Source organism: Phytobacter sp., assembly GCF_059074235.1.
Window position 1 is genome coordinate 576713 of the sequence record NZ_JCACPZ010000008.1, and the last position, 57671, is coordinate 634383.

The 57671-nt window shown below is 52.7% G+C and carries 57 protein-coding genes, 1 other RNA gene and 1 pseudogene (2 of these 59 running past the window's edge); 38 read left to right on the plus strand and 21 right to left on the minus strand.

The genetic code is table 11. From position 1 onward, the window contains the following. Both AC5JPW_RS20540 and AC5JPW_RS20545 read left to right on the plus strand, forming a co-directional pair. Nucleotides 1–634 carry the 3' portion of a hypothetical protein gene (locus AC5JPW_RS20540; RefSeq protein ID WP_494242941.1) on the plus strand. Its footprint begins 80 nt before the window's first position, so 634 of the gene's 714 nt are visible here — the last part of the coding sequence; its start codon lies off the left edge, out of view; it ends in the stop codon at nucleotides 632–634. 2 nt (nucleotides 635–636) lie between these two features. Next, a complete protein-coding gene (locus tag AC5JPW_RS20545; RefSeq protein ID WP_494242942.1) occupies nucleotides 637–1242 on the plus strand; it encodes a TIR domain-containing protein in 606 nt (201 codons plus the stop codon). A 34-nt stretch (nucleotides 1243–1276) separates the two neighbouring features. Here AC5JPW_RS20545 and AC5JPW_RS20550 read toward each other — a convergent pair whose 3' ends face one another. Further along, nucleotides 1277–2317 (minus strand): phage portal protein, encoded by a 1041-nt coding sequence (locus AC5JPW_RS20550; RefSeq protein WP_494242943.1) that lies wholly within the window; start codon nucleotides 2315–2317, stop codon nucleotides 1277–1279. Next, nucleotides 2317–4083 (minus strand): terminase ATPase subunit family protein, encoded by a 1767-nt coding sequence (locus AC5JPW_RS20555; RefSeq protein WP_494242944.1) that lies wholly within the window; start codon nucleotides 4081–4083, stop codon nucleotides 2317–2319. The genes AC5JPW_RS20550 and AC5JPW_RS20555 overlap by 1 nt, the downstream gene beginning before the upstream one ends. A 145-nt stretch (nucleotides 4084–4228) precedes the next feature. Between AC5JPW_RS20555 and AC5JPW_RS20560 the strand changes: the two genes are divergently transcribed. From AC5JPW_RS20560 to AC5JPW_RS20640, 17 genes are all read left to right on the plus strand, one after another. Further along, nucleotides 4229–5059, plus strand: coding sequence for a GPO family capsid scaffolding protein (locus tag AC5JPW_RS20560; RefSeq protein ID WP_494242945.1), 831 nt, complete (start codon nucleotides 4229–4231; stop codon nucleotides 5057–5059). Between the two features lie 15 nt (nucleotides 5060–5074). Next, nucleotides 5075–6280, plus strand: coding sequence for a phage major capsid protein, P2 family (locus AC5JPW_RS20565; RefSeq protein ID WP_494242946.1), 1206 nt, complete (start codon nucleotides 5075–5077; stop codon nucleotides 6278–6280). Nucleotides 6281–6282: 2 nt separating this feature from the next. Next, entirely contained in the window at nucleotides 6283–6939 is a 657-nt protein-coding gene (gene gpM / locus AC5JPW_RS20570; RefSeq protein WP_494242947.1) for a phage terminase small subunit, read from the plus strand. A 99-nt stretch (nucleotides 6940–7038) separates the two neighbouring features. After that, nucleotides 7039–7506, plus strand: coding sequence for a head completion/stabilization protein (locus AC5JPW_RS20575; RefSeq protein ID WP_494243896.1), 468 nt, complete (start codon nucleotides 7039–7041; stop codon nucleotides 7504–7506). Next, nucleotides 7506–7709 carry a tail protein X gene (locus AC5JPW_RS20580; RefSeq protein ID WP_494242948.1) on the plus strand — a complete coding sequence of 68 codons (204 nt, stop codon included), beginning with the start codon at nucleotides 7506–7508 and terminating at the stop codon, nucleotides 7707–7709. Before AC5JPW_RS20575 ends, AC5JPW_RS20580 begins: the two co-directional genes overlap by 1 nt. 5 nt (nucleotides 7710–7714) lie before the next feature. After that, nucleotides 7715–7930 (plus strand): HP1 family phage holin, encoded by a 216-nt coding sequence (locus tag AC5JPW_RS20585; RefSeq protein WP_437887749.1) that lies wholly within the window; start codon nucleotides 7715–7717, stop codon nucleotides 7928–7930. Then, on the plus strand, nucleotides 7917–8426 hold the full coding sequence (locus AC5JPW_RS20590) for a lysozyme (protein WP_494242949.1): 510 nt from the start codon (nucleotides 7917–7919) through the stop codon (nucleotides 8424–8426). The genes AC5JPW_RS20585 and AC5JPW_RS20590 overlap by 14 nt, the downstream gene beginning before the upstream one ends. Further along, nucleotides 8423–8836: an Rz-like lysis system protein LysB gene (gene lysB, locus AC5JPW_RS20595; RefSeq protein WP_494242950.1), complete on the plus strand. Its 414-nt coding sequence runs from the start codon at nucleotides 8423–8425 to the stop codon at nucleotides 8834–8836. The genes AC5JPW_RS20590 and lysB overlap by 4 nt, the downstream gene beginning before the upstream one ends. Then, entirely contained in the window at nucleotides 8736–8990 is a 255-nt protein-coding gene (gene lysC / locus AC5JPW_RS20600; RefSeq protein ID WP_494243898.1) for an Rz1-like lysis system protein LysC, read from the plus strand. The genes lysB and lysC overlap by 101 nt, the downstream gene beginning before the upstream one ends. Next, nucleotides 8944–9375, plus strand: coding sequence for a phage tail protein (locus AC5JPW_RS20605; protein WP_494242951.1), 432 nt, complete (start codon nucleotides 8944–8946; stop codon nucleotides 9373–9375). Before lysC ends, AC5JPW_RS20605 begins: the two co-directional genes overlap by 47 nt. Next, a complete protein-coding gene (locus AC5JPW_RS20610; protein ID WP_494242952.1) occupies nucleotides 9368–9814 on the plus strand; it encodes a phage virion morphogenesis protein in 447 nt (148 codons plus the stop codon). The genes AC5JPW_RS20605 and AC5JPW_RS20610 overlap by 8 nt, the downstream gene beginning before the upstream one ends. Nucleotides 9815–9880: 66 nt before the next feature. After that, entirely contained in the window at nucleotides 9881–10447 is a 567-nt protein-coding gene (locus AC5JPW_RS20615; RefSeq protein WP_494242953.1) for a phage baseplate assembly protein V, read from the plus strand. Next, nucleotides 10444–10791 (plus strand): GPW/gp25 family protein, encoded by a 348-nt coding sequence (locus AC5JPW_RS20620; RefSeq protein WP_494242954.1) that lies wholly within the window; start codon nucleotides 10444–10446, stop codon nucleotides 10789–10791. Before AC5JPW_RS20615 ends, AC5JPW_RS20620 begins: the two co-directional genes overlap by 4 nt. Beyond that, a complete protein-coding gene (locus AC5JPW_RS20625; protein WP_494242955.1) occupies nucleotides 10788–11696 on the plus strand; it encodes a baseplate assembly protein in 909 nt (302 codons plus the stop codon). Before AC5JPW_RS20620 ends, AC5JPW_RS20625 begins: the two co-directional genes overlap by 4 nt. Next, nucleotides 11689–12297 carry a phage tail protein I gene (locus AC5JPW_RS20630; protein ID WP_494242956.1) on the plus strand — a complete coding sequence of 203 codons (609 nt, stop codon included), beginning with the start codon at nucleotides 11689–11691 and terminating at the stop codon, nucleotides 12295–12297. The genes AC5JPW_RS20625 and AC5JPW_RS20630 overlap by 8 nt, the downstream gene beginning before the upstream one ends. Next, nucleotides 12294–13493, plus strand: coding sequence for a phage tail protein (locus AC5JPW_RS20635; RefSeq protein WP_494242957.1), 1200 nt, complete (start codon nucleotides 12294–12296; stop codon nucleotides 13491–13493). The genes AC5JPW_RS20630 and AC5JPW_RS20635 overlap by 4 nt, the downstream gene beginning before the upstream one ends. 2 nt (nucleotides 13494–13495) lie before the next feature. Next, entirely contained in the window at nucleotides 13496–13930 is a 435-nt protein-coding gene (locus tag AC5JPW_RS20640) for a tail fiber assembly protein (RefSeq protein WP_494242958.1), read from the plus strand. Here AC5JPW_RS20640 and AC5JPW_RS20645 read toward each other — a convergent pair. Both AC5JPW_RS20645 and AC5JPW_RS20650 read right to left on the minus strand, forming a co-directional pair. After that, the gene (locus tag AC5JPW_RS20645; RefSeq protein ID WP_494242959.1) at nucleotides 13908–14498 is read right to left on the minus strand and encodes a tail fiber assembly protein; all 591 of its coding nucleotides are present in this window, start codon (nucleotides 14496–14498) and stop codon (nucleotides 13908–13910) included. The genes AC5JPW_RS20640 and AC5JPW_RS20645 overlap by 23 nt on opposite strands. Beyond that, a complete protein-coding gene (locus tag AC5JPW_RS20650) occupies nucleotides 14498–15007 on the minus strand; it encodes a phage tail protein (protein WP_494242960.1) in 510 nt (169 codons plus the stop codon). The genes AC5JPW_RS20645 and AC5JPW_RS20650 overlap by 1 nt, the downstream gene beginning before the upstream one ends. Before the next feature lie 95 nt (nucleotides 15008–15102). Between AC5JPW_RS20650 and AC5JPW_RS20655 the strand changes: the two genes are divergently transcribed. The 9 genes from AC5JPW_RS20655 (at nucleotide 15103) to AC5JPW_RS20695 (ending at nucleotide 23011) form a co-directional block, all read left to right on the plus strand. Beyond that, entirely contained in the window at nucleotides 15103–15651 is a 549-nt protein-coding gene (locus tag AC5JPW_RS20655; RefSeq protein WP_494242961.1) for a recombinase family protein, read from the plus strand. Between the two features lie 172 nt (nucleotides 15652–15823). Then, on the plus strand, nucleotides 15824–16996 hold the full coding sequence (locus AC5JPW_RS20660; protein ID WP_494242962.1) for a phage tail sheath protein: 1173 nt from the start codon (nucleotides 15824–15826) through the stop codon (nucleotides 16994–16996). 12 nt (nucleotides 16997–17008) lie between these two features. Beyond that, a complete protein-coding gene (locus AC5JPW_RS20665; RefSeq protein ID WP_494242963.1) occupies nucleotides 17009–17524 on the plus strand; it encodes a phage major tail tube protein in 516 nt (171 codons plus the stop codon). Between the two features lie 62 nt (nucleotides 17525–17586). Further along, complete coding sequence (locus tag AC5JPW_RS20670; RefSeq protein ID WP_494242964.1) at nucleotides 17587–17904, plus strand: phage tail assembly protein; 318 nt, start codon at nucleotides 17587–17589, stop codon at nucleotides 17902–17904. Nucleotides 17905–17918: 14 nt separating this feature from the next. Next, nucleotides 17919–18038, plus strand: coding sequence for a GpE family phage tail protein (locus tag AC5JPW_RS20675; RefSeq protein ID WP_494242965.1), 120 nt, complete (start codon nucleotides 17919–17921; stop codon nucleotides 18036–18038). Next, entirely contained in the window at nucleotides 18031–21126 is a 3096-nt protein-coding gene (locus AC5JPW_RS20680) for a phage tail tape measure protein (protein WP_494242966.1), read from the plus strand. Before AC5JPW_RS20675 ends, AC5JPW_RS20680 begins: the two co-directional genes overlap by 8 nt. After that, on the plus strand, nucleotides 21126–21623 hold the full coding sequence (locus tag AC5JPW_RS20685) for a phage tail protein (protein ID WP_494242967.1): 498 nt from the start codon (nucleotides 21126–21128) through the stop codon (nucleotides 21621–21623). The genes AC5JPW_RS20680 and AC5JPW_RS20685 overlap by 1 nt, the downstream gene beginning before the upstream one ends. 5 nt (nucleotides 21624–21628) lie before the next feature. Continuing rightward, a complete protein-coding gene (locus tag AC5JPW_RS20690; RefSeq protein WP_494243900.1) occupies nucleotides 21629–22738 on the plus strand; it encodes a phage late control D family protein in 1110 nt (369 codons plus the stop codon). Between the two features lie 54 nt (nucleotides 22739–22792). After that, on the plus strand, nucleotides 22793–23011 hold the full coding sequence (locus AC5JPW_RS20695) for an ogr/Delta-like zinc finger family protein (RefSeq protein WP_494242968.1): 219 nt from the start codon (nucleotides 22793–22795) through the stop codon (nucleotides 23009–23011). A gap of 156 nt (nucleotides 23012–23167) precedes the next feature. Here the strand turns inward: AC5JPW_RS20695 and rplS are convergent, their stop codons facing one another. From rplS to ffh, 5 genes are all read right to left on the minus strand, one after another. Then, nucleotides 23168–23515 (minus strand): 50S ribosomal protein L19, encoded by a 348-nt coding sequence (gene rplS, locus AC5JPW_RS20700; RefSeq protein WP_095282974.1) that lies wholly within the window; start codon nucleotides 23513–23515, stop codon nucleotides 23168–23170. Nucleotides 23516–23555: 40 nt separating this feature from the next. Then, nucleotides 23556–24323 carry a tRNA (guanosine(37)-N1)-methyltransferase TrmD gene (gene trmD / locus AC5JPW_RS20705; RefSeq protein ID WP_494242969.1) on the minus strand — a complete coding sequence of 256 codons (768 nt, stop codon included), beginning with the start codon at nucleotides 24321–24323 and terminating at the stop codon, nucleotides 23556–23558. A gap of 45 nt (nucleotides 24324–24368) precedes the next feature. Then, on the minus strand, nucleotides 24369–24917 hold the full coding sequence (gene rimM, locus AC5JPW_RS20710) for a ribosome maturation factor RimM (RefSeq protein ID WP_494243902.1): 549 nt from the start codon (nucleotides 24915–24917) through the stop codon (nucleotides 24369–24371). A gap of 18 nt (nucleotides 24918–24935) precedes the next feature. Further along, complete coding sequence (rpsP, locus tag AC5JPW_RS20715; protein WP_437433199.1) at nucleotides 24936–25184, minus strand: 30S ribosomal protein S16; 249 nt, start codon at nucleotides 25182–25184, stop codon at nucleotides 24936–24938. A gap of 253 nt (nucleotides 25185–25437) precedes the next feature. After that, on the minus strand, nucleotides 25438–26799 hold the full coding sequence (gene ffh / locus AC5JPW_RS20720; RefSeq protein ID WP_458046118.1) for a signal recognition particle protein: 1362 nt from the start codon (nucleotides 26797–26799) through the stop codon (nucleotides 25438–25440). A gap of 168 nt (nucleotides 26800–26967) precedes the next feature. On the opposite strand from ffh, the gene AC5JPW_RS20725 reads away from it, so the two are divergent. Continuing rightward, nucleotides 26968–27756 carry a cytochrome C assembly family protein gene (locus tag AC5JPW_RS20725; RefSeq protein WP_494242970.1) on the plus strand — a complete coding sequence of 263 codons (789 nt, stop codon included), beginning with the start codon at nucleotides 26968–26970 and terminating at the stop codon, nucleotides 27754–27756. 17 nt (nucleotides 27757–27773) lie between these two features. After that, nucleotides 27774–29060 carry an HlyC/CorC family transporter gene (locus AC5JPW_RS20730; protein ID WP_494243904.1) on the plus strand — a complete coding sequence of 429 codons (1287 nt, stop codon included), beginning with the start codon at nucleotides 27774–27776 and terminating at the stop codon, nucleotides 29058–29060. Between the two features lie 49 nt (nucleotides 29061–29109). On the opposite strand, the gene grpE is transcribed toward AC5JPW_RS20730, so the two are convergent. Continuing rightward, nucleotides 29110–29703 carry a nucleotide exchange factor GrpE gene (gene grpE / locus AC5JPW_RS20735; RefSeq protein ID WP_494242971.1) on the minus strand — a complete coding sequence of 198 codons (594 nt, stop codon included), beginning with the start codon at nucleotides 29701–29703 and terminating at the stop codon, nucleotides 29110–29112. A 121-nt stretch (nucleotides 29704–29824) separates the two neighbouring features. Between grpE and nadK the strand changes: the two genes are divergently transcribed. From nadK to AC5JPW_RS20755, 4 genes are all read left to right on the plus strand, one after another. Continuing rightward, a complete protein-coding gene (nadK, locus tag AC5JPW_RS20740) occupies nucleotides 29825–30703 on the plus strand; it encodes an NAD(+) kinase (protein WP_494242972.1) in 879 nt (292 codons plus the stop codon). 86 nt (nucleotides 30704–30789) lie between these two features. Then, the gene (gene recN / locus AC5JPW_RS20745) at nucleotides 30790–32451 is read left to right on the plus strand and encodes a DNA repair protein RecN (protein WP_494242973.1); all 1662 of its coding nucleotides are present in this window, start codon (nucleotides 30790–30792) and stop codon (nucleotides 32449–32451) included. 148 nt (nucleotides 32452–32599) lie between these two features. After that, complete coding sequence (gene bamE, locus AC5JPW_RS20750) at nucleotides 32600–32941, plus strand: outer membrane protein assembly factor BamE (protein WP_494242974.1); 342 nt, start codon at nucleotides 32600–32602, stop codon at nucleotides 32939–32941. Between the two features lie 58 nt (nucleotides 32942–32999). Continuing rightward, the gene (locus tag AC5JPW_RS20755) at nucleotides 33000–33518 is read left to right on the plus strand and encodes a ClbS/DfsB family four-helix bundle protein (protein ID WP_494242975.1); all 519 of its coding nucleotides are present in this window, start codon (nucleotides 33000–33002) and stop codon (nucleotides 33516–33518) included. Between the two features lie 2 nt (nucleotides 33519–33520). On the opposite strand, the gene AC5JPW_RS20760 is transcribed toward AC5JPW_RS20755, so the two are convergent. Next, complete coding sequence (locus tag AC5JPW_RS20760) at nucleotides 33521–33811, minus strand: RnfH family protein (protein ID WP_494242976.1); 291 nt, start codon at nucleotides 33809–33811, stop codon at nucleotides 33521–33523. Continuing rightward, nucleotides 33801–34238, minus strand: a complete 438-nt coding sequence (locus AC5JPW_RS20765) for a type II toxin-antitoxin system RatA family toxin (protein WP_494242977.1) — start codon at nucleotides 34236–34238, stop codon at nucleotides 33801–33803. Before AC5JPW_RS20765 ends, AC5JPW_RS20760 begins: the two co-directional genes overlap by 11 nt. Before the next feature lie 159 nt (nucleotides 34239–34397). Here AC5JPW_RS20765 and smpB point away from each other — a divergent pair, with 159 nt between their 5' ends. Further along, nucleotides 34398–34880, plus strand: a complete 483-nt coding sequence (gene smpB / locus AC5JPW_RS20770) for an SsrA-binding protein SmpB (RefSeq protein WP_494242978.1) — start codon at nucleotides 34398–34400, stop codon at nucleotides 34878–34880. Between the two features lie 45 nt (nucleotides 34881–34925). Here smpB and AC5JPW_RS20775 read toward each other — a convergent pair whose 3' ends face one another. From AC5JPW_RS20775 to AC5JPW_RS20790, 4 genes are all read right to left on the minus strand, one after another. Then, a complete protein-coding gene (locus AC5JPW_RS20775) occupies nucleotides 34926–36095 on the minus strand; it encodes a beta-barrel domain-containing protein (RefSeq protein WP_494242979.1) in 1170 nt (389 codons plus the stop codon). Between the two features lie 10 nt (nucleotides 36096–36105). Beyond that, nucleotides 36106–38241: a type I secretion system permease/ATPase gene (locus AC5JPW_RS20780; RefSeq protein ID WP_494242980.1), complete on the minus strand. Its 2136-nt coding sequence runs from the start codon at nucleotides 38239–38241 to the stop codon at nucleotides 36106–36108. 23 nt (nucleotides 38242–38264) lie between these two features. Beyond that, nucleotides 38265–39578, minus strand: a complete 1314-nt coding sequence (locus AC5JPW_RS20785) for a TolC family outer membrane protein (protein WP_494243905.1) — start codon at nucleotides 39576–39578, stop codon at nucleotides 38265–38267. 101 nt (nucleotides 39579–39679) lie between these two features. Then, entirely contained in the window at nucleotides 39680–51904 is a 12225-nt protein-coding gene (locus tag AC5JPW_RS20790) for an Ig-like domain-containing protein (protein WP_494242981.1), read from the minus strand. Nucleotides 51905–52481: 577 nt separating this feature from the next. On the opposite strand from AC5JPW_RS20790, the gene ssrA reads away from it, so the two are divergent. Beyond that, nucleotides 52482–52844, plus strand: a transfer-messenger RNA (tmRNA) gene (gene ssrA, locus AC5JPW_RS20795). A gap of 142 nt (nucleotides 52845–52986) precedes the next feature. After that, nucleotides 52987–53381 (plus strand): annotated as a pseudogene (locus tag AC5JPW_RS20800) (integrase arm-type DNA-binding domain-containing protein); the annotation flags it as partial. Between the two features lie 234 nt (nucleotides 53382–53615). Here AC5JPW_RS20800 and mmuM read toward each other — a convergent pair. From mmuM to cspE, 4 genes are all read right to left on the minus strand, one after another. Then, nucleotides 53616–54548, minus strand: a complete 933-nt coding sequence (mmuM, locus tag AC5JPW_RS20805) for a homocysteine S-methyltransferase (RefSeq protein ID WP_494242982.1) — start codon at nucleotides 54546–54548, stop codon at nucleotides 53616–53618. Next, nucleotides 54535–55935, minus strand: coding sequence for an S-methylmethionine permease (mmuP, locus tag AC5JPW_RS20810; RefSeq protein WP_494242983.1), 1401 nt, complete (start codon nucleotides 55933–55935; stop codon nucleotides 54535–54537). The genes mmuM and mmuP overlap by 14 nt, the downstream gene beginning before the upstream one ends. 189 nt (nucleotides 55936–56124) lie before the next feature. After that, nucleotides 56125–56310, minus strand: a complete 186-nt coding sequence (gene ymcF / locus AC5JPW_RS20815; RefSeq protein WP_494242984.1) for a cold shock small protein YmcF — start codon at nucleotides 56308–56310, stop codon at nucleotides 56125–56127. Between the two features lie 12 nt (nucleotides 56311–56322). After that, entirely contained in the window at nucleotides 56323–56535 is a 213-nt protein-coding gene (cspE, locus tag AC5JPW_RS20820; protein WP_494242985.1) for a transcription antiterminator/RNA stability regulator CspE, read from the minus strand. A 417-nt stretch (nucleotides 56536–56952) separates the two neighbouring features. On the opposite strand from cspE, the gene AC5JPW_RS20825 reads away from it, so the two are divergent. Beyond that, nucleotides 56953–57513: an Ail/Lom family outer membrane beta-barrel protein gene (locus AC5JPW_RS20825; RefSeq protein ID WP_494242986.1), complete on the plus strand. Its 561-nt coding sequence runs from the start codon at nucleotides 56953–56955 to the stop codon at nucleotides 57511–57513. 46 nt (nucleotides 57514–57559) lie between these two features. Here the strand turns inward: AC5JPW_RS20825 and AC5JPW_RS20830 are convergent, their stop codons facing one another. Then, a protein-coding gene (locus AC5JPW_RS20830; RefSeq protein WP_494242987.1) for a hypothetical protein crosses the window boundary here: on the minus strand, nucleotides 57560–57671 show its 3' portion. It continues 533 nt past the right edge of the window; only the last 112 of its 645 coding nucleotides appear in the window; the start codon falls outside the window, past its right edge; the stop codon is at nucleotides 57560–57562.

Genomic DNA, 57671 nt, shown 5'->3' on the forward strand with positions numbered 1-57671 from the left:
TGATGACGTTTGGTTTACTAAGAATTTTATTAATAACTCATCTGTAATAAAATCTCTCCTGTCAGTTTTCATTTTATTCTTCGTTGCTTATTTCTTGTTTATAGGTGTCCTATTAAAAAAATACTCATTAAAGATTGAACAGCTCAACTTTGGGGGTATCAATATATTATTCAACAATTCAGATACCCTTTTCATAAAAAGCGTGATGAATTTTTTGGATGCAAAGCGAACATTATTCAAATACTCAAAAGAATATGATTCACTTGAAGAAACACTGAATTCTTTTTTTGAAGTGTATGTTTTTTTGCGGACTGAGATGAAAATTCTTCATCATCGTAGAGATGCTCACCTGTATTCATTAGCAAACAAAATGCTTAGGGAACTAAATAAATTCTTAACAACTCATCAGAATAACTACCGCAGATGGCATAACTTTATTGCAAAGAATGATTCGATAGATATTAACATAGACGGTATAGAATCCTCGGTTAAATATCATAGAACCCCTATTGGAGAACTACAAAAACACTATTACAATTACGAACAAATCTTAAAAGACATTGAAGAGCTAAATGCATTCTTCAATGATGAAGTTAAAAAAACATTTCAAGTAGATACAGAAAAATGGAGTTAATAATGCATAAAACTTTTTTAAGTTATCATCACGACAATGAACAAGATTTGAAAGATGAAATAATTACCAAGTATGGCAGCGTGTCATTCATTGATAAATCAGTGTCAGATGGGGATATAAATGTAGACAATAACGAAGAAACTATAATGCGTACAATTAGGGAGGATTACATCGGTGATTCTACAGTTGTAGTTGTGCTTGTGGGTAAAGAAACAACATTAAGGCCATTTGTAAACTCTGAAATTCAAGCTGCACTCTGGGGAGAACCAACAGGTCTTCTGGCTGTTGTTCGTGATGAAATATATGATGAAATATTTAAAGCGGGCACTTGTACAGTTGCTACATGTAATTGCGGATCATTAAGAGAAATCACATCATCTTATAATAATTACGTACCTTACTTAGTTGCAGCAAATCATCGTTATGCCGTTAAAAAAACTGAACCACATTTTAACGATAGCGAGGTTTATTGTTCTATAATCAGGTATTCAAGGTTTTTCTTAAACCCAGAAAAATATATAAATGAAGCATTTGACAAACGAAAAAAAATTATTCCTTCAGCGAAGAAAAATCCAGATGGAATTCCCACAATCAAACCCCAAAAGTAAAAGCTAAAGCCACCTTGTGGCTTTAGCTTTACCTTCATAGCTCATAGTCTATAAAGGTAACAACTTCTTCATTAATCCAATTATTTAGTTCGCTAATTCTTTTTTGCAAAGGGATTAATTCATTCCTAATAAATACTTTCGCAGCTTTTTCAACATCCCCAAACCCACCCGTGTTGGTAGGGATAATCCCCATCAACTGAGGCGGCACCCTGTGAGCCGCCAGCATATCGTCACGCGACACATTTTTAATATTCAGAAACTCATCCTTTGCAGCAACTTCACTGAGTGGAATGATCTGAATCCCGTCCTTCTTCCCGTTAGGTGAGTACATGAACAGATTGCGGAAGTTACCCGGCCCTTTCGATTTCTTCAGTGCCTCGCGGATGTTGTCCACGTCACGTTGATCTGCAGCAGGGTCAGACATGTACATGATGAACCCGGCATGGCTACCATTCAGGTAGTATTTGCGGCGAAACAAGGTAGCCGATTCGTTCAGCAGGGCTGACGGGATGGCAGACAGATATTGCGGTAGGCCGTACAGCTCCTGGTTCAAATCCGGTTCCATCAGATGAAATACACTGCCGGGTTCAAAGGCGTAGGGCTGCTTGTTGTAGCCATACTGCGCGAACCAGTATTGATCCGTATCCACTCCCCGGCGGGTGTATTTCGCCAGTGACGGCTGAAGTGACAGAGTTTGCCCGAGACGGTTAACACGACGCTCAAGATAGGCGTTACCAAATGTCAGAAAGTCCTGGGCGAAACGCAAAAAAGCCTGCTGCGACAGCAAGCGGTGCGGTTTAAACGTGCTCGTCAGAATGTTGCACTTTACCTGAATGGCGCTGCTGTGGTGGACGGCTGCGCGGTAAGTTCGCGCCAGTCCATCCATGCTGATTGGTGGTTCATACCAGCGGTCAACCTGCACACATTCAAGGTAATCAAACAACTCGCGCCGGTCGAGCACGGGGATCGGGTCGCCAAAAGAAAAAGCCTCTGCATGGGCAGAGCTGCTAGTGCTGGCCATGTTCGAAACGGGTTGGCTGCGTCCGCTTACTTTTTGGTACTTACGTTTGCCCATCAGAAAATCTCCACAATAGAGCTGTTGCTGGCGGTGGTTCCTTCCAGCGGTTCGTTAAATAGTGCGTGCATGGTGGCCCAGGCCAGGTCGGCGTGACTGGCTTCCTCACTGCGTCCTGCTTCGTAGGTCGGGCGATTGCCGCTGGCGGTGGTGGCGCGCCGGATAGCCATAAAGCTCTGCGCGATATCGGTCAGACCCGCGTCGAACTCTAGGCGGCGGGCGTTGATAATGTCCCAGGCTTTAAGCACCAGGGCGTTTTTAACGTTGGGGTTATAGATAAATTCACGGGCTGCCGGGAAAAACTGTTTTACGGTCCTGTAAACACCGTCGCCTACGCCGGTTGAGTCAATACCGATATAAACCACGTTGTAACGGCGCGTGAGTTCCTCTATTTTTGCCGCCTGGGCGCGGAAGTCCATGCCTCGCCACTGATGACGCTCGAGGATCCTGAATTTGCCGCCGGGAACGTCAGGCGGTGCAATGACCACACACCCGGCACTGTCGCCATTCTGCGTGCCTTTCGCCGGGTCGTAACCAATCCAGACCGGTTTCCAGCCGTATGGGCGAATCAGCAGCGGTTCGAAGTCTTCCCAAACATCCCAGCTATCAACCATGCATCCCTGCATCATTGCGAGAGGGAAAACAGACGCCAGGTCGTCAACAAACTGGCACATCAGGAGGTTTTCATATTCATCCGGGCTGTATTCCAGCCTCAGTTGATCGAGGTCGAAAAGGTTACAGCCGCCGTTTACGGCATCCTCAATCGTAACAATCTGCCGATACTGCCCATCAGGACACCGTACACCCCGCGACAGGTGTGTGTGAGAAAGGTCGAATTCAACGCGATCAGCTTTCGGGCGGCCCTTATTGAACAGCGCCCCAGACCAGAACGGATAGGCGCTGTGCGTCAGGCTTGATGGCGTTGAAAAATAGGTCTGACGCCATTTTTTATGCAGCGCCATGCCGGACGCCACTTTGCGCAGCTCCTGGAATTTGGGTATCCAGAAATATTCGTCCAGGTACAAGTTGCCGTGGTAACTCTGCGCAGTGCGGGCGTTGGTTCCCAGAAAATAAAGCGTTGCCCCGTTTTGCAATGTCATCGGGTCGCCTTTCAGGTCTACATCAACCTCTTTAGCAAACTCGATAATATACTGTTTAAAAACGTGGGCCTGCGCCTTGCTGGCTGATAGAAAAATCTGGTTTCGCCCGGTGGTCAGGGCATCAATCAGCGCTTCGCGAGCAAAATAGTACGTCGCACCAATCTGGCGGGATTTGAGCAGGTTGCGGATACGGTTATCAACGCCAGCGCGCCACCAGTGTTTCTGATACTCAAACATGCCGGCACGGAAAACATCTTCCAGTTTTTCGATCTGTTCTTCGGTGAACAGATTTTTTTCAGGAGGCTTGCGTGGGCCTTTGTTGCGGTTTGCTACTTTGGGATTGAGATCGGCTTCACTACCGCCATCATTGAATTTACCGATCCGTGCCTGCTGAACTGCCTGGCGTGATAGCAGGTCAATTTCTTTGTAGTCCTTCCCCTCCTTTTGCTGCTTCATGACCAGCTGGCAATAACGCGCTGCCGTCGTGAGCTGCATCTGTTCAAGCGGGCCAACGTCGGCCCATTTATCGCGCTTTTTCCAGCTGTGTACCGTTGCGGGTTTTTCGCCCAGCATTTCAGCAATGCGGGCTATGCGAATGCCGCCGAAATACAGGAACATGGCCTGTTTACGCGGGTCAAGATCGGGGTTGAGCAGTGTCGTGTTCATGCCGCAAGACTACGGCTCGCCGCTTTCCTTCACCTCCCTGCCCTGTTGTGCCATTTTCGGCACAATTGCCCGTCATTGTCTCTCTTACCCCCTCGCCGCAAACATAAGGCTCTGAACATGTTACGAACCAACCGGAGCCGGAAAAATGGCAGGACAGACCGCAAAAAAATCAAAGCGCTTTCGCATTGCTGTCGAGGGTGCAACTACTGACGGACGTGTAATTTCTCGCGAATGGATTGAGCAAATGGCGAAAAGTTACAACCCAACCGTTTATGGTGCTCGCGTGAACATGGAACACATCAAAGGCTACGCGGCTGACAGCACGTTTCGCCGTTTCGGTGATGTGACACAACTGGAAGCTGAAGAAATCAGCGAAGGCCAGTTAGCCGGGAAACTCGCGTTGTACGGCTGGATTGACCCAACTCAGGATCTGGTTGAGCTGACAAAAGCCCGCCAGAAGATTTACACCTCCATTGAAGTTAATCCGAAGTTCGCGGATACCGGCGAAGCTTACCTGGTAGGTCTGGCTGTCACTGACGACCCGGCAAGCCTGGGTACTGAGTACCTGAGTTTCTCCGCGACGGCAAAAGCTAACCCGCTGGCATCTCGTAAGCTGGATGCAGACAACCTGTTTACCGCTGCAGAAGAGACGGTCATTGAATTTGAAGATGTGATCGAAAAACCCGCCCTGTTTTCCCGCATCAAAGAACTGTTTACCAAAAAAAGCGCCAGCGATGACTCGCGTTTTTCTGACGTCCATCAGGCCGTAGAACTGGTTGCGCAGGAGTGTCAGGGGATTTCTGAAACAGTAAGCAGCATGAGCGGCAAGCACGACGACACCAACCAGAAACTGGAATTGCTCTCAAAAGATTTTAATGAGCTGAAAACGAAGCTCGCCGCTCAAGATAACCGCAGCGAACGCCGCCCGTTTTCAACAGGCGGGAATGACAGCGCTGAAGAACTGACCAACTGCTAACGGAGCCGTTATTCAATGAAAAAAGAAACACGTTTTAAATTTAATGGTTATCTGACGCAACTGGCTAAGCTGAACAACGTGAACGTCAACGATGTCACGTCGAAATACAGCGTCGATCCATCCGTCAGCCAGACACTGGAAACCAAAATTCAGGAGTCTTCCTCCTTCCTTCAGCAAATCAACATCGTGCCGGTAGACGAGCAGTCAGGGCAGCGCCTCGGTCTGGGTATCAATGGCCCTATTGCATCCACCACGGATACCACCCAGGGCGAGCGCTCAGCAACCGATCCGACGTTCATCGATGGCGATGAGTACAAATGTACTCAAACCAATTCCGATACGTTGTTACGCTATGAAAAACTGGATTTGTGGGCGAAATACAAAGACTTCCAGACCCGCATCCGTAATGCCATTGTTGAGCGTCAGGCGCTTGATCGCATCATGGTCGGCTGGAACGGCATTAAGCGTGAAAAAACCTCCAACAAGCTGCTCTATCCGCTGCTTCAGGATGTGAATATCGGCTGGCTTGAGAAAATTCGTCGCGAATCACCGGTGCATGTTTTTAGCAAAATCATCGGTGAAGACGGGACCGTTGTATCCTCAACGATTAAAATCGGCAAAACAGGCCACTTCAAAAATCTTGACGCCCTGGTTATGGCGGCAGTGAGCGAAAAAATCGCTACCTGGTATCAGGAAGACACGAAACTGGTCGCAATCACTGGCAGTGCCCTTCTCGCTGACAAATATTTTCCTATCGTGAATCGCGATCAGCCAAACACCGAAACGCTGGCAGCCGACATGCTGATAAGTCAAAAGCGTATCGGGCAAAAACCGGCTGTGCAGGTTCCCTTCTTCCCGTCGAATGCCATCCTCATCACGCGTCTGGATAATCTGTCCATCTACTGGCAGGACGGCTCTCGTCGTCGTGCCGTGATCGATAACCCTAAACGTGATGCGGTGGAAAACTTCGAATCCGTTAACGAAGCCTATGTCATTGAAGACTATGACTGCGCCTGCCTGATCGAAAACATCGAGATCCTGGATGACAGTGATGCTCTTGTTGAAGGTCAGAGTTTACAGGCCATGACGGCGGTCAGTCCTTTAAGTGATGACGATCTGGCCCGCATTGCAGCTATCGCCGCGCAGGTCGTTCAGACCATGAATGCCGGTGGCACCCCAGCAGAATCTGAGCCGACAGGCGGCGCATCGAGCGGGGAGTAAAAATGAACCCCTTACGCGCACATACGCAGTACATCCAGGCTCAGGAGGCCGCCCGAAAGGGCGGCAGTGAAGCAATGGCAACGACGGGATATAGCCGCATGTTGCTGCAACTCTCCGAGCATAAGCGCCGCCTGAAGGGCGTCCAGTCCAATGAGCGAAAGGCCGAACTCAAGCGGGAGTTTTTACCCGCGTATTCTGCATGGATTGCTGGTCTGCTGGCGTCGGATTCATCCAGGCAGGACGACGTGGCGATGTACATCATGATCTGGCGAATTGATGCAGGGGACTACACCGGCGCGCTGGATATTGCCCGCCACGCACTCCGACACCGCTGGGCGTTACCGCAGCGCTTCAACCGCACAACCGGGACGGCAATCGCGGAAGAGTTCTCTGATGTGGCGATGAATTCATTTGCCTGGGGTGAGCCCTTCAGCGCCGCCATTCTTACGCAAGTCATGGGTCTGGTTGAAGACCAGGACATGCCTGATCAATCGCGTGCGCGTCTGTGTAAAGCAATGGGCTATGCCCTGCGTGCCAACGATCAGGCTGTTGCTGCCCTCACCCAGCTTAAGCGCGCCCTACAGCTTGACTCAGGCTGTGGCGTAAAAACCGATATCAGACAACTGGAAACCCAACTGCGAAAAGCAGTAACGGGATAACGAATCGTGCACCCGCGCGGGGCGGCACGGGGCGGCGACAGGATTTTTAATCCGCGTCAAAACCCCGTCCACCGCCCAACTTTGGGGGAAACCATGAATATGAAATTCGTGTCACCGGAACCCGTGACACCCGGCGCTAACGACACGATCGCAAATACTTTTTTCTGGCCCGAAATCAGCGTTTCCCAGTATAGGGCGTCAATGAAAACTGATGGCACTGTGACTAATGAGCGCCTAAGGCAAGCGTTGTTGACGGCAATTTCGGAGGTCAACGCGGAGCTGTTTGTTTTTCGTCAGAGACAGATGGAGCGAGGGCTGGAAAAACTCGCTGACGTTCCGGGCGAAAAAATTGATGGTGAGCTGGAGCGCGTCCGCCTTTACCGCACCGCCGTTTTTTGTTGGGCAAAAGCGAGCATTGTTGAGCGTTATCGGGACTACGACGCGACAGGGGAAGGAGCCAAAAAAGCGGAGGAAATGGAGGACACGCTGGGCGAATTGTGGCGCGACGTACGCTGGTCAATTTCGCGCTTCCTTGACTTGCCACACATGACAGTAGAGCTGATCTGATGAAAGTCCGGGCGCAGCAGTACGACACGGTAGATGCGATTTGCTGGCGGTACTTCGGCAAAACGCAAGGGCTGACAGAGCAGGTGCTGAAGCTGAATCCCGGCCTGGCTGACCACGGGCCGACTCTGCCCCACGGGCTGGAAATTGAACTGCCGGAACAGACGTCTTCAGCGGTCGTAAAGACCATCAAACTCTGGGAGTAGGACGAATGAATGTTGAACGAATCAATGCCGCGATCACTTACGCCATCGCGCTGTTTCTGGCCTGGCTGGGTGATTTCTCCGTAAAAGACCTGAGTTCCGTTTTTGCGATGCTGATCGGTGCATGCACGTTCGCGGTTTATTGGTACTACCGCCGCAAGACGTTTCAGCTACTGGCTGCCGGGAAAATCACACCGGAGGAGTTCGAGCGTGCAAATCGTTAAGCGTTGTATCGCCGCAGTCATTCTCACCCTTGCTGCAACACTGCCGCAGTATCAGTTATTGCAGACGTCACCGCAGGGGCTGCGGCTCATCGCAGATTATGAGGGCTGCCAGCTGACACCGTACCAGTGCAGCGCCGGAGTATGGACAAGCGGCATCGGGCATACCGAAGGGGTTAAGCCTGGGCAGGCCATCAGCGAACGGCAGGCGGCTGACAACTTCATCACCGATGTGCTGAAGGTGGAAAAGCGACTCGCGGCCTGCGTGCCAGTGAAAATGCCGCAGTCGGTTTACGACTCGCTGGTTAGCCTGTCGTTCAATGTTGGCACCGGCGCAATCTGCCGGTCAACGATGGTCGAATTTTTAAAGCGCCAGCAATGGTGGCAGGCATGTAATCAGTTGCCACGCTGGATTTATGTCAACGGTGAGAAAAGCACCGGGCTGGAAAATCGCCGTGCGCGTGAGCTGGCCTGGTGTGTGCAAGGTCTAGGGCAATGAAGGGGCTGATTGTAGCGCTGGTTGTCCTCGTCGCGCTGTCAGCCTTTTTAGGCTGGCGGCTCGTCGCCGCCCACGAAACGATCGGGGAGGCTGACAAAACCATCTCCGCAAAAGAGGCTGAAATTGCCCGCGCCAACAGTCAGCTTGTCGCTGTCAATCTGATGGCCAGGCTGAATGACAGTTATCAGGCCGGGTTACAGCAAAAGCAGACTGCGATCATGACGGCGAAAACCGTCCGCGCAGCTCACGTCCAGAAGGTGCTCGATGAAAATCCCGACGTTACGAAATGGGCTGGCACTCCTTTGCCTGCTGACATTATGCGGCTGCACAACCGCCCCACCCTTACAGGTGCCGACGCTTATCTTAAACACCTGTCCGAAAGTGACACGCTGCACCCTTCAGGCCAGTAACCCGAAGACACAAGGCGATCTCTCGCTCGCTAAAGACCAGGCAGAAACTGACTGGGCGATTTGCGCCGCAAAGGTCGACATGATTGTGGATTGCCAGGAGAAAAACGATGAAAAAACCGGACTCGCTAAGGCTGGCACTCAGTCAGTCGATTGATTATCTGGGCAATAACCCGGAAGCGCTCAACCTCTACGTCGACAAGGGCCAGGTAGTGAGCACCGCCATACCAGCGAACGGCTGGGAATATCGTTATACCCTGAATGCCGTTATCACCGACTTTTCAGGCGACCAAAATCTTATCATGGCGGTTATCTGCAACTGGCTGTCAACGCATCAGCCCGATGCCCTGCAAAACCCGACGCAAAGAGAAGATGTGTTCCGCTTTGAGGTGGATATCCTGCGAAATGACATGGTGGACATTGCCATTTTTCTCCGCCTGACTGAGCGTGTGGTTGTGACCGCAAACGGCAACGTGGCGACCGTCAGCGCGGTGGATGAGCCTGACGAACCTGATTTCTGGCTGGAAACGCGGCATGGCTAATTTTATCCAGGTGGAGAGCTGGCTTGATGCACTGGTCAGTAAATTAACCCCGCAGCAACGCCGCAAGTTACTGCGCGACGTGGCGACAAAACTTCGTCAGCAACAACAACAGAATATCCGGCAGCAACAAAACCCCGACGGCACCGCATTTGAACCCCGTAAAACACCGTTACGGGCTAAATCAGGTCGCATCAAACGGCAGATGTTTACGCGGCTTCGAACGGCTCGATATCTGAAAACCAAGGTGTCGGGTGATGCCGCTGCGGTTGAATTTGACCCAAAAGCGCGCCGCATCGCAAGGGTTCACCATTACGGGTTACGTGATCGGGTCAGTAAGAAGGGACCGGAAATTACCTACCCGGCGCGTCAGTTGCTTGGGATTTCAGATGCTTCAGATGAACTGGTTATGAATCTCATCATCGAACACCTGGCCCGATGATTGTATTGGTGACGGCACAACATCACCCGCTCAACGCCGCCCGCCCCCGCGTGGAAAACTCAGCATATGAAAAATGAAACCAACCTGGCTGAATTGTATCGGCTGCTACTCAACATCATTCGCACCGGCATTGTGACTGAGGTCAATGCTGAAGACTGGCTGTGCCGTGTGCAAACCGGGGAGCTGGAAACCACATGGCTGAACTGGCTGACCTTGCGCGCCGGTCGGTCTCGCACATGGTGGAAACCGTCCGTGGGCGAACAGGTGTTACTGCTGTCTATTGGCGGCGATCTCACCACGGCGTTTGTGTTGCCGGGTATCTACTCCGACGACATCCCGCCGCCGTCCACATCTGAAGACGCCATGGTGATGTCTTTCCCCGATGGTGGATGGCTCGAATATGAACCAGAGCAGGGGCGTTGGTTAATCAAAGCGGCGTCGAGCCTGCGTATTGAGGCACCGGACAATATTGATTTGGCGACCAACCTCCTGACCATCAATGCTGCTCAAACGAGAATTAACGGGACTGTGGTGCAGACCGATGGACCAATGTCGTCTAACGGCGTAGTCGTCCATACGCATGTCCATGGCGGCGTTGTGTCAGGCGGTGCAAAAACAGGAGGCCCGTCATGATGTACCTCGGCATGAATCAACAAACCGGACTGGCAATCACTGATATCGATCATATTCGTCAATCCGTGCGTGACATTCTAATGACGCCGGTAGGGTCACGGCTTAACCGCCGTGAATACGGCTCGCTGCTGTTTTCCCTGGTCGATTCGCCACAAAATCCCGCAGGAAAGTTACGTGTTTACGCAGCAATTTACAGCGCCCTGAATCGTTGGGAACCGCGAATGCGATTGAACACTGTCAGCATTGAAACAGGTGTTGACGGAACGATGGTTGTGGAAATTGCCGGATTGCGCGCTGACAGTTCGCCGCTGGCCTTTGATGTTAGCCTGGGAGGTGCCGCATGAGCACGGTCGATTTATCTCAATTGCCAGCACCTGAAGTGGTTGACGTACCAGATTTTGAAATCCTGCTGGCCCAGCGTAAAGCCGACCTGATAGCCCTGTATCCTGCGGATGAACAGGAGGCCGTGACAAAGGTGCTGGCGCTGGAATCAGACCCGGTGGTTAAGGTGTTGCAGGAAAACACCTACCGCGAAATTCTGCTGCGACAGCGTATCAACGAAGCCGCGCAAGCCGTTATGGTGGCGTATGCACTGAGCAGCGATCTTGACCAGCTCGCCGCGAACAACAATGTACAGCGTCTGGTTGTCAGTCCAGCAAATGCAGATGCCATCCCGCCGGTCGATGCTGTGATGGAATCCGACGAAGAATTGCGCTTGCGGGTACCGGAAGCGTTTGAAGGATTGTCTGTGGCTGGCCCCACGGCAGCCTATGAATTCCACGCCCGCAGTGCAGACGGCAGAGTTGCTGACGTATCCGCGACCAGTCCCTCTCCTGCTGTCGTTGTCGTGACGGTACTCGGTCGTGATGATGACGGCACTGCACCGGCTGACCTGCTGGCAGTGGTGGAAACCGCACTGAATGATGAGTCAGTGCGCCCGGTGGCTGATCGCCTGACCGTGCAGGCGGCGCAAATCATCCCTTACCAGATTAGCGCTACGCTCTATTTTTACCCCGGCCCCGAAGCGGAGCCGATCCTGGTTGCCGCCAAAGCTAAGTTGCAAAACTACATCGCCAGCGTCAAACGGCTGGGGCGTGACATCCGACGCTCAGCCATTTATGCAGCCCTGCACGTTGAAGGGGTCCAGCGGGTGGAGCTGGCTTCCCCTGCTGCCGATGTAGTTCTGACCAAAACGCAGGCGTCATGGTGTACATCCTGGGAAGTAATTCCGGGGGGGACCGATGAATAACAGTCTTCTCCCGCCAGGCTCATCGTCTCTGGAGCGGCGTCTTGCTCAAGTAGGCAGCGGCATTTCCGGGTTAGATGTGCCGCTAAGGGATCTGTGGAACCCCGTCAAATGCCCCGCCTCTTTTCTTCCTTATCTGGCCTGGGCCTTTTCCGTAGACCGCTGGGATGAAAACTGGACAGAAGCCGTTAAGCGACAAGTCATCCAGGACGCTTTTTATATCCATCAGCACAAGGGAACAATCAGCGCCATTCGCCGCGTAGTTAAACCCTTCGGCTTTCTGATCAGAGTAATTGAGTGGTGGCAGACAGGTGAAGAACCTGGCACGTTCAGGCTGGATGTCGGCGTTGCGGATCAGGGCATAACCGAAGACATCTATCTCGAAATGGAGCGGCTGATCAGTGATGCGAAACCCTGTAGTCGGCACCTGGTCGGTATGTCTATCAATCTGCAAACAAACGGGCCTTATTTCGTAGCTGCCGCCAATTATTCAGGCGAAGAAATCACGGTTTACCCGTACATCAATGAAACCATTATTTCCTGTGGCACTGCTTACGAGGGCGGGGCCGTTCACCTTATCGACACCATGAGAGTGAGTCCATGAGCGCAAAATTTTATACCCTCCTGACCGATATCGGAGCGGCGAAACTGACCAGCGCTACTGCGCTCGGCGTCCCGCTAAAAATTACTCAAATGGCTGTAGGCGATGGCGGTGGAGTATTGCCCACGCCAAATGCCCAGCAAACAAAACTTGTGGGTGAGAAACGCCGCGCCGCGCTTAATCAGCTATATGCAGACCCGCAAAACAGCAGCCAGATTATTGCTGAGCAGGTCATCCCTGAAACAGAGGGGGGGTGGTGGATTCGTGAGATTGGCCTGTTTGACGATACCGGGGCGCTGATCGCCGTAGGCAACTGCCCGGAAAGTTATAAGCCAGTGCTGACTGAAGGCAGCGGACGCACACAAACGGTGCGCATGGTGCTGATTACAAGCAGCACGGACAACATCACTTTGAAAATCGACCCGTCTGTGGTGCTGGCAACCCGTCAGTACGCCGACGAAAAACTAGTGGAGGCCAAAACATATGCCGCCGGTCTGCTGAATAGTCCAACGTTGACAGGAACACCCAAAGCCCCCACTCCAACTGCCGGAGATAGCAGCAAAGCAATTGCCAACACTGAGTTTGTGAAATCGGCTATTGCCGGAATCGTGGCAGCAGCACCGGCAGCGCTGGACACTTTGATTGAGCTGGCAGCCGCCTTAGGAAACGATCCAAATTTCTCTACAACAGTGATTAATGCCCTGGCTGGAAAACAACCACTTAATAGCACGCTGACGAATCTCAGCGGAAAAGACGTGGCTGGCATTCTCACATACCTTGGTTTGGGAGAGGCGGCAAAACAGGGGGTTGCGACAAACTCGCAAATGGCGACAGGCACGGCTACGAATCTATTACCGAGCGTTGCGGCGGTGATGAGCTTATTTAACAAGCGGACATTCTCAGCTAACGATTACATTCGTATTCCTGATGTTCCTGGCGGGTTAATTGTCCAGTGGGGGACCGTTATCTCAGGTGCTGGCGGCGATACTGCATGGACATACCCAACGCCATTTCCTAATGCCAGATTGGGGGTATGGGGGACATTTCATCGACAGGGAACGTCGGGCGCTGATTACCCAACTCTGACTTTCAACAACATATCCGATCCAACACCCAAAACGTTTAGCAACTTCATGCTGCGTATCAGCGGCACGGGTGCTGCCGGGTTAACGGCATTTGTTTTTGCTATAGGGTATTAACCATGACTACAGCTTATTTCTCACCAGCTCTTAACTCCTTCATCCCGGTTGAATGGAAAGACGACGGTACTTACAACGATGAAACCTGGCCTTCCGACGCTGTACTGGCAACTGATGAAGAGGCTGCGATATTCTGGAAGCAGACGCCACCACCTGGAAAATTATTGGGGGAGAATAACGGCAGGCCAGCCTGGGTAGATGAACCCGCTCCGACTCAGGAACAGATTATTGCTCTGGCAGTTTCGCAAAAATCGTCACTGATGCAGACAGCAACAAGCAAAATCAGTGTCCTACAGGATGCCGTCGATTTGGGAATGGCGACCCCAGGGGAAACAGCAGCGTTGCTGTCCTGGAAAAAATACCGGGTCCTATTGAGCAGAATTGATACGTCAACAGCTCCCGGTATTGAATGGTCTACGGTGCCGGAGGCCAATTGATATCTGGCGCGGTGGTTGTAACTGTCACTGTCACCGCGTCGATGTAATCAAGTACGATATTCAGCCTGGTGGTTTCGGCGGTAGTCAATTTTCGACCAGCCTGTAACTTTAACTGAATCAGGTTGATTGATAACAAGGCTACATCAATTAGCTGTTGTTTGTATGTGTCCGCTGCCTCAACAGCAGCCGCTTGCATTGCAGTGTTATTCGTGACCCAATGTTCACCGTTCCAGATGTCATACTGAGTCACCGGAACTTCGGTTACGAATCCTTCTTTTATCTCGCCAATATAATTAATGACGGAAGGACTGCGGTCGGTTGTTGAATAAACTTTTTTGCCACGGTGGTCTTCGCGTTGCTCCCACGCTCCACCAGTAAATACAGCCACAAAACCAGCCGGGGTATCAGCGGGCTGGTTTTCGGTTGAAAAGGCAGGAAGACCCACACCGATTGCAAGGTACTCTTCTGCCGCACCGGTATACTCACCCGTTTGCGCAGAGTAGTTATAAACAGTGATGAAACCTGCTTCTGCTGCAATTTTTTCTTTATCTAACACTGCAATCGTCATTATGCAGCCCTCACAATATAGTTAAATGCAACGTTGCGTGGACGGGTTGCTACCGTATTCCCCGGTAGAGACGTTGACGCCCCCAGACCAGAAACGGCGGCATACTGAAAAGCAGTTTTCGTGAGTGGTGTAGTAATCGTATCGCCGTTCACGTTAGCTATACCACCAGTGCCGTCAGTTGTACCAATTGCGCCAACCAGTCCGTTATCAGCGTAGTTAATGTCTACGGAAACGAACGTACCTAGCTGGTCGCTCAGCAGGGTGCGGCCCACATCAATTCCCCTACCGTCATCCCAGCCACGAATAAATTCACCGCGCAGGTCAGGTAATACCAGTGACGGAAAAATCACGGCCAGTTGCGGATACGTGGTCGCTGAGAACGGCGCACCGTTGCATTTTATCCAGCCAGTCGGCGGCGTTGCGGTCGGCCACGGGACGGGTACACCTACAGGTAACGCGCTACCGATCCCCAATCCTCCTAAACCAACATTTTGTATAAACCCGATCACTTCTGGTCGTGTTGGCCATTCTCTGCAGCAAGGTCAGAAATGACATTACTCGATACTATACCGGCTCTTAAAAGTACTTTTATGGGCGAAAAATCATGCAGGTAGGCTATGTGCGTGTATCAACAAATGACCAGAACACCGCACTGCAAAGGAATGCGCTCAATAGCGCAGGATGTGAACTAATTTTCGAAGATAAAATGTCAGGTAAAACGTCTGAGCGCCCGGGTCTTAAAAAACTACTTAAATCCCTGTCCGCAGGAGATACGTTGGTGGTCTGGAAATTAGACAGGTTGGGACGCAGTATGCGTCACCTGGTCGTCTTAGTTGAAGAGCTAAGGGAGCGTGGCGTCAATTTCCGCAGCCTTACCGACAGTATTGATACATCGACGCCTATGGGTCGCTTTTTCTTTCATGTCATGGGTGCGCTGGCAGAGATGGAGCGTGAACTAATTGTGGAGAGGACTCGCGCCGGGTTGGCTGCTGCACGCGCTGAAGGTAGGATCGGGGGTCGAAAGCCGAAATTATCGGCGCAACAGTGGGCACAGGCAGGAAGGTTGATTGCTGCCGGACAGACAAGAAAAAACGTAGCCATTATCTTTGATGTTGGAGTGTCGACTCTCTACAAAAAGTTCCCGGCGTCTTGATTCCTCAGCAGGACGGTCATTTTTGACGGTGCTCGATACTCCGCGCTTAATTTTAAAGTGACCATCCTGAAATCTTAATCTTGTGTCATTCCTGGCACAACGTTACGTCATCGCGCATTAAGGCGTCCCCTTTCACCATAGCGAAGCACACCCACATGTGGAGATTCGCTTTATGGCGCAGGATTATCATCATGGCGTCCGTGTTGAGGAAATCAACGACGGCACGCGCACAATCACAACTGTTAGCACCGCTATTGTCGGTATGGTCTGCACCGCAGATGATGCCGACGCAACCACTTTTCCTTTAAATACTCCGGTCTTATTGACCGACGTACTGACTGCCAGCGGCAAAGCTGGCGAAAGCGGCACCCTGGCACGTTCGCTTGATGCCATTGGCGATCAGGCAAAGCCTGTCACCGTTGTTGTACGCGTGGCTCAGGGTGAAACCGAAGCTGAAACCACGGCTAACATCATCGGCGGCGTCACCGCCGATGGCAAGCGCACGGGCATGAAAGCCCTTCTGGCAGCCAAAGCAAAATGCGGCGTTAAACCCCGCATTCTGGGCGTACCTGGGCATGATACAAAGGCGGTTGCCAGTGAGTTACTGAGTGTGGCGCAAAGCCTGCGTGGCTTTGCCTATCTGTCGGCTTATGGCTGTAAAACCGTCGAAGAGGTGATCGATTACCGTGCCAACTTCGGGCAGCGCGAGGGAATGCTCATCTGGCCTGATTTCATCAGCTTCGACACGGTGCTGAAAGCTGATGCCAATGCTTACGCCACCGCTCGCGCGCTGGGTATGCGCGCCAAAATCGACAACGACACGGGCTGGCATAAAACCCTGTCTAACGTCGCAGTCAACGGTGTCACCGGCATTTCTGCCGACGTCTTCTGGGATTTGCAGGATCCGGCAACCGATGCAGGGTTGCTGAACCAGAACGATATCACCACGCTGATCCGTCAGGATGGCTTCCGCTTTTGGGGTTCACGCTGCCTGAGCGATGACCCTCTCTACGCCTTTGAAAACTACACTCGCACCGCGCAAGTGCTGGCAGACACGATGGCAGAGGCCCACATGTGGGCCGTCGATAAGCCGTTAACCCCTTCGCTGGCCCGCGACATCATCGGTGGTATCCAGGCAAAACTCCGCAGTCTGGTAAATCAGGGTTATTTGCTTGGCGCTGACTGCTGGCTGGATGAATCGGCAAACGATAAAGACACGTTGAAAGCGGGCAAGCTCGCGATTGATTACGACTATACCCCTGTTCCACCGCTCGAAAACCTGATGTTGCGCCAGCGCATCACTGACCAGTATTTGGTCGATTTCGCAAGCCAGGTTAGCGCGTAAGGAGATTAAAAAATGGCTTTACCACGCAAGTTGAAACACCTGAATTTATTCAACAACGGCGACAACTGGCAGGGGATCGTTGAGTCACTGACCCTGCCAAAGTTCACCCGTAAGTTTGAAAAATATCGCGGTGGCGGTATGCCTGGCGCGGCTGATATTGATATGGGCCTGGACGATGGTGCGCTGGATACTGAATTCTCTATCGGTGGCTCAGAGGCTCTGCTCTTTAAGCAGATGGGAACCGCAACAGTTGACGGTATCCAGCTGCGCTTCACGGGTTCTATCCAGCGAGATGACACCGGTGAAGTACAGGCCGTTGAACTGCTGGTCCGTGGTCGTCACAAAGAGCTGGACTCCGGAGAATGGAAGACGGGCGAAAGCAACACCACCAAAGTATCGAGCACCAACACCTACGCGAAACTGACCATCAACGGTGAGGTTTGCTATGAGGTAGACACTATCAACATGATCGAAATCATCAACGGCATCGACATGCTGGAAGCGCACCGCTCTGCATTGGGACTTTGATTATATTCGGTGCGGTTCGCCGCGCCGCCTTACTGGCTAAGTGACTTAACAGGAACAAAAAAATGAAAGATGAAACCAAAGTGACCGTGTCTACCGAAAAAGTTGTAACGCTGGATACCCCGATCATGCGTGGTAACAGCGCTATCGAAAGTGTCGTTGTGCGTAAACCACAATCTGGGGCGCTTCGCGGAACCCGTTTACAGGCGCTGATGGATATGGACGTGAATGCAATGATGACTGTATTACCACGCGTCACCACACCGGCCCTCACCCAGCAGGAAATCAATGAAATGGACCCGGCTGATCTGGTCACTCTTTCTGTCGAGGTGGTTTATTTTTTGTTGAAGAAATCGGTGATTGCCGATTCCCTGACAGCCTGACAGTAGAAGACCTGGTGGCAGATATCGCCACTATTTTTCACTGGACGCCACCCGTTACGGACGTGATGTCACTCACTGAACTACTGGAGTGGAGGCATAAGGCGGTTCTACGTAGCGGGGCATCAGATGAGTGATCGTAATCTCCGGTTACAGGTAATTTTAGGCGCAGTCGATAAGTTGACGCGCCCCTTCAAAGAGGCGCGGGCCAGCACTCAGGAGCTGGCAAACGCCGTCAAAAACTCCCGCGAACAATTGAAAGCCCTTGACGCTGCCGGTGCAAAAGTGAAAAGCATCGGCACACTTACGGGGTCAATCAGCCGCCTTGACGGTGAACTGGAAACCGCCCGCCTGCGTGCGCAGATGATGACGCGGGAGCTTTCCGGCATGGAAAGCCCCACCAGGAAGCAGACCAAAGCTGTTGAAGACCAGTGGCGGGCTGTTTCGCGTCTGGAAACCCAGCAGCAGAAAGAAACCCAGCAGCTCAGCACGCTACGTACTGAGTTAGACCGCATGGGGCTTTCCTCTAAGGACGCAGCGGGGGCCACTGAGCAAATCAGGTCGCAGACAGCGAAGCTCAATAGCGAACTTGCAGAACAGGAGGCCAGGCTAAAGCGTGCTGGTGATCAGCAGCGCCGGTTATCCAACGCCCGCGAGCAGTACAACAAGACCATGGAGACCCGCGACAAAATCGCCGGGGCGTCAGCGGCAACGACGGCTACAGGTGTAGCTATGGGTGCGCCGGTTGTCGCTGCGGTGAAAGACTATGCCAGTCTTGAAGACGCCATGAAAGGTGTTGCAAAACAGGTTAATGGCCTGCGTGATGACAAAGGTAATAGAACTCCACAATTCTATGAAATGCAGAAGGAAATCAAGGCGGCAGCGGAAAAGTTGCCCATGCAAAATGGGGCTATTGATTACGCTGCCCTTGTTGAGGGCGGGGCGCGCATGGGGATAGGCAAAGACGCCAAAACATGGGAAGAACTGAAAACAGAGTTACTCAGTTTCGCCTCAGTATCTGCAAAAGCCGCCACCGCGTTTGAGCTACCCGCCGACCAGTTAGCGGAAGACCTGGGCAAAATCGCCAACCTCTACAAAGTGCCGATAAAAAACATTGAACAGCTCGGGGACGTTATCAACTACCTCGACGATAACGCGATGTCAAAAGGCGCTGACATTATCAACGTCATGCAGCGCATGGGCGGTGTGGCTGACAAACTCGATTTTCGAAAAGCGGCTGCGCTCGGTTCCACATTCCTTACCCTGGGGGCAGGGCCAGAAGTGGCAGCAACAGCAGCAAATGCCATGGTGCGTGAGCTGTCCATTGCCAGCATGCAGTCTAACCGGTTCATGGATGGCATGGATGCACTGAAGCTGAAACCAGAGAAGCTCGAAAAAGCCATGTCAAAAGACGCCATGGGAACCATCATCAAAGTGCTGGAGATGGTTAATAAGCTGCCTGAAGATAAACGGATGAACGTCCTGACGCAGCTGTTTGGCAAAGAGTACGGTACGGCTGCGGGCAAGCTGGCATACAACATGGGCGAGCTCTACAAGCAGCTTGATCTAGTTAAAGGGAAAGCCTCAGAAGGGTCAATGCAGAAAGAGTCTGATATCAACGCAGACTCGCTTTCAGCGCAATGGATGTTGGTCAAAGCAGGTACGCAGAATGCCATGAGCAGCCTGGGCGAAACACTCAGGGAACCGCTGATGGATATCATGAATATGATAAAAAAAGTCACTGGTTTAATCCGTCGCTGGGTTGAGAACAACCCGGAGCTGGCAGGAACCCTGATGAAAGTCACCGCCGCCACTGCGGCATTGCTTGTCGTGGTCGGAACCCTGGGAATGGCGGTTGCCGCCATACTTGGCCCGCTGGCGATGGCCCGGTTAAGTCTAAACGTGCTGGGTATCAAATCCCTTGGGGTAGTCGGTGAGGCCGCAAGGCGCACGGGGAATGTTCTCTCCTGGCTGGGGTCGACCCCATTATCTATCCTTCGGCGCGGAATGCGTGCCACTGGCGGCAGCACCGGTCTGGTTGCCGCCCCGCTGAATGCACTGCGGGCGTCTGTGGGTATCGCCGGGAATGCCCTTAGCGCCGTCGCCAGTGCTCCGCTGCGTCTTTTCCGTGGGGCAATGTCGGGGGTGTCCGCTGCAACAGGCATGATAATGAATCCGGTAGCCGCCGGTCGAAGCCTGTTGAGTGGTCTGGGGCGTGCTATCGCGTTTATCGCCTCCGGCCCGGTCGCTGTTTTGCGCATGGCGCTCATTGGTGTTTCAACGGTACTCGGCTTCCTTTTAAGTCCTGTCGGCCTGGTTGTTGCCGCGCTGGCGTCGGTTGCACTTGTCATCTGGAAATACTGGGAGCCAATTAAAGCGTTTCTGTTGGGAGTCGTTGAAGGATTCCAGGCGGCGGCAGCCCCGATAAAAGAAGCCTTTGCCCCGCTCCAGCCTGTTTTCCAGTGGATTGGCGATAAAGTCCAGGGGCTTATAGGCTGGTTCCGTGATCTGCTTACACCTGTGCATTCAACGGCTGAAGAACTGGACAATGCCGGAGCTATGGGACGCAGCTTTGGTAAGTTGCTAGCTGATGGTCTTAACATCGTGCTGAACCCACTGGAATCACTTAAGTCGGGGGTATCGTGGCTTCTTGAAAAAATGGGGCTGGTACAGCAGGAGTCAGCAAAGTTACCCAAAGGAAATGACATTGCCGGTAATCCACAGGTAGGGGCATCGCCAGGGGGTTACAACAATTACGGCATCACCACGCCGGGGAAGGAAACCTGGAATCCCTACGCCGCACCATTCACCCCTCTGACCATGCATGACAACGGCGGTTACATTCCAGCAGGCTCAACAGGAATCGTCGGGGAATTTGGCCCCGAACTGGTGAACGGCCCCGTTAATATTTTAAGCCGCCGGAAAACAGCAGCGCTGGCAGCGGCAACCGCGTTAGCATTTGGAGGGACACCATCAGCAAATGCAGGGTTGCACCCCTACAGTTTGCCCGCTGGGGAATATCGTTCAGCAGTAAACGTTAACCGGGCCAGCACTGCCAATGTTTCACAACCCGCACCGATCCAGGCAATTTTCCATATTACCCAGCAGCCAGGGCAAAACGCCGATGATTTGGTCGAACAGGTCATGCGAAAAATGGAGGCATTGCAACGGCGCGAGGCCGCACGTATGCGCAGTCGTTACACCGATACAGGAGATATTGAATAATGATGATGGTGCTTGGATTTTTTGTTTTCACGTTGCGCACGATCCCTTTCCAGCAACTGCAACAAATGCAGCAGTGGCGTCATGCAAGTAACAACCGCATAGGCAAGCGGCCTGCTCTGCAATTTCTGGGGCCGGACGCCGACACAATTACATTGTCTGGGGTGTTGATGCCCTCAGTTACCGGGGGCAGGTTGTCATTACTGGTTCTGGAAAAAATGGCAGAAACAGGAAAAGGCTGGCCCTTGATAAGGGGGGACGGGACGATTTACGGGATGTTTGTCATTGATGAAATTAGTAAAAATGAGTCTGAACAACTCAGCAACGGCGCACCAAGAAAAATTGAATTCACGATCAAGTTGACCCGCATGGATGAATCCCTGAGTCAGATGCTGGGCGATTTGTCCGGCGAGCTTTCTCAGCTCCAGGACTCCGCAATTAGCGCGGTAAAAAACGCCGCCAGTTCGGTATCAAAAACTGTCGGGGGATTATTGTCGTGACAGAAATGACCATGTTTGCCGGAGTGAGTGTCGTCCCGGATTATCGACTCAGGGTCAATAACAAGGACGTCACCACTGACCTCTCGCCCCGGTTAATTTCGCTAACGCACACTGATAATCGTGGGTTTGAGGCCGACATGCTGGACCTTGAACTGGATGATGCAGACGGTCTTCTTGAGCTGCCGCCGCGAGGCGCGGTGTTAACGTTATGGCTGGGCTGGCTGGGTCAACCGCTGGAAGGAAAGGGGGAGTTTACTGTTGATGAAATCGAGCATAGCGGCGCACCTGACCGTGTCAGCGTTCGCGCCCGAAGTGCTGATTTCAGGCAGACGCTGAATATCAAGAGAGAAAAATCATGGCACAAAATCAAAATATCCCAGGTATTAAAAGAGATAGCTGCCCGGCATAAATTGACTGTTGGTGTGGGGGTCGATCTGGGCGAACTGGAGGTTGACCATATCGACCAGACGAATGAAAGCGATGGGTCATTTCTGACAAGACTTGCGAAACAATTTGGTGCTATCGCTGCGATAAAAAGCGGAACCCTGACATTCATCAGACAGGGCCAGGGTAAATCAGCCAGCGGGAAGCCTCTGCCAGTGGCAATCATTGAGAGAAGTTCCGGCGATCAGCATCGGTTCAGCATTGTTGACAGAAGTGCGTATACAGGCGTAGTGGCATCCTGGTTACATACCCGCGAAGCCAAAAAGAAACAGACAGTTAAAGTGCGCCGCCGACGCAGGCGTAAAACAGCAAAACCCACCAAAACACCTGAAGCTAAGCAGGGGGAATATCTCATCGGCACGGATGAAAATGTCCTGGTGCTGAGCCGAACGTATGCCAACAAAGCCAACGCTGAGCGGGCGGCTAAAGAAAACTGGTCACGCATACAACGGGGCGTGGCGTCGTTTTCAATAAATCTGGCAATGGGTCGGGAAGAGCTGTTCCCTGAGCAGCCTGTTAAGGTTTTCGGCTTTAAACCGGTTATAGATACTGCCGACTGGATTATAACCACGGTCACAAATTCACTCAGCAGTGACGGAGGTTTCACAACCTCACTGGAGCTTGAGGTCAAAATCTCTGATCTTGAAATGGATGGAAACGAAGCGGTTTGATTTTGCAAGATTCAAGGTTATCATTCTTAAAAATGCAAAACGGAGACGTCTGTCATGATTAACTGCCCGCTATGTGGAAACGCCGGACACACCCGGTCTTCGTTTCAGGTATCCAACCAGACAACAGAGCGCTACATCCAGTGCCAGAATATCGAATGCGGACACACGTTCGTTACGCATGAAACCTTTGTCAGATCGATAATCAAGCCTAATCTGATAAGCGCCGCGCCACCTCACCCCCAGGGCGGCGGACAAACACACATGGCATTCTGAGTAAAAGCCCGCGAAAGCGGGTTTTTTATTGTCCACACTGTCCACTGTCCATGTTTTCTGTGGTCAATTGGTGGACTTAGGGCAATAAAAAAGGGGCTAGCATGATGCCAACCCCTTGTTTTTACACAATAACTTTGGATGTCGCGAAAGCGAATCTTAGTTAAGACGCTCTTTAATACGAGCAGACTTACCAGTACGCTCACGCAGGTAGTACAGTTTAGCTTTACGTACAGCACCACGACGTTTGACAGTAATGCTGTCAACTACCGGAGAGTGAGTCTGGAAGACACGCTCAACGCCTTCGCCGTTGGAAATTTTACGAACAGTGAATGCAGAGTGCAGACCGCGGTTACGAATAGCGATAACCACGCCCTCGAATGCCTGCAGACGTTTTTTGGAACCTTCAACAACCCATACTTTCACTTCCACGGAATCACCCGGGCGGAAGGAAGGTACGTCCTGCTTCATCTGCTCTTGTTCAATTTGCTTAATAATGTTGCTCATAATTTAATCTCTTATCCTGGGTAAACTGATATTCGGGGGCTTACGCCATCCCATCATGTTTATGTTGCTGTTGTGCGTGCTCAGTTTTGAACTCCGCCAGCAACCTTGCTTGCTCTTCAGTCAGAGCCAGGTTTTCCAGAAGTTCAGGTCTTCTAAGCCAGGTGCGGCCCAGCGACTGTTTCAGGCGCCAGCGACGTATCTCAGCATGGTTCCCCGACAGTAAAACCGCCGGTACTTCCATCTCTTCTAACACTTCAGGTCGGGTATAGTGTGGACAGTCCAGCAACCCATCAGCAAAGGAATCTTCCGTTGCCGAAGCTTCGTGGCCCAGTACACCCGGAATAAACCGGGAAACCGAGTCAATCAGCGTCATTGCTGGTAACTCACCACCGCTGAGTACGTAATCTCCGATAGACCATTCTTCGTCTATTTCGGTTTGGATTACGCGCTCATCTACCCCTTCGTAGCGACCACACACCAGAATCAGTTTCTGATTCGTTGCCAGTTCGCTGACGCCCGCTTGATCAAGCTTGCGTCCCTGAGGTGACAGATAAATCACTTTCGCGCCTTCACCCGCCGCGTCTTTTGCTGCATGAATGGCGTCCCGCAAAGGTTGCACCATCATTAACATCCCCGGTCCGCCGCCATAAGGACGATCGTCCACGGTACGGTGCCGGTCATGAGCGAAATCACGAGGACTCCAGCTCTGGATGTTCAGCAGGCCATTTTTAACTGCCCGGCCAGTTACCCCGTAGTCGGTAATCGCACGAAACATTTCAGGAAACAGGCTAACAATACCTATAAACACAAGCCCATCCCCATAGTGCAGTATTTTTACCGTATATCCGGAGGTTTAAAAACCAGGATCCCAATCTACAACAATAGTTTGCGTAGCGAGATCGACTTTCTTGATAACCTGCCCATCGAGGAACGGAACCAACCGCTCCTTGATGCCAAATGCATCTTTCAGGTTTGCCTTGATGACGAGAACGTCATTTGATCCGGTTTCCATCATATCGATGACTTTACCCAAACCATAACCTTCAGTAGTCACTACCTGGCAGCCCATAAGGTCTTTCCAGTAGTAGTCACCCTCTTCCAGTTGAGGCAACTGCGTGGTATCGACAACAATTTCGCAATTGGTCAATAAATTTGCAGCATCGCGGTCATCAACACCTTTCAGTTTGATGACGATGTCCTGATTGTGGTAGCGCCAGCTTTCCAGCTCAATGCTCTGCCACTTACCCGCCTTCTGAATAAACCAGGGCTGATAGTCAAAAATGCTTTCGGCGTCTTCGGTGGAGGAAAACACTCTGAGCCAACCACGGATACCGTAAGAAGATCCCAATTTACCCAGTACAATCGGATTAACAGGGCTCTGCGCGGCGTGTTGCTTGCTCATCATGACCACCGTGACAGATTAAGCTGCTTTATTTGCTGCTTTGATCAGCGTAGCTACGCGATCAGAAACGGTAGCGCCCTGGCCAACCCAGTGAGCGATACGATCCAGATCCAGGCGGGTGCCTTCTTCTTTCTCGGACGCGATCGGGTTAAAGAAGCCAACGCGCTCGATGAAGCGACCGTTGCGTGCATTACGGCTGTCAGTAACAACAACCTGGTAGAACGGACGCTTTTTAGCGCCGTGACGAGCTAAACGAATAGTTACCATAACATCCTCTTGTGTGAATAAAACACCAGGCCCCGTCGAGGAACGGAGCCCGGTGTCATATTAAAAGCCCGAAAATTTTACTGATTTTTGGGAAAAAAGCAATCAGCAGTTAATAACTCTGCTGTAGAAGGCCGTCGGCGGTGCTGGCAGTTTGGTGCCGGCGTACGCGCAGTTACCGGAGCGTACACATAGTACGTGAGGATAACGAGCACACCCCGGTGCCAAAATGGCAAATAGGCCAGGCCGTTTTAGATCAGCGGCCAGGGAAGCCTGGGGGCATCATACCTTTCATCCCACGCATCATTTTCGCCATCCCGCCCTTCTTCATCTTCTTCATCATGCGCTGCATGTCGTCGAACTGTTTCAGAAGGCGGTTAACGTCCTGCACCTGCAAGCCACAGCCCTGGGCAATACGGCGTTTGCGGGAACCTTTGATGATTTCTGGCTTAGCACGTTCTTTCAGCGTCATCGAGTTGATGATAGCTTCCATACGCACCAGCACTTTATCGTCCATCTGCGATTTCACGTTGTCAGGAATCTGCCCCATACCCGGAAGTTTGCCCATCAGGCTTGCCATACCGCCCATGTTTTTCATCTGGCGTAACTGCTCAAGGAAGTCGGTCAGGTCAAAACCGTCGCCTTTTTTCAGCTTAGTTGCCAGCTTCTCAGCCTGGGCGCGGTCAACCTTGCTTTCGATATCTTCGATCAGCGACAGGACGTCGCCCATGCCGAGAATACGGGACGCAATCCTGTCCGGGTGGAACGGCTCCAGCGCTTCGGTCTTCTCACCGACACCAAGGAATTTAATCGGCTTGCCGGTGATGTGACGAATAGAAAGCGCCGCACCACCGCGCGCATCACCATCCACTTTGGTCAGTACCACACCGGTTAACGGCAGCGCTTCGTTAAACGCTTTTGCGGTATTTGCCGCATCCTGACCGGTCATGGCATCGACGACAAACAGGGTTTCGACCGGCTTAATCGCCGCGTGAACCTGTTTGATTTCGTCCATCATCGCTTCGTCAACGTGCAGACGACCGGCGGTATCCACCAGCAGCACGTCGTAGAATTTCAGCTTCGCTTCTTTCAGCGCGGCGTTAACGATATCGACAGGTTTCTGCGCAACATCAGAAGGGAAGAAATCCACTTCAACCTGCTGTGCCAGCGTTTCCAGCTGTTTGATCGCCGCCGGGCGATAAACGTCGGCAGAGACGACCAGGACTTTCTTCTTGTGCTTCTCGCGCAGGAATTTACCGAGTTTACCCACACTGGTGGTTTTACCCGCACCCTGCAGGCCCGCCATCAGCACAACCGCAGGCGGCTGAGCGGCCAGATTCAGCACCTGGTTCTCTTCGCCCATTGCCGCAACCAGTTCGTTACGTACAATTTTGACGAATTCCTGACCCGGGGTCAGGCTCTTGTTGACCTCGTGACCCACCGCTTTTTCTTTTACGCGGTTGATAAAATCACGTACCACTGGCAGAGCGACGTCCGCTTCCAGCAGCGCCATGCGCACTTCGCGCAGGGTCTCTTTAATGTTGTCTTCAGTGAGGCGTCCACGACCACTGATATTGCGCAGCGTGCGCGACAAACGATCGGTTAAATTATCAAACATTGTCTCTCGCCTGAGGTAAAACGATGGGCCGCCAGAGCGACGCATAACAGAAATTTGTCGCAGTATAACATGAAGACATTATTGATGTATGTGATGCAACGGTTGGAGCCAACGTCACGTGACGTTATACTGCTTCTCTTTCTCATTCGGTCAACTGTCGACGCTACTATGCCCGTTTTCGCCCTGCTCGCTCTCGCGGGTTACTCCGTAAGCCTTGCGCTGATTATTCCCGGTTTGCTCCAGAAAAACAGTGGCTGGCGGCGTATGGCCATGCTTTCAGCGGTCATTGCCCTGATGTGCCACGGCTTCGCGCTAAAAGAACGTCTGTTCCCGGATGACGGTGGCCAGAACCTGAGCTTACTCAATGTCGGTTCGCTGGTCAGCCTGATGATTTGTACGGTGATGACCATTGTGGCGTCGAAAAATCGCGGCTGGTTGTTATTGCCGATTGTTTATACCTTCGCGCTTATTAATTTGGCATTTGCCATTTTCGTCCCCAATGAGTACATCACGCACCTTGAAGCCAGCCCTGGGATGATGGTGCACATCGGCTTATCACTTTTTGCCTACGCGACATTAATCATTGCCGCGATGTATGCATTGCAGCTCGCCTGGATTGACTACCAGCTTAAGAACAAACGGCTGGCTTTCAGTAGTGAAATGCCGCCATTAATGAGCATTGAGCGCAAAATGTTTCATATCACCCAGATCGGTGTCGTTCTGCTAACACTGACTCTGTGTACCGGTTTGTTCTATCTGAAAAACCTCTTCAGTATGGAAAATATCGATAAAGCGGTATTGTCGATAATCGCCTGGTTTGTCTATATCGTTCTGCTCTGGGGCCATTATCATGAAGGATGGCGCGGTCGCCGGGTCGTCTGGTTCAACGTCGCAGGTGCGGGTATTCTCACACTGGCCTATTTTGGCAGCCGCGTACTGCAGCATCTAGTGAGTTAATCAAGAAGGAATTTCCTCTGGAACACATATCCACCACGACGCTGATCGTCACCCTGATCATCATGGTGGTGATTTCGGCGTACTTCTCCGGTTCTGAAACCGGCATGATGACCATTAACCGCTACCGCCTGCGCCACCTGGCAAAACAGGGACACCGCAGTGCGAGACGCGTTGAGAAGCTCCTGCGTAAGCCGGACCGCCTCATTAGCCTGGTGCTGATTGGTAACAACCTGGTCAATATCCTGGCCTCCGCGTTGGGCACCATTGTCGGCATGCGTTTGTACGGCAATGCCGGAGTGGCGATTGCCACAGGTGTGCTGACCTTCGTGGTACTGGTATTCGCCGAAGTCCTGCCCAAAACTATCGCCGCACTTTACCCGGAAAAGGTCGCTTTCCCGAGCAGCGTATTGCTGGTCCCTCTGCAAATCATCATGATGCCGCTGGTCTGGTTGCTGAACAGCGTGACCCGGGTATTGATGCGCATTGTTGGTATTAAAGCAGATGTCGTTATCAGCAGCGCACTCAGCAAAGACGAATTACGCACCATCGTGAATGAGTCCCGCTCGCAAATTTCGCGCCGTAATCAGGACATGCTGCTGTCGATTCTCGATCTGGAAAAAGTCAGCGTTGATGACATCATGGTCCCGCGCAGTGAAATTGTCGGCATCGATATCAACGATGACTGGAAATCCATTGTTCGCCAGCTCACCCACTCTCCTCATGGCCGCATTGTCCTTTACCGTGGTTCACTGGATGACACCATCAGCATGCTGCGCGTTCGCGAAGCCTACCGCTTGATGACCGAGAAAAAAGAGTTCACGAAAGAGGTGATGCTGCGGTCTGCCGACGAAATTTATTACGTCCCGGAAGGCACACCGCTCAGCGTGCAACTGGTCAAATTCCAGCGCAATAAAAAGAAAGTCGGCCTGGTGGTGGATGAATACGGTGATATTCAGGGACTGATCACCGTTGAAGATATTCTTGAAGAGATTGTTGGTGACTTTACCACCTCGATGTCGCCTTCCCTTGCCGAAGAGGTAACGCCGCAAAATGACGGTTCGGTGATCATTGATGGCAGCGCAAACGTACGTGAGCTGAACAAAGCATTCAACTGGCAGCTACCGGAAGCAGAGGCCAGGACAATTAACGGGATGTTACTGGAAGTACTGGAAGAGATCCCGGCTGCGGGAACGCGCGTGCGTATCGAACACTACGATATCGACATTCTCGACGTGCAGGACAACATGATTAAGCAGGTGAAGGTAATTCCGGTTAAACCGATTCGGGACAGCGTGGCGGAATAAAAAACGAGGGCCGGGAAAGCCTAAACTTCACCCGGCCCCGCAAAGACGGTTAGGCCTTCGCTTTCGCGACAGTCACCATCGCAGCACGGATGGTACGGCCGTTCAGTGTAAAGCCTTTTTGCATCACGCCCAGCACGTTACCTGCGGCAACATCCTCAGACTCAACCATTGCAATGGCCTGGTGCACGTTTGGATCCAGCGGAACGTTGGTATCAGCCACCACTTCCACACCGAATTTTTTCACCACATCCAGCATGGATTTCAGCGTCAGCTCAATGCCTTCGACCATAGAAGCCATGTCAGCATTGTCTTTGTCCGCCACTTCCAGCGCGCGCTCAAGGCTGTCGATAACCGGCAGCAGCTCGTTGACGAACTTTTCCAGCGCAAACTTATGCGCTTTTTCTACGTCAAGCTCGGTACGACGACGCAGGTTTTCCATTTCGGCTTTAATACGCAGAACACCATCACGCTCGCGGGTCTGCGCTTCAACCAGTTGCGCTTCGAGGTTGGCAATCTTCTCATCGCGCGGATCCACCTGCTCAGCAGAAGCGTCTGATTCAACTGCCTCAACTTCCTCGTGCTGATCCATGATAATTTCTTCCGGGGCTTGCCCGTCAGGCGTTTTCTGTTCTTTACTACTCATGAATTTCTCCGCGTTTTTCGCATTCATCTCGCTAACTTCGCTTATTATGGGGATCTGTTTCCGGGTTTCAAGGGAACGCGACACATTGTCATCATTCATTTGGCACAAGGACCACCAGAAAATGGCTCATCATTTCAAGTGTATTGGGATTGTCGGTCATCCACGCCACCCTACCGCGCTGACCACACATGAAATGCTCTATCGCTGGCTGTGTGCAAAAGGGTATGACGTCATTGTCGAACAACAAATTGCACAAGAGTTGAAGTTGACCTCAGTGCGCACCGGTACGCTGGCGGAAATTGGCCAACAGGCGGATCTTGCAGTGGTGGTCGGTGGCGACGGTAATATGCTGGGGGCGGCGCGCACGCTGGCACGTTATGACATCAAGGTCATAGGCATCAACCGCGGTAACCTGGGCTTTTTGACCGACCTTGACCCGGATAATGCTCAACAACAACTGGCCGATGTGTTGGAAGGCCATTACATTTCTGAGCAACGTTTTTTGCTTGAGGTTCAGGTCTGCCAGCAGGATTGCCAGAAACGCATCAGCACCGCCATTAATGAAGTTGTGCTGCACCCGGGCAAAGTCGCCCACATGATTGAATTCGAAGTGTACATTGATGAAGTTTTCGCCTTCTCTCAGCGTTCTGACGGCCTGATTGTTTCTACACCCACCGGTTCCACCGCCTACTCTCTTTCCGCAGGCGGACCGATTCTCACACCATCACTGGACGCCATCGCACTGGTGCCCATGTTCCCGCATACGCTCACCTCGCGCCCGCTGGTAATTAACAGCAACAGCACCATTCGTCTGCGCTTTTCGCACCGCCGCAGCGACCTTGAAGTCAGCTGCGACAGCCAGATTGCGCTGCCGATCCAGGAAGGTGAAGACGTATTAATTCGCCGCTGCGACTATCACCTGAACCTTATTCATCCGAAAGACTACAGCTATTTCAATACATTAAGCTCAAAACTTGGTTGGTCAAAAAAATTATTCTGAAACCGGATACAGAGCTTTACTGTATATAAAACCAGTCATATACTGTATTTAAATACAGCTATGGGTTTTCATACAGGAAAGCAACCATGTTGGCACAACTGACCATTAGTAACTTTGCGATTGTTCGTGAGCTTGAGATCGACTTCCTCAACGGAATGACGGCTATCACGGGTGAAACAGGTGCGGGTAAATCCATTGCGATTGACGCGCTTGGGCTCTGTCTCGGTGGCCGTGCAGAAGTCGACATGGTTCGTGCGGGTGCGGCACGCGCCGACCTGTGCGCTCGCTTCTCCCTTAAGGATACCCCCGCCGCACTGCGCTGGCTGGAAGCGAACCAACTGGAAGATGGACGTGAGTGTTTACTTCGCCGTGTTATCAGCAGTGACGGGCGCTCGCGTGGCTTCATCAACGGTACTGCTGTTCCGCTTTCCCAATTACGTGAGTTGGGCCAGTTGCTGATTCAAATTCATGGTCAGCATGCACATCAGCTACTGGTGAAATCCGAGCATCAGAAAGCCCTGCTGGATGGCTATGCCGGTGAGTATGCGCTTACTTTGCAAATGACCGAACACTATCGCCTCTGGCACCAGAGCTGCCGTGAACTGGCACAGCATCAGCAACAGAGTCAGGAGCGCGCCGCCCGCGCCGAATTGCTGCAATACCAGTTGAAAGAGCTGAACGAATTTAATCCGCAGGCCGGTGAATTTGAGCAGATTGACGAAGAGTACAAACGTCTCGCCAATAGCGGTCAGTTGCTCAGTACCAGCCAGCACGCGTTGAATCTGCTTGCAGACGGTGAAGATGCCAACCTGCAAAGCCAGCTTTATACCGCACGTCAGATGGTCACCGAACTGGCAGGCATGGATGCCAGTCTGTCAGACGTGCTTAATATGCTGGAAGAAGCTGCCATCCAAATCAGCGAGGCCAGCGATGAGTTGCGCCATTACTGCGACCGTCTGGATCTCGACCCGAACCGACTCTATGAGCTGGAACAGCGTATTTCGAAGCAGATTGCCCTGGCGCGTAAGCATCACGTCAGTCCGGAAGCGTTGCCGCAGTTCCATCAATCTCTGCTGGATGAGCAGCAGCAACTGGACGATCAGGCTGACTCTCAGGAAACGCTGAAACTTGCCGTCGGCAAACATCACCAGCAGGCGCTGGAAAGTGCCCGACTCCTCCATACGCAGCGTGCAACTTATGCGCAGGAGCTGAGCCAGTTGATTACCGAAAGCATGCACATGCTTTCGATGCCGCATGGCGTTTTTGCAATCGACGTCAATTTTGATGAACACAACCTGACGGCTGAGGGTGCTGACCGCATTGAGTTCCGCGTCACCACCAACCCAGGTCAACCGTTACAGGCTATTTCTAAAGTGGCATCGGGTGGCGAATTGTCACGCATTGCGCTGGCAATTCAGGTCATCACCGCACGGAAAATGGAAACACCGGCGCTGATTTTCGATGAAGTGGATGTGGGTATTAGTGGACCGACGGCCGCGGTCGTCGGCAAGTTGCTGCGCCAGTTGGGCGAATCGACCCAGGTGATGTGTGTTACGCACCTGCCACAGGTTGCGGGCTGCGGTCATCATCACTTCTATGTGAGCAAAGAAACCGATGGCGCGATGACTGAAACGCATATGCAACCTCTCGATAAACGTGCCCGTCTTCAGGAGTTGGCGCGTCTGCTCGGAGGCAATGCCATCACCAAAAATACGCTGGCAAATGCGAAAGAGCTGCTTGCCGCCTAAACTTTTTGGCGGAATCAGGGTCTGAGTTCACGATAAATTCGCCGCAGGACCAGGTAGCAAAGGTTTCAAACTGGCTAAAGGTCTATTATTATCGGCACATTACAAATGAGCTACGTACTGTTCGGGCCCGAAAAGGAATCAAATCATTATGCGTTGTAAAATGCTGACTGCTGCCGCAGCGGTTCTACTGATGTTGACCGCAGGCTGTTCCACTCTGGAGCGAGTGGTATACCGCCCTGATATCAATCAGGGGAACTACCTGACTCCGAATGACGTTTCTAAAATCCGTGTGGGGATGACGCAACAGCAGGTTGCATACGCACTGGGCACGCCGATGATGACCGACCCGTTCGGTAGCAGCACCTGGTTCTACGTATTCCGTCAGCAACCAGGTCATGAAAATGCGACTCAGCAGACGCTGACGCTGACCTTTAACAGCAGCAGCGTGTTGACCAACATAGACAACAAACCTGCACTGACAAAAGAGTAACACCGAACACCAAATGGCGCCTTCAGGCGCCATTTTTCATTTCAGGGAGGACGTAATAATGGCGGTACCCGAAACAAAAGCCGCTCTGCTGGAAGCCATGGAAAAATCGGCGATTGCATTAAACAAGAAACTCAAACGTATTCCACCTGACATTGCCTTTGAAGTGCATCTGGAAGGACATGTGGCAGGTACCCAGATCAGCGCAGCCAGCCTGGTCAGCTATTTAATTGGCTGGGGCGAGCAAGTGTTGTACTGGCACCAACAGGAAGCTGCTGGTGAGGAGATAGATTTCCCGGCAAAAGGCTTTAAATGGAATGAACTGGGCAAACTCGCGCAACAATATTATGCCAATTACGCACACATTCAGTCCTGGACGGAACTGCTGACGATGCTGGAGAATAATCAGCGTCAGTTACGTGAACTGGTTAAAAGCTACAGCGACGACGCTCTTTACCATCAGCCATGGTATGGGAAATGGACGCGAGGACGGATGATTCAGTTCAACAGCGCATCACCCTATAAAAATGCGAGTGCCCGATTGAACGCGCTGTTAAAAACAGTAACCGCCCCCACCTGACATTATTTTTTCGCAGACTGTTCCGCACGCTGGCGACGCAGCTCTTTCGGGTCAGCAATCAATGGACGGTAGATTTCAATGCGGTCACCGTCGTTCACTACGTCATGCAATTTCGCTGGCCGGCTATAAATACCGACTTTATTTTTCGCAAGATCGATATCTGAACGCAGTTCCAGCAGGCCGGAAGCCAAAATAGCCTGCTCGATGGTCGCGCCCTCTTCTACCGTTACCCGCTGCAGATATTGCTTTTCGGGCAGCGCATAGGCAACTTCAACGCTAATCTTACCCGGCACTGTAGACCTCTTTCGCGCGATGGGTAAACGCCTGCACCATATTCAGCGCCAGCTCTTTGAATACGCGACCAAACGCCAGTTCAATAAGCTTATTGGTAAATTCAAAATCCAGACTGAATTCGATACGGCAGGCATCTGCACTCAGCGGCACAAACTTCCAGCCACCCATGAGCTTTTTGAACGGCCCGTCGACCAGATGCATCAAAATCGTCTGGTTCGCGGTGAGCGTGTTCCGTGTCGTGAAAGTTTTACTGATCCCCGCTTTTGACACGTCCACCGCCGCCGTCATTTGCGTCGGTCCCGATTCAATCACGCGGCTACCTGTACAACCAGGGAGAAACTCCGGATAGGACTTCACGTCGTTGACCAATTGGTACATCTGTTCCGCGCTGTAGGGCACCAGCGCAGTCCGGCTAATCTGAGGCATAACATTTCCTGCGATCACACAATCCTCAAATAATAACATTTCCCCTACATGAAAGGAAAACGCTACGCTGGAACTCGTGCTAAGATAACGCGTTGAACCTCACAGGATGCAATGAGGTCTTTTTTTGGATATCAGATTATTAATGGCTTCACGACACTTATGACGAAGAAAAAAGTACACAAACCCGGTTCCGCTACCATCGCGATGAATAAACGCGCCCGCCATGAATACTTCATTGAAGAAGAGTTTGAAGCTGGACTCTCTTTACAAGGTTGGGAAGTCAAATCTCTGCGCGCGGGTAAAGCAAACATTGGCGACAGCTATGTGATCCTGAAAGACGGCGAAGCATATCTGTTCGGCGCCAACTTCACTCCACTGGCCGTGGCCTCCAGTCACTATGTCTGTGACCCAACTCGCACCCGTAAGCTGCTGCTTAATCAGCGCGAACTGGACTCTTTGTACGGGCGCGTTAACCGAGAAGGCTACACCGTTGTCGCCCTCTCTCTGTACTGGAAGAACGCCTGGTGTAAAGTCAAAATCGGCGTTGCGAAAGGTAAGAAACAGCATGACAAGCGCTCCGACCTGAAAGATCGCGAGTGGCAACTGGATAAAGCCCGCATTATGAAACATGCGGGCCGCTAAGCCCCTGGCTAACCGGACGCCTCAGTCGACGCGTCCGGCCCCAAATTACCTTTCCCGCAGCGCTTCGTTGACCTTGTTCAGTGGTTTGATCAGATAATCCATCACCGATTTCTGTCCGGTTTTAATCTCCACGTTCGCAATCATCCCCGGCAGGATAGGGAAGCTTTTGCCGCTACGATTTTTTAGCTCAGCGCTCTGAGTACGCACGTAGACGCGGTAGTAAAACTGATCGCGACGAACCTCATCCTGCAATGTGTCCGGGGACACCACTTCCACCGTGCCTTTGAGGTCGCCATAAATAGACGAATCATAAGCCGTCACTTTTACCGTCGCGGGTAACCCCGGGCGAATATAAGCGATGTCACGCGGGTTAATACGCGTCTCCACCAGCAACTGATCTTCGAGCGGCACAATTTCCATCAGCTTACCGCCCGGCTGGAGAACGCCACCAACCGTATTCACCTGAATATCTTTAACGATGCCGCGTACCGGCGAGTTGATCACCGCACGATCGAGCTGATCCGCTTTCCCCGCCATCACCTGTAGCTGTGCATCAAGGTCAGCGTTATTTTTCACCTGCTCCTCACGCGCGCGCACGGCAAACTGGTTGCGCGCTTCATCGATCTTGCCTTTCAGCTCCGTCGCCTGACGCTGCAAGCGGATCACTTCCACATCACTGGCAGCACCTCTTGCCACCAATGGCTGTGTCATCTTCATCTCGGCCATGACCAGTTGATAAGACTTCTGCAAGTTAGCGACCGTTTCATTCAAATTACGACGGCGTGACTCGTACAACTGCCGCTCACGGGCAACCAGTTCCGGTTCGCGCATCGATTCCGCGCTAAAGCGCAGCGGCTCACCCGTTAACTCCGAGCGTAAACGTTCGCTCGACGCCCGTAGCGCTCTGGCACGCGCAGCGGCTTCACCGTAGTTAGACTGAAAGCGCGTCGGGTCAAGGCGGGCCAGCATCTGACCCCGGGCAACGATATCCCCCTCTTTCACCATCAGTGCGCTGACAATCCCTCCATCGAGACTTTCAATCACCTGCGCGTGGGTCGACGGGGTGATTTTGCCTGTACCGACCGTCACTTCATCGAGGATTGCCCAGGACGACCAAAGGATAAACAGCACCAGCCCAATCAACGTCAGCCAGATAACCGATGAGTAAAATCGTCCCTGGCGCGCCAAATCATCCTGCATCGAGAGTTGACTCATTGACTCCTCCTCAGGCGATCGATGCCACATTGCTGTTACGGGTCGCCTGTTTAAGCAGGGTATCACGCGGGCCGTCGGCGACGACTTTGCCGTTCTCCATCACCACAATACGATCGACGAGGTTAAGTAACGCCGGGCGGTGTGTGACCAGCACCAGCGTGCGTCCGGTCAGCCACTGCTGGAGCTGACGGATAACCCAGCCTTCCAGTTGCTCATCCATTGATGCGGTGGGCTCATCCAGCAACACAATTTGCGGATTACGCACTATCAAGCGGCTGAGCAAAACCATTTGCCGCTGCCCGCCGGACAGTCCCCGTCCGCCTTCATTAATCAACCGGTCAAGGCTGGCGGCATCCTGCTGCACCATGCCAATCGCGCCACTGATACGCAGAGCCTGAATCAGCTCCGCGTCGGTAGCATGAGGATGACCGAGCATCAGGTTTTGCCGCAGCGTACCAAAGAAGAGGCGCGAGTCCTGAGACAGATAACCCACCTGTCGCCGCACGTCAGTCGGGTCAATGTGCGCCATGTCCACGCCGTCGATAATCACTTTCCCTTTGCTGGCCTGTGCCTGGCCGGAGAGTAACTTCAGGAGCGTTGATTTACCGGCTCCTGTTTTACCGAGAATCGCCACACGTTCGCCGGGTTTGATCTCCAGTTCGCTGATGTTCAGCGCCTGCTCCCCCTTTTCAATGTCATAGCTGTACTGCATCTGCTGGACCTGGTAATGCCCGGCCAGAACCGGGCAGTGGGCCATCTTTTTGTCGGCCTCTTTATCCAGTGGCTTTTTCAGCAGTTCATTCAACCCGGTCATGGCTGACTTCGCATGTTGCCAGCGAGAGAAGACCATCGTCAGTTGCATCAACGGCGCGATAGTACGAGAAGAGAGCAGGCTGCAGGCCACCAGCGTACCGGTGGTGATACTGCCATCAATCACCAGAAAACAGCCGAACACCAGCATCCCGGCATAGGTAATTTGCTGTACGGTAGACGCCCAGCCGCTGAGCCTTGCCCCCCACACACGCTGCTTCATACCGACGTTCGCCCCCACAGCGTGCGTATTTTCCCACTGGCGCTGGAAGTAAGGTTCCGCCTGCAACGCTTTAATGTCCTCCACCCCTTCGATGGACTCCACCAGCACCGCATTACGGATTGCGCTTTCTCGCATCCCCTCTTTGGCGAGCTTCGCCATTGGCCACTGCACCAACAGACCCGGAATCACAATCAATGGAATGGCGATCAGCGGGATGATAACCAGTGGGCCACCGACCAGCGCCATAATGCCAAGGAACAGCAGCACAAACGGAATGTCCATGGCCGCTCCCACCGTGGTGGAGGTCAGCAGCTCGCGCACCTGGTCCAGTTCACGTAATTGCGAAATAAAGGAGCCGGTGGATTTAGGCCGGGCATCATTCTTGATAGCCATCGCACGGGCAAAAAACAGCGCGGAGATATCCAGATCAATATGCTTGCCCATAATGTCGGAAACATGGGTTCGCGCCAGGCGGATGAAGTATTCAAGCGCGGCGGCAAACAGTACGCCGAAAAACAGCACCCAGAGTGTTGGCACTGACTGAGCAGGAATGACACGGTCGTAGACCTGCATGGAAAACAGGATCCCCCCCAGCGCCAGTACGTTGCCAACGACGGACGCCAGCGCGATTTCCGACAGTTTCCGCCCTGTGTGACGAAAGTGCTGCCAGAACCAGTGCGCTTCCCAGGGCCGCGTAAAATCATCAATACGTGAATCCCGACCACGGGTTGCAATACCGAGCATCACCACATCAGGTTTGACACGGGTGAGCAGCGTTTCCAGTGGCTCTTCGCGAACTAAATCTCCACCGTTACCCAGCCAGTAGGTGACCAGTCCGTCAGCATCCAGCGACTCCAGTAACATCAGTTCGCCATCTTCCTCCAGTTGCACAATGACTGGCAGGTTTTGCGCATTCCAGCGCATTTTTGCCGTCGGCACCGTACGTACCTGTAACCCCATTAACCCACTGAGTCTCTCCAGACGGGCGTTCAACGGCAGCGATTCAAACCAGCGCATTTGCTGTCGAACCGCAGGCGCATCCGCAGGCAGGCCAAAACGCCCCGCTGCACGGACCATGACACTAATCCAGCTTTCGGTATCAGGCTCTTGCATGACATCTCCTGCGCGATAAGCGCTTATAGGGCGGGCAGGTCATCACCCACGGTACGACTGCGCTCAATGCCCAGCATGTCGAGTAAATTATCGGCGGCCCCGGCATAACGCACAGCCGCGTCCCAGGCGTCATAGCGGGCCACAATCGAAGAGCTTTCAGCCTGAAAAACATCCTGTTCAATGCTGAGGAGGTCGTTCAGGCTTCGCTTACTCAAGCGATACTCATCCCGGTAGACGGCCCTGGCACGGTTAGCACTAATCATCTGTGCGTCTCCCGCCTGCTGGCGCTGCTGAGCGCCGACCAAATCTGCCCATGCGGTTGCCGCACGCTGGTTGATATCCAGCTTGCTGGCCTCTATCGCAGCCTGAGTACTGGCGCGATCGCCCTCAGCCGCATCGACCCTGGCACTTACCGCCCCCCCCTGGTAGAGAGGTGCGTCCACCACCAGTTGCACCTGGTCATCCCAGTAGCTGCTGTTTTCATTTTCATAACGCGTTCTGCCTGCCTGGACGGAGACCGTCGGCCAGTGCTGCGCCCGTGCCTGACGAATGCGATCCTGGGCGGCTAACTGTTTGGATTGTGCGCTGCGCACGGCATTACTCTTCTCGTAAGGAAGGGATTGCAACGTTATCTTCTGTTGCATCAACGAGTCAGGAAGATCGGGGAGAGAGTCAGAGACCACGCCTGTCAGGACGCTGAGTGCGGCCTGTGCCGTGCGCATTTGTGCTTCGTAGGTGGCGAGCGTGGCATTCAAACCGGCGATACGTGACTGAGCCTGTAATCCATCTGATTGCGAACTTAACCCAGCACCAGCACGAAGATCGGCCATCTCCTGCACGCCTTTGAGCGACACAATATTGTTACGTGCCGCCTGAGCCAGAGCCTGATAGCGTTTAACCTGCAGGTAATATTGCAGGGTCTGCATACCGACTTCGTTTAAGGTGTTATAGAGATCGTAACGGTAAGCGTCCGACAAGTTATGCTGCTCGTCGATGCTCCCCCCGGTTTTGCCGAAGTCATACAGCAACTGTTTTAAAGTCACGCCACCGGAGCCATTATTGTTTAACGACCCTGCGGAATCTGTTCGGTGAGAGCGCCCCACATTCCCCTGCAATGAAACCTGCGGGAACCAGGCACTTTCTGCCTCGCTAAGGTTGGCTTTACCCACGCGAATTTGTGCAGCCGCCTGGGCTATTTTTGGATTTCGCGCGAACGCACGCAGGATCGCTTCCTTGATTGTGAGTTGAGCCTGAAGCTGTTCACTCGGCGCTGACTGCCAACGAAATTGCGCGTCATCACTTGCTGCTGCCATAAGGCTCGTAACGGGCATGACCATTAATAACAAACATACGGCACGTTTCATTAATCCACCTTAGGATTGCCCGTGGTGATATTGTCTCTTTTCCGCCTCTTCCCTGAGGCAGTATCCCCTTACTCTTAAACCATATTGACGTGCAGGCCATGCTGGATAAGCACATCGCTAAGTGTATTGACCTGCGAACTGTTGTGATAAATATCGAACTGCACACCATCCACTTCGCGCTGTCCTGAAATGGCCCAGGTATCATTCGCCCCGTGCTTGAGGTTTATCTGGTCACCCACAGTCCCTTTGATCAGCAAATCGTCTTCCGGTTTGTCGGTGATGGTGAGTGCCTCGTTCACGTCCAACGTGACGCTGTTGGTGCCCGATTTACCCAAATCAATCACTTCAATGTTGTGGACTTTGCCCGCAAGGTCGATCAGATTCAGCACCAGGCTTGCACCATCCAGCACCAGGGTATCGGTTCCGGCTCCGCCGTCGATTTCAGTGAATCCAAGTGTCGACAGGTGAATGGTGTCGCTCCCCGTGCTACCGTGCACGCTATCCCCGCTTTGACTGGTTCCATCAGCCAAATCGATACTAAGGCCACCAATTGTGTAGGCGGTATCCGTTGCCGCTACGCTTTCTGTTGTGGTGCTTTCCGTGGTCGTAGTCGTGGTTGTCGCCGCCGTCGTCGCATGCGCGGTGGTGGTCGCTGTGCTGTCCGTTGTCTGGGCTGTGGAATCCGAACTTTCCACTGCACTTGTTGCCATCAGTGAGAAGGTCGCGGCTTCCGCCATCAGCGAAGTGGTACCTGCTGGCGGCGTTGTGGTCGGATTTCCCCCACCTAACCCGACGTTGAGATAACCAACGTTACCTGCGACATCAGCGGCATAGAGGTTAATGATGGTGCTCAGCGACAGGATCTTCGCCAGATCCAGCCCAACATCGAGCTGCGCAGACCATTTCCCGTCAGAACCCACAATGGCCGTTGACGTCGCCAGATTCACCAGATTGAGGTGAACAATAGAACCCTGGCTGAGATTAGTTGAAGAACCGCTGATCGTCAGTTTTACCGACCCTACCAAACCTAGCAGGACGTTAGTCAACAGGCCGACCACGTTGGTCAGCGGCGTCATGCTCAGCGTTGGCTGAGTATATTTCACCTGTACGTCGGTAGAGGTTGCCGTGGTGTTGCCTACGCGGTCTGTTACCGACACCCCAACGGTGGCCGTACCGTTCGACAAACCTTGCAGCAGCGATTTATTGACCGTCGCCGTCCAGTTACCACTAGCATCCACGGTAGCATTAAGCTGCGTCCCTCCCAGGGTCACCACAACCGTAGAGCCGCTGACGACACCACCAATCTTGCCGCCGATGACCTGTCCATTTGCTGCCTCGCTGATGTTCAGGTAACCATCGTTACCAAACAGTGAGGTCAACGAAATTGTTGGCAGGTTGTGGGTGATAACGTCCACGGCTCCGGCAACCGTCGCCAGTTTACCGGCGGCGTTGGTGACTGCGACGCTGACAGCCTGGGAGCCGTCGGTCAGAGCGCTGAGATCCGCTTTTGGTACCGTAACACTCCAGCTACCGTCAGCAGCAACTGTCGTGGTGTAACTTTTCCCGCCAACGGAGACTGAAAGCGTTGTACCGACTGCATTCTGGCTGGTACCAATAATGGTCTGTGCGACACCGACATCGGCAAGGTTCAGGGCACCGTCACCAAACAGAGAGGTGATGGAGACCGTCGGTGTTGCCTGAATCGCAACGCTGGCGTCCTGGGAGATAGTCGCAACGTTACCCGCCACATCCGTGGCTTTGACAGTCACCTGCAGATTGTTCGTGCCGTCCTGCAAATTTTGTAGTGACAGAGCAGGCACGGTGATTTGCCACTGCCCGTTTGCACCAACAGTGGTATTGAAGGTCAGGGCCCCGACAGTCACCACAATTTGCGATCCCACTGCCAGGTGCGTACTGGTTCCGGAGAGGATAGGGTTAGTCAGCAGATCGACCAGGTCAAGAATGCCGTTACCAAACAGCGGGTTAAGGCCAACCGTCGGTACAGCTTGCACAATGGCGTTAATCAGTTGGCTACCGGAAACGGTATTCCCTACGGCATCCGTTACCGATGCCGTAACCGTCATCGCGCCATCCGCAATCGATGCCAGCACGCCCGCTGACAGTGCCAGCGACCAGGTGCCATTCGTGATTGCCGTCTGGTACGTTGTGCCGCCGACAGTCACTGATACCTGACCGGATGTCAGCCCGGTGACGGTACCGGAGATAGTCTGGGCTGCCAGTGCTTCGGTATGGTTCAGATAGCCGTCATTACCGAACAGGGAAGTAATCGCCACCGTTGGCAGGTTTTTCAGCCCTACCGTCACCGCTGCACCTGCGGTGGTTGAAACGTTACCGTCCGGGGTAGTGATTTTCACCGACGGTGTGAAGGTCCCATCTGCCAGGCTTGCCAGATCGGTAGGCGTTAAACCGATTGAGAAGCCGCCGGATGCGTTCACCACCCCGCTGAACACTTTCGTACCGATAGTCACCTGTACCGTTGAACCCAGCGGTGCATTGGATACAACACCGGTAATCGTTTGGTTAATCAGTGAATCGGCGACATTTAGCAGCCCATCACCAAACAGCACCACGCTGTTGAGCACCGGAGCCACCAGATCGATTTTGATAGTACCGGTTTGAGTAGCAGGGTTGCCGTACTGATCAGTGGCCGTAATGGTTACGGTCTGGTTGCCCGTACCCAGCCCTTGCAAGACCGACTTCACTGCATCCGGCAGATTCACCGACCAGTGTCCGGTGTTATCGACGTTGGTCGTGAACGCCGTCGCACTCCCAATCTGGATAGTCAACGTGCGTCCAGCGAGGTTAGTCGCCGTACCGGTCAGTAGCGCATTGGTCAGCTCAGGAATACTCAGCACACCATCACCAAACAAGGCATCCAGCGAGATAGCAGGCAGGTTGTGGCTAACCACCGTAAAGCTGGCATTGGAATTAACGACGTTGCCATATTTATCGGTTACCGCAACACCGACCGTCGCCGTACCATCCGGTAATGCTCCGAGTAGCGTGGACGGAAGATTGGCCGTCCAGTTGCCAAGGGCATCGACGGTGGCATTAATTGCCTGTCCGCCAAAATTAATCACCACCCCGACAACATTACTGACATTGCTGACGGTCCCCGAAATGACCTGTGTCGCCCCGCTCTCTGCCAGATTGAGGAAGTTATCACCGGCCACCAGCACGTTGCTCACCACGGGTAGATTGGTCAATGCGAGACCAAAATCGACCGTTTTATAGGTCGTGTTACCGTTAGCATCCACCACATCAACACGCAATTGCAGCGTATTGGTCACCAACCCTACCCAGATAGACGGCGGCAGTGAGAAGGAGTAGGAACCATCTGCCGCGACCGGAATGTTATTGAGGGTAAAATTGGCTCCCGCAATCGTCAGTGATACTTTCGCGCCCCGGTAGTCGCCGTTGATATGCCCGGTGAGTGTTTGTGTTACCAGCGACTCAGCCACATTCAGGATGCCATCGTTAAATACCTGATCGACCGCCACCCCAAGACCCGCGTTCAGCGCAACATTGAGCGAGACACTGTTAGTAGAGACGTTGCCCGCAGCATCTTTTGACGTAATGCTGACCACCTGAGGGCCATCCGTCAGTGAAGAGAGGTCCAACTGCGGGAAGGTGTAACTCCAGGTACCCTGTGGGCTGACGGTACCGCTCCAGGTGAGTGGCCCCAGTTTGATTTCAACCGTGTTACCCGGTTCCCCCTGCCCTTGCACCACAACACCGGACGCCATATTAACGGTGCTCAGAACTGCCGGGATCCCCAGCGTATTGACCTGCAACAACGGCGCAACGCTGTCGACGGTAAAAGTCTGCGACGCATTAGTCTGATTGCCTGCCGGGTCGCGAATGGTGGCATTAATGGTGTAACTGCTGTTACCCAATGCAGACATATCTGCCTGCGGTACCTCTACTGACCAGACACCGGCGGCCACCAGCGCTGAGTAGGTTTTGCCATTCAGGGTAATGGTGACCAGGCTACCGTTAGCATCGGAGGTTCCGCTAATCGTTTGAGCGACACCTTTCTCCGTAGCGTTCACCAGATTATCCCCGGCAAACGCACCCACGGTTAATGTTGGCGCAAGGGTATCAACAACGACCGTTTGCGAGGCTGAAATGGTGGGCTGAGCATTACTCTGTACGGTGAAGGTGTAAGTCGTGTCCGACAGAGAAGCACGCGGGATATCAAAGGTCCAACTGCCATCGGCATTGACTGTCGCGGTGCCCAATGGGGTGGAACCGTTGAAAATAGTCAGCGTGGTGCCGACCAGGTTGAAAGCGTGCCCCGACAGATGCAGATTGCCATTGGTAAATTCACCGGCATTGACGTAGTTATCCCCGGCGACCAAATCCATATTGACGGAATAGGTCGGCGGCGTCAGGTTGAGGGTCAGCGTACCGCCGTTGCCTGCCGTTCCCCCAATGTTGCCCGCTTTGTCGATCCCCTGCACCGTGACTTGCCCGGCCTGCAATGTGGCCATCTGCGCTGGCGTTAACAGCAGAGACCAGCTTCCATCCGCCTGTACGGTGGTGGTAAAGACACTCCCCCCCGTAAAGGTGACCCGAATAGTGTCACCCGTTTGCAAATGGGTGGATGTCCCGGTAATTGTCTGGCTGGTCAGGCTTTCGGCATAATCGAGCACGTTATCACCGGCAAACTGCGTGCCGACAGTCACGGTCGGATTATCCAGCAGTAGGGTCACGGTGGAGGTGGCGGTATTAATATTGTGCGCACCGTCCTCAACCGACACGATAATGCTCTGTACGCCCCTGGCCGTGACGGTGCCCCAGGCGGTGGCATCCATCGTCAGCGACCATTGCGTGCCGTTGATTGTTGCATCAAAGGTCTGGTTGCCAATGGTCACCTTGACCACGGTTCCGGTCGGGTAAGAGGTGGAGAAGGTTCCGCGCAGCACAGTACCGGCAGTCACTTCTGCCGTGCTGACGTAGCCATCACCAAATACAGGTGTGGTGATCGTCACCGCAGGTGGGGTCAACGCAACCTGATAATTGGTGGTGCTGGTGTTGCTGTTACCGTATTGATCCTGGGCATAAATGGTTATCTGATGCTGCCCCGCGGTCAGCGATTGCAACGAACCTGCCGGTAAGTTCACCGACCAGTTACCGAAGGTATCCACATTGGCGGTATAGGTGATGCCGTTGACATCAATTTTCACCGTCACATACTGATTCGCCCCGGTAGCGCCGGTTGTCCCTGCAAGTGTCACGGCCCCTGCGGCTTCCGTAATGTTGAGGATACCGTCACCAAACGGATTCGTAATGGTCGGTGCAGGCAAGCTGGTGTGAACCGTCACGTTTGGCGTGATGGCAGGATCTGGATTCGTTGATGCGGAGTTCCCCGCGCGATCGGTTACTGTCACGCTAAATGCCAGAGAGGAATTATTGGTCAGTGCAGCCAGATCGGCCTGCCCGACCGTCACCACCCAGTCACCGTTGTCGTCCACCGTGCCGATATAGGTTTTGGTTCCCAATACAACGGATACTGTTTGTCCTGCCCCCGTGACGCCCGTATTCCCGGTAATCAGTTGATCGCTCAACGTCTCACTGGCACTGATGGTGAAATCACCAAATGGCGTGGTGTAGTTTGCCTGCGGCAGGTTATGAGTAATAACTTCAAAACTGCCTTGCCCGCTGGATTGGTTACCGGCGATATCCGTCACGGTAATGCTGACCTGCAACACCCCATCCGGCAGCGCCTGCAGAGTGGCGCTGTCTAAAGGCAACGACCAGCTACCATCTGCGTTAATGGTTGCGGCGACCGCCGTTCCATTGTTGATACTGACCATCACGGTTTTGATCAACGCAGCTGTCAATCCCGTCTGACCGCCAATCGTCTGTCCTGTATTCGCCGTTGCTTCAGCATAACTGAGGATGCCGTCGGTAAACGGCTGCGTCAGTTCAGGTTCCGGCAACGTATCCGTACGCACATTAATCGCGGTTCCTGTGGAAACGGCAGTATTGCCCGCACGGTCAGTAACTGAAACCTGCACGCTGTGGGTGCCATCAATTATCGCGTTCAACTGCTGTGGCGTCAGTGTTACCGTCCAGTTGCCGTTTATATCAACGGAACCGGTATACTCCTGCATGTTATCGAGGATGATTTTGACCGTCTGCCCTGGCCCCGCCTGACCGGTCGAACCTGTCAGTTGTACGCCTGCATTGGCTTCCGCCTGGCTAAGGATATTGTCATCCCCGAACAACGGAGGAACCAATGCCGCTGTTGGGCGTTGCAACACCACGTCCAGATTACCGTTAACCGTCGCCGGGTTGCCCCAGGCATCCTGCGCCGTCACCGTTACGGTGAATTGCCCGCTGGTGGTCAGAAGCCCGGCCCCTACTGCGACCGACCAGGTATTCCCGGATACCGTGCCAGTGAAAAGCTGACCATTAATATTCACAGTCACGGTTGAGCCCGTGGTCAATCCGCTTGCCGTCCCTGTCAGCGTTGCACCGTTGGCCGCTTCGCTGATGCTAACGATGTTATTACCGAACATGGTGTTAAGCGTGATGCTCGGCCCACCGAGCGTTTTCACGTTGATACCCACCGTCTGGGAACTGGCATTCCCCTGTGCATCTGTACTGGTGAATGTAAGTTGTGAAGAACCTTGCGGCAGGGATTTCAGGTCGGTCGAAGAGATTGCCATCGACCAGGTCCCGTTCTGCTCTACCACCGCAGAGAGCGTTTTACCGTTGATCGTCAGCATCACTGTCTCACCCGCCGTACCAGTGCCATTGACCTGTTGATCGACGGCAGCTTCGGCAATGCTGACTCGCGAATCACTGAGGAACGAGTTGGCGATATCGACAACCAGGGTCGGCGCGCTGGTATCGACGGTGACATTGTGGGTAGCGCTAGCTGGGTTTTGTGCCGCATCGCTGGCTGATGCGGAAATAACGTAAGGCGCGTTTGTCGGCGTATCACTGAGCGCCTGGACATCGGCACGTGGCACCGTGATGCTCCAGCCACCATTGCTGCCGACGCTGGCAGGATAGGTTTGGCCATTAAATAGCACGGTAATCACCGTACCGGCGGCGAGATGTGTCGACACCCCGGTAATATTCAGAGGCTCGTTATGCTCAATGGCGTTAATCACATCATCCTGCGCCACCGTATTAATAGTGATGGTCGGCTGTGAGGCTGGTTGCGCCACAAAGGTTACACCGTGGTTAGCCGACGCGCTGTTACCCGCCACATCTGTCACTGCTGCGGTGATGACCTGGGCACCATCAGGCACATTTACCAAATCTGTCGAAGGCACATTTGCGGTCCATGTCCCGTCAGCCTGCACGATAGCCGTGTAGGTTTTGCCATTCAGCGTCACAGTGACCGTTTGCCCCTGCTCCACTCGCACCGACGTACCCGTGATAGACAGTGTTTGGCCCGCTTCACTGGCATTAATAAAATCATCACCAGAGACTTTCCCAATCTGCACCAGTGGCGCATTCGCGGGCGAAGCATCCAGCGTAAAGCTGGTGGTCTGCGTGTTGCTGTTACCGGCGTAATCGGTGATGGTCACTTTCACTGTAACCGGGCCATCCGGTACGCCTGCCAGTGCCCCCGCAGGCAAGGTAATGCTCCAGGTTCCATTGGCCTGCAGAATGGCGTCATAGTTCTGACCATTGACCAGCACGGTAATGGTCTGGGCATGCGCCGCATCATAAACACCTGTACCGGTAATATTGACGGCACCTGCCGCCTCTGCGCTGTTAACAATGTTATCGCCGGTAACCGAATCGATAGAGACAGTCGGCGCAACGGTATCCACTATCATTGGCGTGGTGGCAGTACTCTGGTTACCCGCCGCATCCGTGGCCGTCACGGTGACGGTGTGGCTGCCCGGTGTGAGTGCGCCAAGTTGCGCTGGCGTCATTGGCAGCGTCCAGTTGCCGTTGGCATCGACAGTGGCCGTCAGCAGCGAACCATTATCGAGTCTGACCGTTACCGTCTGCCCTGCCCCCACCACGCCGGTATTACCGCTGAGGCTGCCACCTGCAGCCGCTTCTGCAGCATTCACCACGCCATCCCCAAAGGGGGCATTGATGGTTGGCTGCGGCAACGTATGGGTGATGATGGTGAACGAGTGTTCTCCGGACACGGCTTTGCCGTCCACATCCACCGCCGATACCGTGACTGTCGCGGCGCCATCGGCAATCGCAGCGGCTGCAGCGGTGGGTATAGTCAATTGCCAGAAACCACTGGCATTGACCGTGGTGGTGTATTGCACGCCACCCAGGGTAATGGTGACGGTGCCGTTTTCAGGAATACGCACCGACGTACCACTGATCGTCAAACCATCGGCAATATCAGCAGCGCTGATTTTGTCATCGGATTCAACCGGGTTGATAGCGATAGCGCTGACAGTGGTATCAACGTTAAAGGAATTGGTAACCGTTTGAGAAACATTACCCGCCGTATCCGTCACCGTAACGGAAATGAGATAGGTGCCATCCGTCAGGCCGCTTACCACACTCGGTGAGACGGCAATCGACCAGCCACCGTCTGCGCCCACGATACCCGTCAGGGTCGTGCCGTTAAGGTTGATCGTCACCGTTGCACCCGGTTCCGCCGGTACGGTTTTGCCGCTCAGGCTAAAACCGGTGCTCAACTCAGCAGAATCAAGTGTGTTATCAACGGTAACCGGGTTCAGGGTGACGTTTGGCGAAGTAGTGTCGACATTAACATTACGAATAACCGACGTGGTGTTACCGGAGGCGTCGGTCGCCGTCACCGTGTAAGAGCTCAGCCCTTGCGCCAAACCACTCAGTACACCGTTGCCCAGTCCAATACTCCAGCTTCCGTTAGTCACAATCGCGCTGTAATTCGTACCGTTAATGGTCACCACAACCGACGCTGTATCCGCTGAAGTAGTACCGCCCAATGACACACCGTTGATCACGTTGTTGGCATTCAGGACATCGTTGCCATTGAGTGGTGTAATCGACAGGGTCGGCGGCGTTTTATCAATGGTGAAGTTAACGTTACTGCTGTTGCTGTTACCGGCGACATCAGTCGCCACCACAGTGATGGAGCCAGGACCGTTGCTCAGGCTCTCCATCGCCCCTTGTGGCAAGGTCACCGACCAGGTGCCGTTGTTGTTAACGACACCGATATACTGCTGGCCATTGAGTGTTGCCACCACGGTCTGACCGGCTCCCGTTACCCCCGTCGTCCCGGTAATGGTCTGGCTCTGGCCGGATTCCGCCAGGTTCACAATCCCATCGACAAAAGGTGTGTTAGTAATCACTACTACCGGCGTGTGGATCGCTACAGTGAAATTGTGGCTGTCAATCACAGTGCCATTTGCTGTCACCACCGTCGCTTGGATGGTATGTGCACCATCGGTTAATGCACTGAGAGAGGTGGAATTAATGAACGTCTGCCAGGTGCCATCCGCCTGAATAGCCGCTAAATAATTGACGCCATTCAGTGAAATCGTCACGATGGTGCCGGCCGGTAACCCGGCGCTATTACCCTGGACAGTCAATCCACCCATTGCCTCACTGGCGTTCAGGTAGTCATCACTGGAGATAATGCTGATCGCGATTGCATCAGCCGCGGCATCGACATCGAAGCTGGAATCAATGGTACGAGTCTGACCATAGGCATCGGTCACGCTGACCGTCAGATTATGCGTACCATCACTCAGTTTTTGCAGCTCAACGGCCGGTAGCGTGACCTGCCAGTTGCCTAACGCATCCGTTACCCCCTGATACGTGCCACTGCCCAGCGTCACCGTCACAATACTGCCCGCTTCCGCATTTGAAGTGCCGTGCAGGATCTGATCGACTTTCACTTCTGCCGCATCCAGCGAGTTACCGTCTGATAGCTCCAGCACTCCAACCTGCAACGCAGTGGTTTTTACGCTGACCGTTTGTGTCACCGTAGTGGAGTTCCCGGCAGCATCAGTGAGCGTGACCGTCAGCGGGTAATTCCCCGTTTGTAACTGACCCAGATCCGTTGATGACAATGCCAGTTGCCAGTTGCCGTCGCTGCCAATCACGGCGGTATAGGTTTTGCCGTTCAGGGTCACCACCACCGTTTGCCCCTGTTCACTGACGGCGCTAATGCCGCTCAGCGTTTGGTTTTGCGTCAGCTCGGCACCATTGAGTTTGCCGTCAGTTGTCAGTGGCAATACGGTAAGCGGAGGCGGAAGTGTGTCGACAGTGACGGTTTGTGTCACGGGTGTCGAGTTGCCCGACGCATCGCTGGCATTGACCGTGACAGTCAGTAAGCCGTCCGGGATACTCTGCAAATCGCCGGCAGGAACGGTGACTTTCCAGTTACCATCATTATCCACCGTCGCCTGGTACGTTTTCCCGCCCACCTGGACAGTGACGTTTTGCCCAGTACTGGTGACACCAGTGTTACCACTCAGTACCTGATCCTGGATTTTTTCCGCTGCATTGAGATAGCCGTCACCAAATGGTGGGTTGATGACAGGTTCAGGCAGATGGTGGATCTGCACATTCAGGGTATGGGTATCCTGCGCGAACTGAGTATTGGTGCTGACGGTCGCCGTGATCACGTTCGGCCCGTCCGTCATTGCCAGCAAATCAGCCGAAGGAATACTCACACTCCAGCGGCCAGAAGCATCAATGTTGGTGACCTCATAATCCTTACCATTGACGCTCACGGTAATGGTGACACCTGGTCCCGTAACTGTCGTGATACCGCGAACTTCCAGTGGGTTTGCAGCCTCGCTGACATTGAGATAATCATCCGTTGAAAGAATGGCAATAGCGATACCCGGCTGCGTGGTATCTACACTAATCGGGACCGTTCTGACGATAGTATTGCCGTCGCTATCATTGACCGTCACAGTGAGCGTGTTATTATCTTGTGAAAGCGCCCCCAGGTCTCCCGCAGGCAGGTTTACTTTCCAGGAGCCATCTCCCAACACGACGGCATAATAGGTTTTGCTCCCCAGCGTAATTGTGACAATTTGTCCGGCAGGGATGTTGATGGTATTACCTGAAAGAGTCTGATTAAGCAGAACTTCAGCAGAGTTGATGATGTTGTCGCTGGCGACCGGGTCAATAGTAATATTCGGGGTAGTAAAATTGGTGCTGACCGTTTGCTGATCCTGTGTGACGTTGCCTGCAAGATCGACGATCCGATAATTGATGGTATAACTTTGGCCATCCTGCAATGCGGCCATATCCGCATGCGGAATGCTCAGTTGCCAGTAGCCATTTGCATCGACGATGGCCGTGTAATTCTTACCGTTTAACGTGACGGTCACCGTACTTCCCTGATCCGCTACGCTTGCGTAGCCGCGTACCAGTTTATCAGCTTCAGTCAGTTCAAGATCGACGACATTCCCCGTCGCAAACTGAGTGAGAGACAAGGCTGGCGGAATAGTATCGACAGTAAATTCGTTGGATTCGGTCACCGTCCTGCCACCGGGGGTAGTGATGGTGACATTAATGGTATGTACACCCTGGGAAAAAAGTGCCAACGTCGAAGGGGGTAACCAGACCACCCAACTGCTATCGCTTTGAACTACCGTTGTCCAGGTAAAGTTCCCACTTCGAATAACAATCTGGCTGCCTGCATTCGCAACATCCGTGGTGCCAGAAATTGCCTGAGATACCAGAACATCATTCGAGTTCAGCATGTTGTTGGTGCCAATAACTGCAAATCTGAGTACAGGTGTGCCAGGCGAGCCAGGATCGGTTCCGCCGTTGCCTGGATCCGTTCCACCATTACCGGGGTTACCTGGGTCAGTGCCACCGCCGTTATTACCACCACCACCACCACCGCCACCGCCACCACCGCCGCCTGCGGCAGCGGCAATGCCTGCGATACCCGCGACGGCTGCCAGTCCACCAAGTACGGCCATCGCTGAAATTCCGCTAGCACCTATCAGCGAGCCCAGAGCGACATCTGCATAGGTTGGCACGATGGTTTCAGCAACTGCCGGCCCCGCTTCAGCGGCATATGGGAAGGCCGCATGGTGCGTACCGAGGCTATCTTCAAAGATCAATTGGCTGTGCAGCCCATCGGAATCAAGGGTAAAGAAACTGTTATAGCGTACCGTCGTTCCATCCTTCATATGGACAATCAGGTCATTTCCTTGACGCTCATAGTAATTAACGGTTTCAGGAGAGGCATTAACACGGACGACACTGGTTTCCGTAAGGTTGACGACACGATCGCTACCTTTCGCATATTCCGCAACAACGTCACCTGTTTTCTTATTAATTACGTCGGTGGATCCTGGAAGGCTGCTTTGCGTGGACATATATTTCACCTCAAGTACCAGAGCAATATTATCGGTATCGCTGGCAAATATTAAAGCGCAGGAATCCCCGCACCGCATTTCTGCTGGCGATATAAATAGGTTATGCTATGTAATTTCAAAACAACACATAAGTGGCTGATTTTATATAATACTTACCCTTTCATCTCTTTTGTCTTGTTTAATGCCGGGTTAAATAAAGATATAATCAAGGTTCAGGTTTTAGGCAAACTCCTATTTCACAATTTGTTGTAAAAATTCCGAATACAGAATATATCAGCAGGTTATCCCTCCCTCATTATTTAGCCACGCTTAAACAAAGCCACCAATCAGTAAATAGAATTTAAATAATCATACATAGATATAAATTAATGCAGCTATACATGATATATCACCAATAATACAATCGGCATATTTTGCAATATGTAGGTACTTTCGTTTCCTTAGGGAATAAAACTGGTGGCAAAGACAAGGCAGCGCTGATTGCTCAGACTTTAAGCAATCGCAATGGATGAAAAAGTCGTGCATATATGGACTGGTGTGCCGCGTCACAAATCTGTTATACTTACCAACACACTTAGGGGCTGATTCTGGATTCGACGGGATTTGCGAAACCCAAGGTGCATGCCGAGGGGCGGTTTGCCTCGTAAAAAGCCGCAAAAAAATAGTCGCAAACGACGAAAACTACGCTTTAGCAGCTTAATAACCTGCTAAGAGCCCTCTCTCCCTAGCTTCCGCTCTTAAGACGGGGATCAAGAGAGGTCAAACCCAAAAGAGATCGCGTGGATGTCCTGCCTGGGGCTGAAGTGCTAAAACTAATCAGGCTAGTCGGGTAGTGGCGTGTCTGTTCGCAGGTGCCCGGCGAATGTAAAAACTGACTAAGCATGTAGTACCAAGGATGTAGGAATTTCGGACGCGGGTTCAACTCCCGCCAGCTCCACCAAAATTCTCCATCGGTGATTACCAGAGTCATCCGATGAAGTCCTAAGAGCCCGCACGGCGCAAGCCCTGCGGGCTTTTTTGTGTCTGCAATTTGTCCCGCGAAGTCCGAAGAGAACTAATTAAATCCGAACCTTTTAGTCTCCATGGCAAGAAAAACCAAGCCGTTAACCGATACGGAAATCAAAGCTTCCAAACCTAAAGATGCCGATTACCAGCTGTATGACGGTGACGGACTTACTCTGCTAATCAAGTCCAGCGGTAGTAAGCTCTGGCAGTTTCGCTACATTCGCCCTGTCACCAAGAAACGTGCAAAAAAGAGCACAGGTCCCTACCCGTCAGCTACCCTACTGATGCTCGAAGCTATCGGGCAGAATCCCGTTCTCTCCTGGCGAAACAGATCGATCCACAGGAACATCAGCAAGAACAACTGCGTAGTCCGCTTGAAGCTAAAACTTTCCAGCTCGTAGCTGAACGATGGTGGAATATGAAGAAAGCCAGTGTTACCGAGGACTATGCCGAAGATATCTGGCGCGATCTGCCCCCGGTGTATCAGGTAGATAATGTCTGAAAGTGCCTCATGCACCTCTGGACGCGACGAGCGTTCTCTGACCGGGAAAGTGGGATGGTTATAGAGTGCGTTGACCTGCTGACGACTGATGTTGGCGGCCAAAGGAAGACATGGTAGGGACAATCCGCCTGGAACAGGTGAAAAGGTAAAGCCCGCATGGCGCAAGGCCATCCGGGCTGCAGTAAAAAATTAAATTTACCTTGATTATTTAACGGAGGTCAGCGCTGCGATATCTTTCGGAGTGGTACGGCAGCAGCCACCAATCAGCTTCGCGCCCGCATCCAGCCACTGTGGTAAATACCCCGCCAGGGTTTCACAGGCTTCGCCATGATGGTGCCAGGTTTTGGTCACCGCATCGTAGTGCTCACCGGAATTCGGGTAGACCACCAGAGGCAGCGCTGTGAGATGTTGCAGCGATTTCAGCGCCGCAGTGGTGTTTTCCAGCGCGATACAGTTAATCCCCAGCGCCACGACCTGTGGGTAATTGGCCAGCAGCGCAACCACCTCGCGCAGAGGCGTGCCATCGCTCAAGTGCTCGCTATCACGTAAGGTAAAGGAGAACCAGGCGCGGGCGCGAGGGTAGTCGGTCAACAATGTTGCCAGTGCTTTGATCTCAGCAAAGGAAGGCAATGTTTCGCAGGCCAGCAGATCCGCCCCAGCGTTCAGCAACGCGTTTACACGCGGCCGATGAAAGGTAATAAATTCATCCTGACGGCGAACATAATCACCGCGATACTCAGAACCGTCGGCGAGATAAGCACCATAAGGCCCCACCGAACCTGCCACCAGCAGCGTGCCTGCAATCGGGTTTTCAGCCAGATACGCTTCCCGCGCCTTACGGGCCAGCTCCACACTTTTGCCAATCAGCACAAGCGACTGGGCTTCATCCAGCCCACGAGCAGCAAACCCGGCAGGCGTCGCCTGGTAACTGGCGGTGATAGCCACCTGCGCACCGGCACGGAAATAATCAAGGTGCACTTCACGGATGAGCGCCGGGTTTTCCATCAATACTTTAGCGGACCACAGGCTATCGGCGAGATTACATCCGCGCGCTTCCAGTTCCGTTGCCATCGCCCCATCCAGCACCACAAACGGCTGTTTTTCGAGGATTTGGCTCAGCGGATTATTCTGCGACATGTTCAGGCTCCTGCTTTTTCTGGGATTGAGTCAAGAAATAGGCACCATAACATACGGCAACAAATGGCAGTCCACACCAGAGGGCAATTCTCTGACTCGGATCGAACGCCAGCCCCACGCAGGCCACCAGGCAAAGCACAAAACCCAACACCGGCACCAGCGGATACCAGGGGGCACGGTACTGCAATTCATCAAGAGATTTGCCCGCCTGAAGGTGGCGACGGCGGAAGACAAAATGCGAGGCGCAAATGCTTATCCACACTGCTACCACCGCGAAGCCAGAGATTGCCGACAGGGCGACAAACACCGTATCCGGTGCAATTACGCTTGAAAAGAGCGCCAGCACTCCGCCGAGCATAGAAACGGACAGCGCCGTAAGGGGCACCCCGTTTTTGTTAACGCGGGAGAAGCAACGCGGCAGTGTTTTTTCATTCGACAGCGACCACAGCATGCGCCCGGAAGCATATAACCCGGAGTTCGCCGCTGACAGAATGGCCGTCAGAATCACGAAATTAAAGATATCAGCGGCGTAAGGAATACCGACCTTTTCAAACACCAGCACGAACGGACTTTTCTCAACGCCGGCTTGTTGCATCGGAATCAGTGCCGCGAGCACAAAAACGGTGCCAATAAAGAAGATAATTAAGCGCGCAATGGTCGTACGGATAGCAACCGGAATCACCTTATGCGGGTTTTCAGTTTCCCCGGCGGCAATCCCAATAAGCTCCGTGCCGGAGAACGCAAAATTCACCGCCACCATGGTCATCAGAATGGGCAACCCACCGTTCGGGAACCACCCCTCGGCGGTGAGGTTAGCCAGCCCTGGCGCGGGAGAACCATCCTGCATCGGGATAAAACCAAAAATGGCGGCCCCACCAAGAATAATAAAGGCAATGATGGTGATAACTTTCACCAGCGAGAACCAGAATTCACCTTCGGCAAAGAAGCGAGTTGAGATAACGTTCAGGGCAAAAATGACCACGCAGAAGACCACACACCATACCCAGACCGGCACCAGTGGGAACCAGTACTGCATACAAAACCCGGCAGCCGTAAAGCTTGAACCCAGCGCTACCGTCCAGGTCAGCCAGTAGAGCCATGCTACGGTATATCCGGTCGCTGGCCCGAGATAACGGCTGGCGTAAACATGAAATGCGCCTGTTTCCGGCATCGCCACCGAAAGCTCGCCCAGACACTGCATCACCAGCCAGACGACCAGTGCGCCAATAAGATAAGCCAGCAGCGTACCCGCCGCTCCGGTGGTTGAAATAATGTAACCCGTGTTAAAGAACAGCCCTGTTCCAATGACGCCGCCCAGCGACAACATGATCAGATGGCGGGTTTTCATGGTGCGCTGCAACTGCCTGGTTTCTTGTTGTGTTTGCATATTACCTTCTAAACGTATGGACATCTAAACATCCAAAGAAGGTGTGTTATACCGTGATTGTTAACAAATTGCCAGAGAGGGGAAACGCACTACAGGGGATAAAAAGCATAAAAAAAGCCACCGGCAAGGCCAGCGGCTTCTCTGTTTCGTCCTGGAATAAGCCTCGCATAGCGCGGGCTTATTCAAAAATTACCGACAGTATTCAGCCAGTTTGAGCGCGGGACGAACCATTGGGGCGTGAAAATTAACATTTTCAATCATGTTGCTTTTGCAAAAAATACATTTTGCGCCATGGGGATTACGTTCGTTCACATCATAAGGTGAACTGCGGAATTGCGAACCATGGCAGGTAGGGCAACGAAGGTGCAAACTCATACTCTATCCTCCTTAACGTGCTACCACATTCACAGCTGACGGGCCTTTCGGGCCGTTTTCAACTGAGAACTCCACTTCCTGATTTTCGTTTAATGTACGGAAATCATTACTTTGGATCGCAGAAAAATGCACAAAGACATCTTTACTGCCATCTTTCGGGGAAATAAAACCAAACCCTTTTTCCGGGTTAAACCACTTAACTACACCAATCATTTTAGTAGACATTCTTTTACCTGATAAATTCATTTGAGCCCTTTGGGCCATACAGGGTCCGAATACAGATTAATCAGAGCTTACAATCGGGACTCAAAAGAAAAGGTAGCGATGACACTTCAAAATGAGGGGATGTACTGAGATGCTTTAGATAGGTCTGTGTATCAAACCGACAGCCATTAACACACGCCCACCAAAATAAAGCAAGCACTATTTATAACTTTTTTTATTTTTCCTTTTTCATCACTTCGCTTCGCAACTACCAAATTTCAGGATAGAGAAAACAGACCTTTAGGATTATTCCCCATTTTCACTTCTGGCAAAAAAACCAACAATTTTAGCCGATTACTGAATGCAGAAATATTACGTAACTTATCGCCAAATGATTGGGCGAAATTGACATAAATATGTGAATAAGGATGACGGAAAATGACTAAAATCTCTCTGGCGATATTACTCGCGGCAGGCCTGACAAGCGGTGCAGTTCTTGCAGAAAACCACACGTTTTCTGTAGGTTACGCACAAAGTAAAGTGCAGGACTTCAAAAACATCCGCGGTGTAAACCTACAATATCGCTACGAATTTAATTCCCCAGTTAGCTTCCTCGGTTCCTTCACATATATGAAAGGCGATGAAGATCAGAATTATTATGTCGACAATGATTCCGTACATAACCACGTTGAAGCAAAATATTATTCCCTGATGGTTGGTCCGGCTTATCGTTTTAACGAATATGTTTCTCTTTATGCGCTGGGTGGTGTCGCGCGCACCAAAGCAGAAGGCAACACCACCTGGAATAATTACGGTGACGGCTATGTGGGTCGCGACAGCATCTCTGAAAAATCTACGTCATTCGCCTATGGCGCAGGTATCATCATTAACCCAACTGAAAACTTCTCTATCAATGCAGGTTATGAAGGGACAACTGCCGACCTTAATGGCGATGTGAACATTAATGGCTTTAACGTCGGTGTGGGTTATCGCTTCTGATAAACTGATTCTACGCCAGGCACATATTGCCTGGCGTAGCTAATGCTTACTCCGGCAAATCAACCTGAGCAGAAAATATCTCATCAAAAATCACTACAGACTGTTCAAGCATACTCAGCACGTCACGCAGGGGTGAAAACACTTCATGCTCATGGGGA

Coding starts and splice junctions, on each gene's coding strand:
- AC5JPW_RS20545 (WP_494242942.1), top strand. CDS start 637: ATGCATAAAACTTTTTTAAGTTATCATCACGACAATGAACAAGATTTG.
- AC5JPW_RS20550 (WP_494242943.1), bottom strand. CDS start 2,317: ATGGGCAAACGTAAGTACCAAAAAGTAAGCGGACGCAGCCAACCCGTT.
- AC5JPW_RS20555 (WP_494242944.1), bottom strand. CDS start 4,083: ATGAACACGACACTGCTCAACCCCGATCTTGACCCGCGTAAACAGGCC.
- AC5JPW_RS20560 (WP_494242945.1), top strand. CDS start 4,229: ATGGCAGGACAGACCGCAAAAAAATCAAAGCGCTTTCGCATTGCTGTC.
- AC5JPW_RS20565 (WP_494242946.1), top strand. CDS start 5,075: ATGAAAAAAGAAACACGTTTTAAATTTAATGGTTATCTGACGCAACTG.
- gpM (WP_494242947.1), top strand. CDS start 6,283: ATGAACCCCTTACGCGCACATACGCAGTACATCCAGGCTCAGGAGGCC.
- AC5JPW_RS20575 (WP_494243896.1), top strand. CDS start 7,039: ATGAAATTCGTGTCACCGGAACCCGTGACACCCGGCGCTAACGACACG.
- AC5JPW_RS20580 (WP_494242948.1), top strand. CDS start 7,506: ATGAAAGTCCGGGCGCAGCAGTACGACACGGTAGATGCGATTTGCTGG.
- AC5JPW_RS20585 (WP_437887749.1), top strand. CDS start 7,715: ATGAATGTTGAACGAATCAATGCCGCGATCACTTACGCCATCGCGCTG.
- lysB (WP_494242950.1), top strand. CDS start 8,423: ATGAAGGGGCTGATTGTAGCGCTGGTTGTCCTCGTCGCGCTGTCAGCC.
- AC5JPW_RS20605 (WP_494242951.1), top strand. CDS start 8,944: ATGAAAAAACCGGACTCGCTAAGGCTGGCACTCAGTCAGTCGATTGAT.
- AC5JPW_RS20610 (WP_494242952.1), top strand. CDS start 9,368: ATGGCTAATTTTATCCAGGTGGAGAGCTGGCTTGATGCACTGGTCAGT.
- AC5JPW_RS20615 (WP_494242953.1), top strand. CDS start 9,881: ATGAAAAATGAAACCAACCTGGCTGAATTGTATCGGCTGCTACTCAAC.
- AC5JPW_RS20620 (WP_494242954.1), top strand. CDS start 10,444: ATGATGTACCTCGGCATGAATCAACAAACCGGACTGGCAATCACTGAT.
- AC5JPW_RS20625 (WP_494242955.1), top strand. CDS start 10,788: ATGAGCACGGTCGATTTATCTCAATTGCCAGCACCTGAAGTGGTTGAC.
- AC5JPW_RS20630 (WP_494242956.1), top strand. CDS start 11,689: ATGAATAACAGTCTTCTCCCGCCAGGCTCATCGTCTCTGGAGCGGCGT.
- AC5JPW_RS20635 (WP_494242957.1), top strand. CDS start 12,294: ATGAGCGCAAAATTTTATACCCTCCTGACCGATATCGGAGCGGCGAAA.
- AC5JPW_RS20640 (WP_494242958.1), top strand. CDS start 13,496: ATGACTACAGCTTATTTCTCACCAGCTCTTAACTCCTTCATCCCGGTT.
- AC5JPW_RS20645 (WP_494242959.1), bottom strand. CDS start 14,498: ATGACGATTGCAGTGTTAGATAAAGAAAAAATTGCAGCAGAAGCAGGT.
- AC5JPW_RS20655 (WP_494242961.1), top strand. CDS start 15,103: ATGCAGGTAGGCTATGTGCGTGTATCAACAAATGACCAGAACACCGCA.
- AC5JPW_RS20660 (WP_494242962.1), top strand. CDS start 15,824: ATGGCGCAGGATTATCATCATGGCGTCCGTGTTGAGGAAATCAACGAC.
- AC5JPW_RS20665 (WP_494242963.1), top strand. CDS start 17,009: ATGGCTTTACCACGCAAGTTGAAACACCTGAATTTATTCAACAACGGC.
- AC5JPW_RS20670 (WP_494242964.1), top strand. CDS start 17,587: ATGAAAGATGAAACCAAAGTGACCGTGTCTACCGAAAAAGTTGTAACG.
- AC5JPW_RS20680 (WP_494242966.1), top strand. CDS start 18,031: ATGAGTGATCGTAATCTCCGGTTACAGGTAATTTTAGGCGCAGTCGAT.
- AC5JPW_RS20685 (WP_494242967.1), top strand. CDS start 21,126: ATGATGATGGTGCTTGGATTTTTTGTTTTCACGTTGCGCACGATCCCT.
- AC5JPW_RS20690 (WP_494243900.1), top strand. CDS start 21,629: ATGACCATGTTTGCCGGAGTGAGTGTCGTCCCGGATTATCGACTCAGG.
- AC5JPW_RS20695 (WP_494242968.1), top strand. CDS start 22,793: ATGATTAACTGCCCGCTATGTGGAAACGCCGGACACACCCGGTCTTCG.
- rplS (WP_095282974.1), bottom strand. CDS start 23,515: ATGAGCAACATTATTAAGCAAATTGAACAAGAGCAGATGAAGCAGGAC.
- rimM (WP_494243902.1), bottom strand. CDS start 24,917: ATGAGCAAGCAACACGCCGCGCAGAGCCCTGTTAATCCGATTGTACTG.
- rpsP (WP_437433199.1), bottom strand. CDS start 25,184: ATGGTAACTATTCGTTTAGCTCGTCACGGCGCTAAAAAGCGTCCGTTC.
- ffh (WP_458046118.1), bottom strand. CDS start 26,799: ATGTTTGATAATTTAACCGATCGTTTGTCGCGCACGCTGCGCAATATC.
- AC5JPW_RS20725 (WP_494242970.1), top strand. CDS start 26,968: ATGCCCGTTTTCGCCCTGCTCGCTCTCGCGGGTTACTCCGTAAGCCTT.
- grpE (WP_494242971.1), bottom strand. CDS start 29,703: ATGAGTAGTAAAGAACAGAAAACGCCTGACGGGCAAGCCCCGGAAGAA.
- nadK (WP_494242972.1), top strand. CDS start 29,825: ATGGCTCATCATTTCAAGTGTATTGGGATTGTCGGTCATCCACGCCAC.
- recN (WP_494242973.1), top strand. CDS start 30,790: ATGTTGGCACAACTGACCATTAGTAACTTTGCGATTGTTCGTGAGCTT.
- bamE (WP_494242974.1), top strand. CDS start 32,600: ATGCGTTGTAAAATGCTGACTGCTGCCGCAGCGGTTCTACTGATGTTG.
- AC5JPW_RS20755 (WP_494242975.1), top strand. CDS start 33,000: ATGGCGGTACCCGAAACAAAAGCCGCTCTGCTGGAAGCCATGGAAAAA.
- AC5JPW_RS20765 (WP_494242977.1), bottom strand. CDS start 34,238: ATGCCTCAGATTAGCCGGACTGCGCTGGTGCCCTACAGCGCGGAACAG.
- smpB (WP_494242978.1), top strand. CDS start 34,398: ATGACGAAGAAAAAAGTACACAAACCCGGTTCCGCTACCATCGCGATG.
- AC5JPW_RS20775 (WP_494242979.1), bottom strand. CDS start 36,095: ATGAGTCAACTCTCGATGCAGGATGATTTGGCGCGCCAGGGACGATTT.
- AC5JPW_RS20780 (WP_494242980.1), bottom strand. CDS start 38,241: ATGCAAGAGCCTGATACCGAAAGCTGGATTAGTGTCATGGTCCGTGCA.
- AC5JPW_RS20785 (WP_494243905.1), bottom strand. CDS start 39,578: ATGGTCATGCCCGTTACGAGCCTTATGGCAGCAGCAAGTGATGACGCG.
- AC5JPW_RS20790 (WP_494242981.1), bottom strand. CDS start 51,904: ATGTCCACGCAAAGCAGCCTTCCAGGATCCACCGACGTAATTAATAAG.
- mmuM (WP_494242982.1), bottom strand. CDS start 54,548: ATGTCGCAGAATAATCCGCTGAGCCAAATCCTCGAAAAACAGCCGTTT.
- mmuP (WP_494242983.1), bottom strand. CDS start 55,935: ATGCAAACACAACAAGAAACCAGGCAGTTGCAGCGCACCATGAAAACC.
- ymcF (WP_494242984.1), bottom strand. CDS start 56,310: ATGAGTTTGCACCTTCGTTGCCCTACCTGCCATGGTTCGCAATTCCGC.
- cspE (WP_494242985.1), bottom strand. CDS start 56,535: ATGTCTACTAAAATGATTGGTGTAGTTAAGTGGTTTAACCCGGAAAAA.
- AC5JPW_RS20825 (WP_494242986.1), top strand. CDS start 56,953: ATGACTAAAATCTCTCTGGCGATATTACTCGCGGCAGGCCTGACAAGC.